At 37.9% G+C, this 57,671-nt stretch carries 53 protein-coding genes and 1 CRISPR repeat array; of the genes, 43 read left to right on the top strand and 10 right to left on the bottom strand.

Annotated elements, in window-relative coordinates:
• Positions 1-109: 109 nt before the first annotated feature.
• The 8 genes from J2Z38_RS10680 to J2Z38_RS08065 all read left to right on the top strand — a co-directional run bounded on the left by J2Z38_RS10680 (position 110) and on the right by J2Z38_RS08065 (position 9,147).
• Positions 110-223: a YvrJ family protein gene (locus J2Z38_RS10680; protein WP_223419101.1), complete on the top strand. Its 114-nt coding sequence runs from the start codon at positions 110-112 to the stop codon at positions 221-223.
• Between the two features lie 7 nt (positions 224-230).
• Positions 231-896 carry a peptidoglycan amidohydrolase family protein gene (locus tag J2Z38_RS08095; RefSeq protein WP_209774673.1) on the top strand — a complete coding sequence of 222 codons (666 nt, stop codon included), beginning with the start codon at positions 231-233 and terminating at the stop codon, positions 894-896.
• 1,009 nt (positions 897-1,905) lie between these two features.
• A complete protein-coding gene (locus J2Z38_RS08090; protein ID WP_209774672.1) occupies positions 1,906-2,691 on the top strand; it encodes a hypothetical protein in 786 nt (261 codons plus the stop codon).
• Between the two features lie 93 nt (positions 2,692-2,784).
• Positions 2,785-5,760: an FIVAR domain-containing protein gene (locus tag J2Z38_RS08085; RefSeq protein ID WP_209774670.1), complete on the top strand. Its 2,976-nt coding sequence runs from the start codon at positions 2,785-2,787 to the stop codon at positions 5,758-5,760.
• Positions 5,757-6,197 (top strand): hypothetical protein, encoded by a 441-nt coding sequence (locus J2Z38_RS08080; RefSeq protein WP_209774668.1) that lies wholly within the window; start codon positions 5,757-5,759, stop codon positions 6,195-6,197. The genes J2Z38_RS08085 and J2Z38_RS08080 overlap by 4 nt, the downstream gene beginning before the upstream one ends.
• A gap of 206 nt (positions 6,198-6,403) precedes the next feature.
• A complete protein-coding gene (locus J2Z38_RS08075; RefSeq protein WP_209774666.1) occupies positions 6,404-7,447 on the top strand; it encodes a hypothetical protein in 1,044 nt (347 codons plus the stop codon).
• 2 nt (positions 7,448-7,449) lie between these two features.
• A complete protein-coding gene (locus J2Z38_RS08070) occupies positions 7,450-7,977 on the top strand; it encodes a hypothetical protein (protein ID WP_209774665.1) in 528 nt (175 codons plus the stop codon).
• 75 nt (positions 7,978-8,052) lie between these two features.
• Positions 8,053-9,147, top strand: a complete 1,095-nt coding sequence (locus J2Z38_RS08065) for a transglutaminase domain-containing protein (RefSeq protein ID WP_209774663.1) — start codon at positions 8,053-8,055, stop codon at positions 9,145-9,147.
• 944 nt (positions 9,148-10,091) lie between these two features.
• Here the strand turns inward: J2Z38_RS08065 and J2Z38_RS08060 are convergent.
• Together J2Z38_RS08060 and J2Z38_RS08055 are read right to left on the bottom strand one after the other, a co-directional pair.
• Positions 10,092-10,643 carry an ImmA/IrrE family metallo-endopeptidase gene (locus J2Z38_RS08060; RefSeq protein ID WP_209774656.1) on the bottom strand — a complete coding sequence of 184 codons (552 nt, stop codon included), beginning with the start codon at positions 10,641-10,643 and terminating at the stop codon, positions 10,092-10,094.
• Complete coding sequence (locus tag J2Z38_RS08055) at positions 10,643-11,038, bottom strand: helix-turn-helix domain-containing protein (RefSeq protein ID WP_209774649.1); 396 nt, start codon at positions 11,036-11,038, stop codon at positions 10,643-10,645. The genes J2Z38_RS08060 and J2Z38_RS08055 overlap by 1 nt, the downstream gene beginning before the upstream one ends.
• Before the next feature lie 169 nt (positions 11,039-11,207).
• Here J2Z38_RS08055 and J2Z38_RS08050 point away from each other — a divergent pair, with 169 nt between their 5' ends.
• The 3 genes from J2Z38_RS08050 (at position 11,208) to rlmH (ending at position 13,399) form a co-directional block, all read left to right on the top strand.
• Positions 11,208-12,449 carry a DNA polymerase Y family protein gene (locus tag J2Z38_RS08050; RefSeq protein WP_209774647.1) on the top strand — a complete coding sequence of 414 codons (1,242 nt, stop codon included), beginning with the start codon at positions 11,208-11,210 and terminating at the stop codon, positions 12,447-12,449.
• A 63-nt stretch (positions 12,450-12,512) separates the two neighbouring features.
• Positions 12,513-12,917 (top strand): ATP cone domain-containing protein, encoded by a 405-nt coding sequence (locus tag J2Z38_RS08045; protein WP_209774645.1) that lies wholly within the window; start codon positions 12,513-12,515, stop codon positions 12,915-12,917.
• A complete protein-coding gene (rlmH, locus tag J2Z38_RS08040) occupies positions 12,917-13,399 on the top strand; it encodes a 23S rRNA (pseudouridine(1915)-N(3))-methyltransferase RlmH (protein ID WP_209774644.1) in 483 nt (160 codons plus the stop codon). The genes J2Z38_RS08045 and rlmH overlap by 1 nt, the downstream gene beginning before the upstream one ends.
• A gap of 1,348 nt (positions 13,400-14,747) precedes the next feature.
• Here the strand turns inward: rlmH and J2Z38_RS08035 are convergent.
• From J2Z38_RS08035 to J2Z38_RS08025, 3 genes are read right to left on the bottom strand one after another with little or no spacing between them, the layout of a single operon-like run.
• Positions 14,748-15,974 carry a diphosphate--fructose-6-phosphate 1-phosphotransferase gene (locus J2Z38_RS08035; protein ID WP_209774642.1) on the bottom strand — a complete coding sequence of 409 codons (1,227 nt, stop codon included), beginning with the start codon at positions 15,972-15,974 and terminating at the stop codon, positions 14,748-14,750.
• Positions 15,971-16,789, bottom strand: coding sequence for a Cof-type HAD-IIB family hydrolase (locus J2Z38_RS08030; protein WP_209774641.1), 819 nt, complete (start codon positions 16,787-16,789; stop codon positions 15,971-15,973). The genes J2Z38_RS08035 and J2Z38_RS08030 overlap by 4 nt, the downstream gene beginning before the upstream one ends.
• A gap of 60 nt (positions 16,790-16,849) precedes the next feature.
• Positions 16,850-17,320, bottom strand: a complete 471-nt coding sequence (locus J2Z38_RS08025; RefSeq protein ID WP_209774639.1) for a PTS sugar transporter subunit IIA — start codon at positions 17,318-17,320, stop codon at positions 16,850-16,852.
• Positions 17,321-17,637: 317 nt separating this feature from the next.
• On the opposite strand from J2Z38_RS08025, the gene J2Z38_RS10575 reads away from it, so the two are divergent.
• Genes J2Z38_RS10575 through J2Z38_RS10570 form a run of 3 tightly spaced genes read left to right on the top strand, consistent with a single transcriptional unit; the run spans position 17,638 to position 18,720 of the window.
• Entirely contained in the window at positions 17,638-18,081 is a 444-nt protein-coding gene (locus J2Z38_RS10575) for a PALP domain-containing protein (protein WP_225304652.1), read from the top strand.
• Positions 18,082-18,127: 46 nt separating this feature from the next.
• Positions 18,128-18,256 (top strand): hypothetical protein, encoded by a 129-nt coding sequence (locus J2Z38_RS10675; RefSeq protein WP_263641977.1) that lies wholly within the window; start codon positions 18,128-18,130, stop codon positions 18,254-18,256.
• Positions 18,253-18,720 (top strand): homoserine kinase, encoded by a 468-nt coding sequence (locus tag J2Z38_RS10570; RefSeq protein WP_225304653.1) that lies wholly within the window; start codon positions 18,253-18,255, stop codon positions 18,718-18,720. Before J2Z38_RS10675 ends, J2Z38_RS10570 begins: the two co-directional genes overlap by 4 nt.
• A 111-nt stretch (positions 18,721-18,831) precedes the next feature.
• Here the strand turns inward: J2Z38_RS10570 and J2Z38_RS08015 are convergent, their stop codons facing one another.
• On the bottom strand, positions 18,832-19,317 hold the full coding sequence (locus J2Z38_RS08015) for a hypothetical protein (RefSeq protein ID WP_209774637.1): 486 nt from the start codon (positions 19,315-19,317) through the stop codon (positions 18,832-18,834).
• Positions 19,318-20,123: 806 nt separating this feature from the next.
• Between J2Z38_RS08015 and cas3 the strand changes: the two genes are divergently transcribed.
• From cas3 to J2Z38_RS07945, 15 genes are all read left to right on the top strand, one after another.
• Positions 20,124-22,877 (top strand): CRISPR-associated helicase Cas3', encoded by a 2,754-nt coding sequence (gene cas3, locus J2Z38_RS08010; protein WP_209774636.1) that lies wholly within the window; start codon positions 20,124-20,126, stop codon positions 22,875-22,877.
• Positions 22,870-24,558, top strand: a complete 1,689-nt coding sequence (locus tag J2Z38_RS08005; protein ID WP_209774629.1) for a type I-E CRISPR-associated protein Cse1/CasA — start codon at positions 22,870-22,872, stop codon at positions 24,556-24,558. The genes cas3 and J2Z38_RS08005 overlap by 8 nt, the downstream gene beginning before the upstream one ends.
• A gap of 11 nt (positions 24,559-24,569) precedes the next feature.
• Entirely contained in the window at positions 24,570-25,175 is a 606-nt protein-coding gene (gene casB, locus J2Z38_RS08000; RefSeq protein ID WP_209774627.1) for a type I-E CRISPR-associated protein Cse2/CasB, read from the top strand.
• Positions 25,165-26,244 carry a type I-E CRISPR-associated protein Cas7/Cse4/CasC gene (gene cas7e, locus J2Z38_RS07995; protein WP_209774625.1) on the top strand — a complete coding sequence of 360 codons (1,080 nt, stop codon included), beginning with the start codon at positions 25,165-25,167 and terminating at the stop codon, positions 26,242-26,244. Before casB ends, cas7e begins: the two co-directional genes overlap by 11 nt.
• A 9-nt stretch (positions 26,245-26,253) precedes the next feature.
• Entirely contained in the window at positions 26,254-26,958 is a 705-nt protein-coding gene (gene cas5e / locus J2Z38_RS07990; protein WP_209774623.1) for a type I-E CRISPR-associated protein Cas5/CasD, read from the top strand.
• A 3-nt stretch (positions 26,959-26,961) separates the two neighbouring features.
• Positions 26,962-27,612, top strand: a complete 651-nt coding sequence (gene cas6e, locus J2Z38_RS07985; protein ID WP_209774621.1) for a type I-E CRISPR-associated protein Cas6/Cse3/CasE — start codon at positions 26,962-26,964, stop codon at positions 27,610-27,612.
• On the top strand, positions 27,609-28,547 hold the full coding sequence (gene cas1e, locus J2Z38_RS07980) for a type I-E CRISPR-associated endonuclease Cas1e (protein WP_209774613.1): 939 nt from the start codon (positions 27,609-27,611) through the stop codon (positions 28,545-28,547). The genes cas6e and cas1e overlap by 4 nt, the downstream gene beginning before the upstream one ends.
• The gene (gene cas2e, locus J2Z38_RS07975) at positions 28,522-29,445 is read left to right on the top strand and encodes a type I-E CRISPR-associated endoribonuclease Cas2e (RefSeq protein ID WP_225304654.1); all 924 of its coding nucleotides are present in this window, start codon (positions 28,522-28,524) and stop codon (positions 29,443-29,445) included. Before cas1e ends, cas2e begins: the two co-directional genes overlap by 26 nt.
• A 51-nt stretch (positions 29,446-29,496) precedes the next feature.
• Positions 29,497-30,622: a CRISPR direct-repeat array (repeat unit 29 nt; unit sequence GTTCTACCCGCACAGGCGGGGATGATCCT).
• A gap of 15 nt (positions 30,623-30,637) precedes the next feature.
• Complete coding sequence (locus J2Z38_RS10670) at positions 30,638-30,769, top strand: hypothetical protein (protein ID WP_263641978.1); 132 nt, start codon at positions 30,638-30,640, stop codon at positions 30,767-30,769.
• Positions 30,727-30,900, top strand: a complete 174-nt coding sequence (locus J2Z38_RS10775) for a DUF3310 domain-containing protein (protein ID WP_209774611.1) — start codon at positions 30,727-30,729, stop codon at positions 30,898-30,900. The genes J2Z38_RS10670 and J2Z38_RS10775 overlap by 43 nt, the downstream gene beginning before the upstream one ends.
• 12 nt (positions 30,901-30,912) lie before the next feature.
• Entirely contained in the window at positions 30,913-31,131 is a 219-nt protein-coding gene (locus J2Z38_RS07965) for a hypothetical protein (protein ID WP_209774609.1), read from the top strand.
• A 385-nt stretch (positions 31,132-31,516) separates the two neighbouring features.
• Positions 31,517-31,690 carry a hypothetical protein gene (locus J2Z38_RS07960; protein WP_209774608.1) on the top strand — a complete coding sequence of 58 codons (174 nt, stop codon included), beginning with the start codon at positions 31,517-31,519 and terminating at the stop codon, positions 31,688-31,690.
• 48 nt (positions 31,691-31,738) lie between these two features.
• A complete protein-coding gene (locus J2Z38_RS07955) occupies positions 31,739-31,912 on the top strand; it encodes a hypothetical protein (RefSeq protein WP_209774606.1) in 174 nt (57 codons plus the stop codon).
• A gap of 47 nt (positions 31,913-31,959) precedes the next feature.
• Positions 31,960-32,133 (top strand): hypothetical protein, encoded by a 174-nt coding sequence (locus J2Z38_RS07950; protein WP_209774605.1) that lies wholly within the window; start codon positions 31,960-31,962, stop codon positions 32,131-32,133.
• Positions 32,134-32,135: 2 nt separating this feature from the next.
• A complete protein-coding gene (locus tag J2Z38_RS07945; RefSeq protein ID WP_209774603.1) occupies positions 32,136-32,357 on the top strand; it encodes a hypothetical protein in 222 nt (73 codons plus the stop codon).
• 107 nt (positions 32,358-32,464) lie between these two features.
• Here the strand turns inward: J2Z38_RS07945 and J2Z38_RS07940 are convergent, their stop codons facing one another.
• Entirely contained in the window at positions 32,465-33,781 is a 1,317-nt protein-coding gene (locus tag J2Z38_RS07940; protein ID WP_209774601.1) for a sodium-dependent transporter, read from the bottom strand.
• A gap of 173 nt (positions 33,782-33,954) precedes the next feature.
• Between J2Z38_RS07940 and J2Z38_RS07935 the strand changes: the two genes are divergently transcribed.
• The 3 genes from J2Z38_RS07935 (at position 33,955) to J2Z38_RS10725 (ending at position 39,176) form a co-directional block, all read left to right on the top strand.
• On the top strand, positions 33,955-35,262 hold the full coding sequence (locus J2Z38_RS07935) for an LCP family protein (RefSeq protein WP_209774599.1): 1,308 nt from the start codon (positions 33,955-33,957) through the stop codon (positions 35,260-35,262).
• A 12-nt stretch (positions 35,263-35,274) separates the two neighbouring features.
• The gene (fni, locus tag J2Z38_RS07930) at positions 35,275-36,288 is read left to right on the top strand and encodes a type 2 isopentenyl-diphosphate Delta-isomerase (protein ID WP_209774703.1); all 1,014 of its coding nucleotides are present in this window, start codon (positions 35,275-35,277) and stop codon (positions 36,286-36,288) included.
• Between the two features lie 227 nt (positions 36,289-36,515).
• Positions 36,516-39,176 (top strand): SHIRT domain-containing protein, encoded by a 2,661-nt coding sequence (locus J2Z38_RS10725; RefSeq protein ID WP_209774597.1) that lies wholly within the window; start codon positions 36,516-36,518, stop codon positions 39,174-39,176.
• Between the two features lie 151 nt (positions 39,177-39,327).
• Here J2Z38_RS10725 and msrB read toward each other — a convergent pair whose 3' ends face one another.
• Entirely contained in the window at positions 39,328-39,765 is a 438-nt protein-coding gene (gene msrB / locus J2Z38_RS07920; RefSeq protein ID WP_209774591.1) for a peptide-methionine (R)-S-oxide reductase MsrB, read from the bottom strand.
• A 105-nt stretch (positions 39,766-39,870) separates the two neighbouring features.
• Here msrB and J2Z38_RS07915 point away from each other — a divergent pair, with 105 nt between their 5' ends.
• From J2Z38_RS07915 to groL, 3 genes are all read left to right on the top strand, one after another.
• Positions 39,871-41,091, top strand: a complete 1,221-nt coding sequence (locus J2Z38_RS07915) for a pyridoxal phosphate-dependent aminotransferase (RefSeq protein WP_209774584.1) — start codon at positions 39,871-39,873, stop codon at positions 41,089-41,091.
• A gap of 124 nt (positions 41,092-41,215) precedes the next feature.
• Positions 41,216-41,500: a co-chaperone GroES gene (locus J2Z38_RS07910; protein ID WP_209774578.1), complete on the top strand. Its 285-nt coding sequence runs from the start codon at positions 41,216-41,218 to the stop codon at positions 41,498-41,500.
• Between the two features lie 10 nt (positions 41,501-41,510).
• A complete protein-coding gene (groL, locus tag J2Z38_RS07905) occupies positions 41,511-43,127 on the top strand; it encodes a chaperonin GroEL (protein WP_209774576.1) in 1,617 nt (538 codons plus the stop codon).
• 897 nt (positions 43,128-44,024) lie between these two features.
• Here the strand turns inward: groL and J2Z38_RS07900 are convergent.
• Positions 44,025-44,945: a lactate/malate family dehydrogenase gene (locus tag J2Z38_RS07900; protein WP_209774570.1), complete on the bottom strand. Its 921-nt coding sequence runs from the start codon at positions 44,943-44,945 to the stop codon at positions 44,025-44,027.
• Positions 44,946-45,124: 179 nt separating this feature from the next.
• On the opposite strand from J2Z38_RS07900, the gene J2Z38_RS07895 reads away from it, so the two are divergent.
• The 7 genes from J2Z38_RS07895 (at position 45,125) to J2Z38_RS07865 (ending at position 51,419) form a co-directional block, all read left to right on the top strand.
• Positions 45,125-45,502, top strand: a complete 378-nt coding sequence (locus J2Z38_RS07895) for a GntR family transcriptional regulator (RefSeq protein ID WP_209774568.1) — start codon at positions 45,125-45,127, stop codon at positions 45,500-45,502.
• Positions 45,495-46,589, top strand: a complete 1,095-nt coding sequence (locus J2Z38_RS07890) for a DUF1648 domain-containing protein (protein WP_209774566.1) — start codon at positions 45,495-45,497, stop codon at positions 46,587-46,589. The genes J2Z38_RS07895 and J2Z38_RS07890 overlap by 8 nt, the downstream gene beginning before the upstream one ends.
• 148 nt (positions 46,590-46,737) lie before the next feature.
• Positions 46,738-47,892: an NAD(P)-dependent malic enzyme gene (locus J2Z38_RS07885; protein ID WP_209774565.1), complete on the top strand. Its 1,155-nt coding sequence runs from the start codon at positions 46,738-46,740 to the stop codon at positions 47,890-47,892.
• A 249-nt stretch (positions 47,893-48,141) separates the two neighbouring features.
• Positions 48,142-48,957, top strand: a complete 816-nt coding sequence (locus J2Z38_RS07880) for a Cof-type HAD-IIB family hydrolase (RefSeq protein WP_209774563.1) — start codon at positions 48,142-48,144, stop codon at positions 48,955-48,957.
• Positions 48,950-49,741: an MBL fold metallo-hydrolase gene (locus J2Z38_RS07875; RefSeq protein WP_209774561.1), complete on the top strand. Its 792-nt coding sequence runs from the start codon at positions 48,950-48,952 to the stop codon at positions 49,739-49,741. Before J2Z38_RS07880 ends, J2Z38_RS07875 begins: the two co-directional genes overlap by 8 nt.
• A complete protein-coding gene (locus J2Z38_RS07870) occupies positions 49,738-50,550 on the top strand; it encodes a tRNA 2-thiocytidine biosynthesis TtcA family protein (RefSeq protein WP_209774555.1) in 813 nt (270 codons plus the stop codon). Before J2Z38_RS07875 ends, J2Z38_RS07870 begins: the two co-directional genes overlap by 4 nt.
• Complete coding sequence (locus tag J2Z38_RS07865; protein WP_209774554.1) at positions 50,547-51,419, top strand: undecaprenyl-diphosphate phosphatase; 873 nt, start codon at positions 50,547-50,549, stop codon at positions 51,417-51,419. The genes J2Z38_RS07870 and J2Z38_RS07865 overlap by 4 nt, the downstream gene beginning before the upstream one ends.
• 123 nt (positions 51,420-51,542) lie before the next feature.
• Here J2Z38_RS07865 and J2Z38_RS07860 read toward each other — a convergent pair whose 3' ends face one another.
• Entirely contained in the window at positions 51,543-52,055 is a 513-nt protein-coding gene (locus J2Z38_RS07860; RefSeq protein ID WP_209774552.1) for a sigma-70 family RNA polymerase sigma factor, read from the bottom strand.
• A 447-nt stretch (positions 52,056-52,502) separates the two neighbouring features.
• Between J2Z38_RS07860 and J2Z38_RS07855 the strand changes: the two genes are divergently transcribed.
• On the top strand, positions 52,503-57,671 hold a 5,169-nt coding region (locus J2Z38_RS07855), incomplete at its 3' end, for an InlB B-repeat-containing protein (protein ID WP_233463511.1).

Genomic DNA, 57,671 nt, shown 5'->3' with positions numbered 1-57,671 from the left:
GTAGAATTTTTTAGGCTAGTACCCTCTATATTTTTTCTTTTTTAGTTCTTGCTTGCTTTGATAGGATTATCTAAAGAAAAGTCAGCAAGTTTTGTGCCTCTATGTTAGTATGGACATTGTTGATTTAATTTCACAAGTAGGTTTCCCGATTGTTATGAATCTCATTTTGATTGTTCAGATTAATGGCAAGCTTGATGAGATTTTGAGGGAGATTAAGAAGTAGGAGGATTATGACTAGAGAAAAAATGATTGATTTCGCCCTCTCCAAGGTGGGGAGGGTGGGCTATTGTATGGCTTACCCAGCGAGGTTGGGGCCAAGTTTTTATGATTGCTCGTCCTTTGTCTATTACGCTTTGATTAGTGGAGGATTTTTGCCTAGGGGAAGTCTTATTGGCAATACCGAGAGTCTTTATAAGCTCAAGGGCAAAATTTTTGAGGAAATTTATTCCTATGAAAATGTAAGGTGTGGGGATATTTTTATCAGGGGAATTGAGGGCAGGTCTGCCGGTGCGGGCGGGCATACAGGGATTTTCCTTGCCAAGGATAAAATTATCCATTGCTCTTATAGGAAAAACGGGGTCGCAATCCAAGATATGGCGACAGGCCTCGGTTTTGTTCTAGACCGCAAAAGGTCGGCTAAGGAAAGGTATTTTAGGCCGATTGATAGGAGGAAGAGTCAAGAAAGGATAATTGATAAGATAGGAATGGCGATTATAAGAGTTGCGACAAATGTGAGAGCCGCCCCAAGTGTCTACGCACCAATAGTAGCAGTCTACTACCCCGGCGCAAAAGTCTACTACGATAGGATTGTAGAAGCCGAAGGCTATGTCTGGGGGTCCTATATTGGCTCTACGAGCGGAAAGAGAAGGTATTTTTTTCTTTCTTATCCAAGATAAGTTATTTTATTTTATCAATCCGAGATTGACTGTATCTTAAAAATAATTAAGGTCATTTACATGACCCCTCCGTACATAGGGGGAACCCAAGGGGGCGGCAGATGCCCCCTCACTGGTTCCCCCTAAAACCCCCTTACGCTACACCCCCAACTGCTCCTAAAGCGGAGTGCGGAAGCAGAAGCTTGCCTTTTCGGCAAGCTTTTTTTGTAGAGAGAACGTCCTTGTTTTAGTTGGTGTATTTACCCAGAGATTCCTAATATTCAAGCCCCTAAAAACTGATAACTCGGCTCCGCCTCAAACAATCAGTTTTCTTAACGGGGCTTTTTATTAGAAATCTTTACCCGATAAAAGGGAGAATTAGTCTCGAAGTTCCAGAGTTGCCAGGCTCGTTTGGCTTTGCCAAACATTGCTAGATGGGTTTTGTTTTTCTTATACGAAGAGTTTAAAAACTTAAGACCAAGAATTTTTGTAAATGAAGGAGGCGTATAAAAATTTGATTGTTTGAGGCGTTAGCCGAGTTATCAAATTTTAGCCGACTGAATGTCAAAAAAGTCAGAAAATGGTTCGACACAAACAGGGGAACCGCTATATTAATAGTTTGCCGAAGGCAAACACAATATCCCCCGCGAGGGGTCGCCCGGAGGGTGTAACGGAAGGGGTTTAAGGGGAGCCGATGAGGGAACGTGCGAAACGTTCCCTAGGGCTCCCCTTTTTACGAAGATTCAACTGTAAATAATGAAAAAATATCATAAGACAAAATTAAAATTAAAACTAAAGTTTAAAGATAATAATCCTGGAATAATAGACTCACCTAGTGAAAAAGTCCCTTGGGGTTCCCCCAGTTACGAAGATTCAATTGTAAGTAGAATGATAATTTATAATAAGATAATATTAAAAGAAAATTATAAGATGTTTATCCTGGATTAATAGACTCACTTAGTGAAAAAAATGGTATAATATTAATAAGTATTAATTGTTTTCTAGTTGATTTTACAAGAAAGGATTTGTTATGAATAAGAAACTTAGAGTTTTGTCGCTTGCTATGAGTATGGCTTTGGTTGCGCCTTCTTTGGCTTTTGGGGCTGAGGATAATATTGATTTAAGGATTAAAGATCTTGATCGTGAGATTAGTGATCTTGAGGCTAAGTATAAGGCTCTTATTGATACTTATAGGAATGTGAATAAGTCTTCTCATGCCTATGTGAATAAAAATGGTAAGCTTGTTTCTAACAAAGAGGCTATCCAGGAGCATTTGCTTGAAGTTTCTACCAAGCTTGATGATTATGTGGCTAATACTACTCCTTCTTTGGAGCAGCCTATGCTTGGGGTTTATTTCCTTAATGGGGCAAAGATGAATGGAGCTAGTATCCGTGCGAAAAATGCCAATGACCTTTATAAATATCTTAAGGGATATTTTGTGATGAAGGAGGGCAAGGATAAACAAGCTTATGATGCCCTTTTGGTTGAGTATGTCAATGCGATTTCTGATTCTGTTACGATGCCTAATATTGATGCGGCTAATGATGTGATTTTTGACCAGGTCAAGGAGAAGAGGAATGCTCTTGAACTTGCCAAGGCTAAGCGCAGGAACCTTGTCATGATTAGGGATAGGGGCAAAATCGAAAATCTAAAGAGGGCTATTTCTGATGCTGAGACTACTATTGCCGCTTGCAAGCAGCTTATTAATTTAGCGCCTAAGAAGGTGGCTGATGTGAGGGATAAGCTTGATAGGTTGATGGCTAACCAAGAGGATTTGATTAGGAGAGGTAAAATTTTACTTGCCAAGTATGAATAGCCTTGTAAGCATTGAAATCTGGGTATTTGTTGACAAGAATGCCCAGATATATTATAATTAGGCTAACAGGCGTATGCTTGTGGGGAGATATGAATGAATAAAAAAATAATTGCAAGCCTTTTGACCCTAGGCCTTGTTTTAAGCCCCGTTTCGGGGGCTGTGAGTGAGTCTTATGCGACTGAGGTGAGCAGTGAGAAAAGAGAATTAAGTAAAGAGGAATTGGCTCTTGAAAAGATTGGTATAATTAAAAATTACCTTAATTATTATCAATCATATAAAGATTCAAATGACTATCGTTTAGCAGATGATGCTTCAAGAGCCAAGCTTGATAAAGCTGCGATAGATGCTGCAGAATACTCTAAAAAAAATGAAGTCACCTTAGCAGAATTAGATAAGCATATTAGTAGTATTGAGAATGCTCTTGCTGAACTTGTTTCAAATGCAAGTGATAATCAAAAGAGCCTAAAGATTAATATTATAAATTCTAATAAATTATTAGCTAATAATGATACAAAAAAAGAAACTGATGAGTATAAGCTTGTATCAGCAAAAATTGCTAATGCTATGGCAGTTCTAAAAAAGGATAACATAGATAAATCCGATTTTAAAAAGCTTATTACAGCTAATAGCGAATTAGTTGATGCTTTTTTGAAGGCTAAAGAAAAATTTGAAGATAAGACTAGCTATGAACTTCCAAAAGATGAAGAAATTAGCAAATTAGATGAAGAATTAAATAAAGAAGTCAAAGTTAATATTGATTTCAAAAAGCTTTTGGAAGATAGACAAGCCTTAATTGAAAAAAACGAAAGTTTTAAAACAACAACTGAGTATATTGAAGCAAATCCAGAAAAGAAAGAAGCCTATGAGAAGGCCTTTGAAGAACTTAATTCCATAAGTGACCAAAGCGAAAGTTTAGAAAATTATAATAATATTTCTGAAAAGCTTAGAAAGCTTGCCCAGGCCAGGTACGATATTGAAGGCAAGGACCTAGGTCTAAATACAATAAAAGTAGTTCCAAGTGTCGATGATAAGGCAAAAGAGATTGAAAATGAAATTCGAATTTTGAAATCTTACATTAATGATAAGGGCAATATCAATAAGATATTTTCAAAACCTGGTTTTAAGGACGATGCTCTTAAAAAATCTTATAACGAAGCTTTTACCAAGGCTCTTAATGTTGTTTTAGGAAAAGAAAAGTTAAAAGACCTTAAGGAATACCAAGACTTATCAGCTCAACTAAAAAAGCTTACAGATGAAATTAAATCTAAAAAAATAAGCGAAGTAAAACCAACTGATACAACAAAAATAGACAAACTTAAGGCTGCTATTGAAAAGGTTAGAGAATTTAGGCGTACAGCGACTTATGAAAGTAAATCTAAGGAAAATAAAGACCTTAAGGATAAGCTTGAAAAGGCTTTGATTGAAGCTGAGGAATTAGAAGATAAGTATAAAGGCAATCCTACATCTGTAAAAGACGAGGACATTGACAGGGCTATTAAGGCTTTGGAAGCGGCTCTTGATGATTTTTACGGCTTCAATAATAAGGATGCAGCTAGGAAAGCACTTGAAACCTTGCTTGTTAAGACTCATGGTATAAAGATTGACCAAATCTATGATACAAGTGATCAAAAAGAAGCTAAGGATGCCTATATTAAGGCCAAGGACCAGGCGGCTAAGCTTGTGAAAAACAAGGATGCCAGCGTTGAAGATATGGCTAAGGCCTACAAGGACCTTGATGATGCTTTAAACAAACTAGCAGAATTTTTAAATAAGAGATTAAAAGATTTGGTTGATGACCATCCTAAATTTTCTGAAAGCGAAAAGTACAAAAAAGTTGACGCTGATGTTACTAAGGATGATGTGATTTTAAACTATCTTACAGTTTTGGCAGATGCGAAGAAAGAGCTTGATAAAGCTGCCCCAGATGCTAATGCCTTAAATAACCTATACAAAAAATTGAAAAACGCTAGGGCAGAGATTAACGGCGAAATGACTAGCCAAGCTAGGAAATTAGCTGATGCTATCATAGATGGTCGTGCCCTAATGGAAACAAAAGAATATAAGAAATTAAAGGCAGGCCTTACAGGTGAGCGCAAGAAAGCGGCTGAATTTTATTCAAGATACCTTGCAGTTGCCGAAGAACTCCAAAAAGCAGGCAAACTTGATAGCCAGGATGCTAAGGATATCCTAGATTTGATTAACCATGCTAGAGATTTTATTGAAGGCAAAATCACTGAGGAAAAATACCTAAGCAATTATTACTATCACACTCTCAAGGCTTTGAAGACCTATAAAAACGGTGAGGAATACAAAAAACTTCCACAAGCCCTAAGAGATAAACTCGATAAGGCCCTAGAACTTTACGAAACAAGTTCTGATGAAAAGGCTGTTTTCAGTGCCTTAGATGCTGTTTGGAGAGAAAAAGAGATCCAAGCAATCATCAAGAAAATGGAATTAGAAAGAAATCCAAACGTCACCAGGGATAAACTTCTTGAAGACCTTAATAATTTGATTGCTGAAGATAAAAAACTTAAGGAAGGTGGATTTAAGTATCAAAAGGCTCAAAAAGTTCTCAGAGATGCTTATGACCAAGCCCTTAAGGAAGCGACAGACTTTATACAAAACAATGATAAACCAACAGAAGAACAAGTTAGGGCAGTTTACAACAAATTACTAAATGCCAAAAATGCCCTAGATGGGGATAAGTTTGATAAATTAATCCATGACCTAGCCGCTAGGTTTAAGAAAGAACAAATGAAGATAGGAAATCCAGCCGACAGAAAGGCTATAGCTGATAAAATCAATTCACTTTCTGGCGAAAATATGACCATGGATGATGCTTTGAGGGTCGAAAAAGAATTAAATGACCTTATCAATCCAAAATTTGCAGCAACTCAAACCCTTGTTCCACAAGGACAGGTGCCTACAACTACTAGACCTGTTTCTACAGTAACAAATCCAGGTTCAATCGTAAAAACGGGTATAAATGGAATAGCTAAAGTTGCAGTAGTTCTTGTTGCAGCTCTGGGTATATTTATAATAACATCTAATAAAGGAGATAAAAAATGAAAATAACTAACAAAAAAATTATAGCAGTTCTTTTAATCGCAGGTACTCTTACAGGTTGTGATAGTCTTAAAAACAAGATCAAGGGCGAAGATACTAAGGTAGAAGAGCCAACAACTAGCGAAGATGCTGCTAAAAAAGAAGGCAAAGAAGACGCAGAACACTACGAATCTACAGAAAAAGAAGGCAAAGAAGGCGAAGAGTCTAAGGACAAAGAAGGCGAAGATTCTAGCGAAGCTGAGACTGATCCTGGCATGACAGCTAAGGAAAGACTTGAAGATGCAATCTTTAATAACAGAGTTCAAGCTAGGGCAGCAGAAATCCTTCTTGAAGAAGTTCCAGACTCACTTTCTGAAGAAACAAAGGCTAGACTTGAGCAATTAGTCAAAGATTCTAGCGACCTAATTGAAAAAGCTGAAGCAGCTCTTCAATCTCTATAAATTTAAAAAAGAGGCGGAAGCAAAATAAGATAAGTCAGATAAAACAGTGATTTACCACAAAGGACCGAGGCTAGAGTGTTTTCTAGCCTTGGCAAGGTTAAAATTGTATTGTCCCTAATTTTGCCAGGCCTCTTTTCCTATCCTTTGATAAATTGCTAAAAAGAGTATATTAAAAGTAGAAATATTTACAATAGAAAGGTTGAAATATGAAAAAGAATAATATTAAAAAAGTTATACTAGCAGCAGCTCTTGCAGCTAGTGTTTTTGGACCAAAAGTAGAAAAAGCTTATGCTACTAACACTATTACAGTTAGTCAAGAGTTCTATGATGCATATATCGGACTTCAAAATACAATCAAACAAGCTAAGGAAATGATAGAAACCCCTAGGTATTTCAATGCTAGTGGTTATTATCAAAGGGGTCTAGATGGACAAATAAAAGCGTCTGAGGAAGTTTTCGATAAAGCTTATAGAAATATTAAATTGGATAGAAACCTAGCTAACGAAGCAACTAGATTAGATCTAGTTAATTCTACTCGAGATCTTAAGCTTGCTATGAATGCCCTAGATGGCAAAAAAGCTTCAATTTCAGAATTAAAAAAATTAGTAGATGATAACCCTGCCTTTACTGAATCATCATCATTTAGAAATGCGACAAAGGCTGAAAAAGATGCTTATTTGAAGGCATATAATGAAGCTAACAGTTTTGTAATTTATCACGGTTATGATGAAAGCAAGTTATCAGAATCAAAAGTAGCTGCCTATGTTAAAAATCTTAAAGATGCTAGATTGGCTATTACAAAATCTTACGAACCACTTGAAAACAAACTAGCTTTAAAAGAAGAAATTGCCCTAGCAAGCAAATTAAGAAATGATGGAGACAAATACACAAAGAAGAGCTTTGACACCTTCTTGGCTGCCCTTAAACTTGCAGAAACAAGTGTTGAAGATAAGGCAAGCAAAAAGACTGCTGTAGAATACAAGGAACTAACTGATGCCCTAAAAAAAGCCAGACTTGCCCTAGTGGAAAACAAGGTTGAAGATGAATCTACAAAACTTCGTAGACAAAGACTACAAAAATCACTCGAAGAAAATAGGATAGCTGTTAAGGCTGCTAAGTTATTGCTAGATGTGTCTCCTGAAAAAGTTAAGTCTGTAAAAGCTGACTTACTAAAATTAATTAAAAACTCTGAAGCTTTGGCAGTCAAAGCTGAAGAAGCCTTAAAAAAGCTCGATGGAATTAAGGGATAAGCATGAAAATAAATAAGAAGATAATGGCCTCTCTGTTGGCTATAAACTTTGCCTTTATGGGTCTGGGTCAGGCTAGGATAAGCGAAGTTTATGCGGCAGAGCAAAGCCAAGAGCAACAATATGCTGTACAAAAGATGAACCTCAAAAATGCTGTGGATGACTATATAGATGTAGTTAGCAGCGAGGCTTATAATTATCATGTTTCAGCAAAGACAAAGAGCGAATATGAAGTAGCCATGGCTGAAGGACGTAGAATCCTTGATAAGGGCAACGATGCTACATTCTTAGAGCTTCGTCAAGCCACAGCCAGGCTTCAAGAAATCAAGGAAGCGATGAAACGCCAAACCGCTGCAAGTGTAGGCAAAAAAGTAAAATTACAGGCTTTGGTAGAAGAAAGCAAAGTCACTATCAGCGCTGTAAAGCTACTATTTGCAACATCACCAGAAAAAGTTGCCAAGGTAAGACCACAGCTTGAAGCCTTGATCAAAAAATCAGAAGCCTTAATTAAGAAAGCGGAAGCTATTTTATAGAAAATATAACTAGCAGGATATAAGGTCCATTGCGACATAGACTGGTCCTGCTAGTTATTTTATTATGGAGATGATATGAAAATTATAAAAAAAATCGCCCTCATCCTAGTCTTGGGCCTAGGCCTAGTTGTGCCAAGCCAAAAATCCCAGGCCTCCACTGCAAGTGAGGAAAAATTCCTAAAGATTAATACAAAAAAATATAGGGATGTCCTAGACGAGGTAGGGACAGCTATGAAGGAAGATAGGCTAAAAATTTCCAAGGAAAAAATCGACAAGGTCAAAATTCTCATGGAATCCCTCGAAAAAACCCTGGATAAGGTTGAAAACTTGCAAGCGACTTATAGGGACAACAAAAAAATCAGAAATCAGATTAGGCTTCACCTCCAAAATAGGGACTCTTATTTTGTCATAGACATTGGTAAGGTCACCACTAATCAAAAAATATCAGATCTATTCCTAGATGTGGCCAGGGAAGACGATTATTTTTATTATGGTCAGTATAGTTCAGCAAGGATAGATACAAGCTACAATCCAGAAAAGTCTAGTGAAGGCAAGACCTATATAGAAAAGGCAAAATTTGACGTAAAATACAGGGTAGGTGTGGATATGGAATATTCCACAACAGATTTTGTAAAAAAATGGGTAGGTGAAAATATAGATCCATCCCTCACAGAATACGCCAAAGTCAAAGCCATCCATGACTATATAGTCAAGAAAAATTTCTACAACAAGGGCGATAGGAACGAAGAAAGCGGGGGAGTATCAATCTACCACCCAGCCTCAATAATTTACGGCAACGGCGGAGTCTGCAACGCCTACGCCACCCTCTTTGACCTAATGGCAAAGGAAGCGGGCCTAGAAACAAGGTTTTTGACAGGCAAATCCCTAAAAAATGGCGAAGACCATATGTGGAACATGGTAAAAATCATGGGCAAATGGTACCACATCGACACAACCTGGGACGACCCAGTAATAAACTTCAGCGACAAGGATATAGAAAACCTAGGAGACTTCGTAATCTACGACTACTTCCTAAAATCCGACGCAGAAATCAAAAAATCAAGAAGTATAAACGAAAGCAAAACCCGCCCACAAGCCACAACAAATTTTCCAACCAGCCCAGAAAACTCAAAAATAGAAGAAATAGATGGAAAATATTATGTAAGATGATGAGAAGCCAGGCTATCTCATTGTCTTTTTTTTTATCCGAGATAAATTATCTTTTTTTCTTATCCAAGATAAGTTATTTTTTCTCTTATCTTAAATATTTTCCCAGTCAATTACATTACTGCTCCGTTCAAAGGGGGAGCCCAGGGGGACTTTCCGTATGTCCCCCAACCGGCTCCCCCTTAAACCCCCTTCCGCTACCCCCTCCAAACGGCCCCTTGGCGGGGAGCTGAAGCAGTAGATTTCCTTCGGAAATCTTTTTTTGATAGAGTTTATGTCTTCGTTTTAGGAATACTACCTTCATAATTTTTTTAAAATCCCAAGCCTCCTAAAAATTGCAATCTCGTCTGACCTGTATTTTGTATTTTTAATTGGTTCACAGTATTTATAATGCTTTTATTCGTAAATAGCTGTCAGTGCAATTTTTTTTGACGGAGTCTTGGGATTTTAAAATACAAGACCTTAAGTTTTTAATATCTTCGTATAAAAAAGACAAAACCTATCTAGCAACGTTTGGCGAAGCCAAACGAGCCTGGCAAACACTAGAACATCGAGACCCTTTTTTCCCTTTATCGGGTAAAGATTTCTAATAGAAAGCCCCGTTAAAAAAACTGATTGTTTGAGCGTTAGCGAGTTATCAGTTTTTAGGGGATTGAATATTAGAAATCTGTAGGGTTATACAAATACTAATACAAGGATATTATCTCTACTAAAAAAAGCTTGCGATTAGCAAGCATCTATTTTCGCACTCCGCTTTAGGAGCAGTTGGGGGTGTAGCGTAAGGGGGTCTTAGGGGGAACCGGTGAGGGGGCATCTGCCGCCCCCTTGGGTTCCCCCTATGTACGGAGCAGTCATGTAAATGACTAAGAAAACATAATAAGACAAAATTAAAATTAAAGTTTAAAGATAATAATCCTGGATTAATAGCCTCACCTAGTTAAAAAGGATTAGTAGGACCTCAAATTTCTAGAATCTTTGCCGTCGATTTGCCTAAAGAAGTCGGCCTGGCTTGGGTTTTCTTTTCTGATGGGCATACCCATCCTGTGCATCTCGTTGAGTTTAAATATCATGAGGTTGACGTTGACGTCGTAGAGACTAGCTAGTTCGTTGTAGGTGTAGCCTTCTATTATGTCTTCCATGAGGCTTTTTTCATCTAATAAGAGGTGGGCGGCAAAGATGTTGGCTTCGATTTCCATTTCGCTATTGATGTCAAAAAGCTCATATTCTACCAAGGTTTTCTTGGCATTTTCCTGGTGATAGAGGTCGTGGCCTAGCTCGTGGGCAAAGACCATGGTCCTTATCCTGTAGTCGACGTGGGGATTGTAGAAGACAAAACGACTGTCCAATATTATCTTATACATGCCAAGAAGCTTGGTGTCTTCCTTGAAGGGGATAAGGTGGACTCCACGTTCTTCAAGGATTTCCCTAGGATCACGGGTGCCGTGGGTCTTAATTAGGTCAAGGGCATCCTCATAGATCTGGTCATAGGCATAGGCCATTATTTATTGGTCCTAAATTTTTTGCTGTCTTGCCTGGCTATATAATAAGCTTCAGAGATGGCATCAAGGATGGCCCTCTTGTCATTTTCTGGGATTTCTCCGCCTGCCATAAGGCCAATGACTCCGTCGACTAATTCCTCTGCTTCCTTGCCTGCCTTAAAGCCGTACCTCTCACGGGTGGTCAAGATGAAGTCTTCCTCGTCTGTGACTAGGTAATCGTGGCTGGTATTTAGGGCGTCGGCCAAGAGGTCGTAGGTCTTTCTGTACCTTGGTTTTGACAGACCTAGCTCATAGCGAGATATGGTTTTTAGGGATACATTAACCATTTCAGCTAATTCACCTTGGGTTAACTTTTTTTCTTCTCTTAGACTTTTTAATTTGCTTGCGAAACTCATAATTTTCCTCGATTCTTTTTAAAAATTTCTCCTAATTCCAAAACAAATGTCTTGACAAAAGACGTTGAGTGTCTTATAATTAACTTACAGTCACTTATTGTCTTAATTATACATTAAGAGTCTAGAATAATCAAGAATTTTAGTAAATATTCACAAGAAGGAGTCTACAATGAAGAGAATCATCCTACATTCAGATATGAACGCCTGCTATGCATCTATAGAGGCCAAGCTTAATCCTACCCTTAGGGGCAAGGCCATGGCTGTTGCGGGCAATCCCAAAAATAGGAACGGAATCATCCTTGCCAAAAGCCAGGAAGCCAAGGAAATGGGGGTCAAAACTGGTATGCCAATTTGGGAGGCCCTCGCCCATTGCAGGGACCTAATACTCGTGCCACCCCAATATGACCAATATCTCAAACATTCAAAAATGGCCAAGAAAATCTACTACGACTATACTAACCAGGTCGAATCCTTTGGCCTTGATGAGTGTTTCCTAGATGTGTCAGGCTCTACCAGGCTTTTTGGGTCGGGAATGGACATTGCTCAGGAAATTTCTAGGCGCATGAAGGAGGAAGTCGGCCTTACAGTGTCTATTGGGGTTTCTTTTTGCAAGATTTTTGCAAAGCTTGGATCAGATATGAAAAAACCTGATGCCATAACAGTCATTGACCAGGATAATTGGAGGGAAAAGATCTGGCCACAAAAGGTTGAGGCTATGGTAGGTATTGGCAGGGCCACTAAGGCCAAGCTTAACCACATTGGAATTTACACCTTGGGCGATTTGGCCAAGACTCCTGTTAGCCTTTTAGAAAATCTCCTAGGAATAAATGGGGTCTATCTTTGGACCTACGCTAACGGGGAAGACAGACGCCCGGTTGTGGATATAAATCACAAGGACATCATTAAAACAATCGGAAATTCTTCGACTTGTAGGAAGGACCTTTTAAATAATGGCGAAGTCAAAAACGTCATCCAAGAGTTGAGCTTTTCTGTATCAAGAAGGCTTAGGGAAGCGGGGCTTGAGGCCAATGGGGTTGAGGTTTTTGTGAGGGACTCCGAACTTTTTTCCCAACACTTTGCGGCTGACCTCAAACTTGCAAGCCAGTCTTCCATAACCTTGGCAGACGCTGGTTTTAAGCTATTTTGCCAAAAATATGACTGGCCTTTGCCTGTGAGAGCAGTTGGAATTAGGGCTACTAAGCTAAGGCCATTGGGGTCTGGCAGCCAGCTTGATATTTTTACCGAATGTGATAAGTATTTCAAGGAAGAATCTTGCGATAAGGCCATCTACGAAATCAGGAAAAAATACGGCAAAGATGCCATTTCCTTTGCCGCCCTCAAAAGGGACATCAAACTTCCAAAAGAGCTTAACGAAATCATTACCTTGCCCAACAGGCACTACAATTCCTGATAAGCTTTGGCGGATTTTGGGTATAAAAATAAGTAGAAGAATATTTGAAATTTAGGAGAAAAAATGACAGAAAAAATATTAAATTTATTGACAGATTTTTTGGAAAATAACAAGATTGAGGGCCTAGACCTTGGCCAAATAGCCAAATCTTTGCCAGTTGATGAGATAATGGAAATGATCACAGGCAAGGATGAATATGTAGTAAAAAGAAGTGGAAATCTTGAAAAATACAATGAAGATAAGCTAGGAAGATCAATCAAAAACGCAGCCGACAGAGCAGGTATGCAAATAAACACATCTGATGTTTCAATTATCTTAAAAGACGTGGCAGATAGGCTATTTCATGGCGATGTTAAGAGGATTACAAAAACTACAGAAGTGAGAGATATTGTCCTAGAAGCCTTGGAAAATGATGGCTTTTCAAAGATTAGCCAGGCCTACGCTGACTATGCCAAAAATCAAAACTAATGCTAATTAAAATAATCGGCGTAGGGAAGATCAAGGAAAAATTCTACAGGGAAGCCATTGCTGAGTACCAAAAAAGGATGAGTTCCTATAATAAGGTTGAAATTGTGGAAGTGGCCGATGAAAAGGCCCCAGAGACCTTGTCAGAAAAGGAAGTAGACCAGGTAAAAAACGCTGAGGGTGAGAGAATCCTAGGGAAAATCAAGGACGACGCCTTCCTTGTGACCCTAGAAATTAATGGCAAGGCCCTGGATTCAATAAAATTTGCAAAATTAATCCAAGACGAAATGCTAGACGGCTTTGGCAGGGACATGGTCTTTGTCATAGGCGGTTCAAATGGACTGGGAGATAATGTCTTAGCAAGGTCCAATTATAGAATATCATTCGGTAAAATGACCTACCCCCACCAGCTAATGAGAGTAATCCTAATGGAACAAATCTACAGGGCTTATAGGATAATAAATAGGGAGCCATACCATAAGTAGAGTTTTTTCAATCCGAGATTGAATTATCTTATATAATATAGGTTATTTACATGACCCCTCCGTACAAAGGGGAGGCCCAAGGGACAACTTGCCCAAGCGGCTTAGAGCGCCGCAGTGTCCCTCACTGACCGGAAACCCGTTTGCTTCGCAAACTACTTCGTGCTCCCGCACTACGTTTCCGGCATAAACGCCCCAAATCAAGGGGCGTTTATGTCCCCCTAAAACCCCCTTACGCTACACCCCCGACTGCTCCTTAGCGGAGTGCGAAAGCAGAAGTTTGCCTACGGCAAACCTCTTTTGTATGGAGATTGACTTCGTATCTCTTTACGTATCTCCCCACAGAGTTCTAATCGTCGGTCACCTAAAAATCGCAAACTCGCTACGCTCAAACATGCGATTTTCTTTACGGTGACCTTGATTAGAAATCTTTACCCGATAAAGGGGAGAAAGGGTCTCGATGTTCTAGATTTTGCTGGGCTCGTTTGGCTTTTGCCAAACATTGATAGATGTTAAGCCAACTCCCATCGAGCCGTCTCTAATGGGTCTGGCCACAGTGAGCGTAGTGAACTGATGGCAGCCCTTAATCGAGGCTTTTCGAGGTGAACTCTTTATCCGGAATGGATAAGAGTGAGCCAGAAAACTACCGTTGACATAGGCCGCAGAACGAGGAGGGATCGTACTGCCAAGGGACCAGAATATATGATGCAATAACCCCAAACCGCAAGCACTTGAAAATACCAGCAAAAATGATATAATTAACTCAAGAGAAGCCACCTCTAAAAAAAGCTCTTGGTCAACCAAGAAAAAAACAAATAGAGTGAGATTCTCCATGAGAATCAAAAAAGACGGTAGTTGCTGCTACCGTCTTTTTATTACTTGCTAGTGTTGTTATCAATATATTTTTCGATATAAATAATAATCAAAGCAACTAGCAGTGGAAAAAATAAATTTTCCAAGAAATAGAGTGATATCTCCATCAGAATTCACCTCCTTACTTTAGGAGATATTTATATTATAGCACATTATCAGATGATATAAGTGTATTTCTTCGTTAATCCTGGTCCTCAAGCTATAAGGTCCTCGTCAGTCGCTACGATCCTTCGCTCGGGACGGCGTAAGTTGTTACCAATCCCACAGCGCCGTCCCGACAAAGGCCGCAGGCCGCCGAGGGACCTTATAAATCAAGGACCAGAATATACGCAGAGATTTAGTATTAGGAAGACATTATAAAGCAGGATCCACAATATTCGAAGAGTCCACATTTCTTAACAAAACCCAAAAAACAAAAACCCCAGCTGGACTTGTTTTTTTCAAGCCTTGGCTGGGGTTTGTTTTTATTTGATTTTTCCTAAATTTCCCTAGTGAAATCTTCTATTTTCACAAAAACTGGCATGCCGTTTTCGTAGGTTTGGTCTACTTCGCCTTCGATTAGTGGGAGGGCATAGGCTAGGATTTTTTCTTGGAGGGTTTTCTTGTCGACTAGCCATTCTTGTGGGATTTTCATTTCCCTATTGGCTATCTCATCTGGGGCAACTTCTGTATAATAAACCTCGTAGGTCTCGCCGTCTTTTCTCCTTAAAACTGGGACTAGGTTGGTCCTATCGATTCCAATTTCAACTGCTCTGTAGCCTAGGTTGTAGGCTTCTCTTGAGTCAACTTCAGAAATAAGAGTGTTTGATCTTTGGACGATATTTAGCTCGACTGCCCTAGATTTGATATTTAGCCTATCTCTAACGAGGTCGGCAAGTCTTTGGCAAACGCCTGATACGATTGGGTGGTTGAAGCCATCTTTGGTGTTGGTGAAAACTTCCTCAGACAAAATTCCGCCTGTATCCCTGAAGCCTTCAGCAATGGCAACTAGGAGGTTTTTCTCTTTTTTCAAAGCCTCCCTGATGTCGTCTAGAAGTTCATCTATAGACATTTCGTCTTCTGGAATATATAAGAGATTGACTAAATCTTTTGGATAATCGTAATTAGCAATGAGGCTTGATGCGGCTAGCCAACCTGCGTGGCGGCCCATGATTTCAACAAAGGTCACACTTTCAAGGTCGTAAATATCCACATCACATCTAAGAGACCTCAAGGTTGAGGCGATATACTTGGCAGCAGATCCAAATCCTGGAGAATGGTCCATGCCTTCAAGGTCGTTGTCAATGGTCTTTGGACAGCCAATTACATTGATTCTCTCGATTTTTTTGTAATCTATATAGGTATTTAACTTCTTGACTGTATCCATGGAATCATTGCCACCTATGTAGACAAAGAGTCCAATGTCATTTTTCTTAAGGACGGCAAAAATCTTTTCGTAAACCGGACTATCTAGGTCATCGTCAAGTTTAAACCTGCAAGAACCGAGTATAGATGCTGGTCTTGCCTTAAGTTTTTTGGTCATATTTTCCTTGGTGAAGACCTCAGCGTCCACAAGCCTGATATTCTCGTTAATAATTCCTTCAATCCCGTTCATAGAAACAAAAATTTTATCAAAATCATTATCAATACCGCTGTCGATTACACCTGCTAAAGATGAGTTAATAACAGAGGTTGGTCCGCCTGATTGGGCGACAATTAGATTCATTTCTCCTCCTTATTCAATACGAAATTTTCTAAATAATAAGCAATTCCATCTTCATCATTAGACTTGGTCACATAATCTGCGACATCTTTTATAGGGTCAACCGCATTGGCCATAGCAACACCTGTGCCAGCCACTTCAAACATTGACATATCGTTCATTTGATCACCAAAGACTATGGTATCCTTGATGTCAATCCCAAAAATCTTGCAGGCTTCGATGATCGATGAGCCTTTGGAAAGACCGAGGGGCATGACCTCATAATAAAACTTCATCGACTTGACCTGCTCAGTCACATGACCAAATTTCTTCATAAGTTTTTGGGTAGGTTTGTCGATTTTATCAGGGTCTTGGGCGAAAAGAAATTTGTTTGGTGCAAAATCAAGCCCATCTCTTAGGTCTTTAACAGGCTTAATATCCATATCAATAATTTCTGACTCGCGCTTAACATAATAGCCATCCGGCCTATCTGTAAGTATTTTATTGCCATCAAAAATCATAAGCTCCAGGTCTAAATTCTTTGAAAATTCAAGGATTTCCTTGGCCAAATTATAGTCCATCTTATGACTAGCAAGGACCCTCTTTTCCTTAAAATCGAAAAGCTCTCCACCATTAAAAGACGAAAGGATTCCACCAAATTTGTCAAAGGCAAGGGCCTCAGCCTGGTGCCTTAGGGCATAGGTTGCCCTACCTGACACAATCATGACCTCATGGCCTACCTTGGTCGCTGAAATCAAAGCATCACGAGTCCTCTCAGTAATTTCGCCCTTGCTATTAACCAGGGTCCCATCAACATCAACTGCAATTAATTTTTTCATACAACTCCTAACTTATTTTTTCTTATCTATTCTTATCTATTATTTTATATTCTTTTCTACTTATTTTGGATCACAAATCCTAAAAATTTCATCACCGAAATTTATCATGCCACTTTTTAGGATCTCAACCTTTTTGATCTCAGGGTTTGTTATGACAACAGGTGATTGGATATTTTTACCAGCCTTTTTGATCCTATCCAGGTCAAATTCTAGCAAAAGGTCTCCGCACTTGACTTCATCGCCCGCTTTTTTGAAAGACTTAAAGCCATCCCCATCCATTTCTACGGTATCAATCCCAATGTGGATAAGGACTTGAAAACCTGCTGGATTTTTAATAGCAATCCCATGTCTACAATTGGCAATGATAGAAACTGTGCCATCACAAGGGGCATAAACCTTGGATCCAGAAGGGATAATCAAAATCCCAGCCCCAACAATTCCTTGGGAAAAAATAGGGTCTACACATTCAGTCAGGTCCAAAACTTCCCCATCCATGGGTGCAAAAAATAATTTTCCGTCAAAATCAACCATAAAATCCTCTTTCTATAATAAAAAAATCTCTAAAAGGCCAAGACCTTTTGAAATAATATGCAAAATTTATTCTCCTCTTTACTATACCATTAAATGGCTAAATAGTTTGGCTCGAGATAAAATATTTTATTAAAAATTCCCCTTCTTGATGATGTCAAGTGGGGTTACGTTTTCATTACTTTACCATAGTTACTTAATAATTGACAACCGGGATTAAAAATGTATTTTTTTAAAAATTGCTTTAACGTGATACTGAAGATATTGATATTTTGGTTTTATATCCAACCCAAGGCGTTAGCGACATACAAAAGCTCCAGATGGATTCAACAGATTCCCTAAATTCAAAGGTCATAGCAATCGAAGGCAACTTTGACTATGCGCAGACAGCGGTCAAAAAAATCTTTAACGACCAAGCCATAAAGGCGGAATTAAAAGAGAAAAACACCTATCTTTCTTCAGCAAATTCCATCAATATAGGCAGGCTCCTTCCCCAAGTTGTTTACTATTTCTATGCCTATGCAGACTTGGTAAATAAAAATGAAATAAATTGTGGGAATCAGGTATCTTTTTGCGTGCCAACTGGTAATTTTGGGGATATTTTGGCTGGTTTTTATGCCAAAGAAATGGGTCTTCCTGTTGGACAATTAATAATCGCTTCAAATGATAACAACGTTTTGACAGATTTTTTCACAAGTGGGACCTATGATGCTAGTCAAAACAATTTCGCCTTCTATGGATATTTTGGTTTTGTCAAACCTTGAAAGGTTGATTTTCCATAAGTCTTCCGACCAAGTTGTCAGAGAAAAGATGGAAGATTTAAGAAAAAAGGGAAGCTTTAGTTTTGATGGCGATTTTTCAGAATTTTTGCTGGCTTTGCCAATAAAAAGGAAACTGAAGAAGCTATTAAAAAAGTTTATGAAAATGAGGGATATTTGATAGATTCCCATACAAGCGTGGCCAAGGCTGTTGTTGATAAATTAGGCCTTAGAAAGACCGTGATTTTATCAACAGCCAGTCCTTATAAATTTGCCGCATCATTACTTAAGGCTCTTGGTGAAAATCCAAAGAAAGATGCAATTTTCAATATCTCTAGGGCGGCTATGCTGGTATTAGCTTTGAAATCTGGAAGTGAAGATAATTTGAAAACTGCCATCCAAGACAAAATCCACCAGCCATACAGGATGGGACTCATTCCAGAAATAGGAAAAATTGAGGAAATAATAAGGAAGTCCCATGCTTTAGGCTCTTATCTAAGCGGGGCAGGGTCTACAATAATGCTAGTCTTAAATGCATACGATCAAATCTCAGAAAAAGAAATAAGGGAAAAATTAGGAAAATTATCAAATTCCTATAGCATAAAAGCCCTAGAAATAGACAAGAAGGGGGCTTTCATAATTTAAAACAAGAGAAAATCTCTAGAATTTTGCTTCATAAATTATTGTAAAGGATTATAGAAAGAACATAGAAATGCAAAGGAAAAAGACGGGGAAAAATCCTCGTCTTTTTTGCTTCTATCTTGGGTCATTTAATTTTAAATTCTCTTCAAAACCAGAAGGATCCCCAGCTTTGGCCTTTTCTAGACCTTCTTTGAAAAATTTTCTAGTGGCATCATCGCACTTATCAAGACCCATATAAGCCATACCAGGTGCTTTTTCAAGCTCTTTTATAGCTTTTTCAGCCTTGTCTGGATTGGTCTTATAATTATTTAACCATTCCTCCTGCCAAGCAGCCTCCCAATATTGGGACGCCCTAGTATTGCCGAAACCAGCTTCAAAAGTTGCATCCTTATCATCATCTAAATGGTCAGGAATTTCATAACCCTCAGGCCAATCAAGTTTTTTAGCAGAATCGATAAAGTCCTTCTCAGTCTCTTCAAAACTGATTAGATTATCAGACCCAACTTCAACATCAGCCTTAGACTTACCACAAGCACTCATTCCCAAAGCAAGCCCAAAAACAAGAGCCGCCTTAACAAAAAAATTAAAACTTTTTTTCATAATATTCTCCTTTGTATTTTTTTAAGTTAACTTAATTACAAATAAATTATAGCAAGTAAAAAAATATGATACAATTACAATATTTGTAAGAAAGGGAAGATACATATAAGAAGGGGAAAATCATTTTATAAAAATATTGATTTAATATATAATGTAAATAGGATGTTGGATGAAAAAACTCGACTTTAAAATCGAGAGAAAAGCGAAAGTAAATAAAAATAAGCATGGTTAATTTTAAAACCCAATGAAATAGGGGATTTTTTAGTTCTACCCGCACAGGCGGGGATGATCCTGACATTGGAATCAATGAAAGAATAACAATAGAGTTCTACCCGCATAGGCGGGGATGATCCTGGCACTAGGCCACACCTACGGTTTTGCAGCGGGTTCTACCCGCATAGGCGGGGATGATCCTAAATACACTGGCTTAAGGGTAGTTGATACCGAGTTCTACCCGCACCCGCGGGGATGATCCTTTTTGAGAAAATCGGTTTTGTCCACATTGAAGGTAATATCCGCATCGGCGGGGCTGACCCATTGATTGTGATTAAACAATAGGAGAAAATTTTATTATGCACGCAACGCGTGGTTGATCCTACTACAACTTATAGTCACGCTTTGACTGTGTTGTTTTACCCGCACCCGCGGGGATGATCCTATTGCCAATGAGGGTATAAGACAGGCTATGGCGTTTTACCCGCCCAAGCGGGGTTATTTATTATTTAGGGGCATAAATTTTCGGGAATCATAAAAACGTTTGCACAATATTCTTTATTTTTATATAATTATTTAAGAAGGAGTATTTTATGGAGAAATTTTTGTGGGCTAAGAAAAATAGGGTTGATAATCAGCCTAGGTGGTTGCCTTTGATGGCCCATTTGGATGAGACTAGCAAAATATGTGGACTCTTGTATGACCGCTGGCTATCTCAAGGGATTAAGGACTTGTTAATGGATTCTGTGGTGTCAGATGTAGAAGATAAGGACGAACTACTTATAAATTTGTGCAGATTTTTGGGATGTGTCCACGATCTGGGCAAGGCTACAGCGATTTTTCAGGTCAAAAAATCTTTTAATGGTGATTTTGAACTTGATAGTTTGATATTAGAAAAGCTTATAAATGCAGGTTTTAAGGACCTTGATAAGTTTGCTTTGGCTAAGAGGGAAAATATTGGCCATAATATTAGCGGACAGTATTTGTTAAGTAAATTTGGGGTCAATTTTTGCGTGACAAACATAGTCGGTGCCCACCATGGCAGGCCTATTTCTGAAAATGAGTCTAAGGACTGCAATTCTTTTGCATCCAGTCTTTACCAAGAGGACAATATAAGCTCTGAAAGGGCGATTTGTTGGCAAAATCTACAAAAAAATATTTTAGATATGGCGCTTTTGGAGTGCGGTTTTTCTGATCCTAAAGACTTGCCTTTAATTTCCCAGCCTGGCCAAGTTATTTTGTCTGGGCTTTTGATTATGGCAGACTGGATCTCTAGCAACGAAGCTTATTTTCCTTTAATTCCCTTGGACCAAGATGAGGCAAGTCCTGATAGGGTGGAAGTTGGATTTGCAAAATGGCGTGATGAAAGGGCTGAGTCTTGGGCTCCTCATCCTTATTTTGATGGAATTTATAATGGAAGATTTCCTTTTATAGAAAAACCGAAAGATACTCAAAGGAAAATTTCAGATACCATTTCTAATACTGATGAACCTGGCATATTTATTATAGAAGCTCCCATGGGCATGGGTAAGACTGAAACTGCTCTAATAGCTGTTGAAAATTTAGCTCAAAAAACTAACCGTACTGGTATGTTTTTTGGTCTACCTACCCAGGCTACGTCAAATGGGATTTTCACTCGTGTGAGAGAATGGCTCGACCATATAGAGGGGGAAAAATCTCTAAGGTTAATCCACGGCAAGGCCCAATTAAATGATGAGTTTTCAAAGCTTCCAAAGAGTAGGAATATCCATGGAGGAGACGGCGTTGGGGTTAATGAATGGTTTGCAGGTAGGAAGGTGTCAATCCTCGATGATTTCACAGTTGGAACTGTAGATCAAATCCTCCTTGCTGCTCTCAAACAAAAACATCTGATGCTAAGGCATTTGGGTTTGGCTAATAAGGTTGTTGTTATAGATGAAGTCCATGCATATGATGCCTATATGTCCGTATTCTTATACAGGGCTTTGAGGTGGTTGGGAGCCTATAAGGTTCCTGTTGTAATCCTTTCTGCAACTCTTCCTATTTCAAAAAGAAACGCCCTTCTAGAAGAATATATGATTGGGGCGGGTCTTGGTTATCGTAGACTTCCAAAACCTGAGGGATTTGAAACAAATGAAGCCTACCCACTCTTAACTTACAACGACGGGGCTAATATAAAACAGTTTGCCGATTTTAAGAAAGACGCCGGCAGAGCTTACAAAATAATAAAAAAATCTAAGGATCAAAGCGAAGACCTACTTAGTTTAATCAGAGAAAATACACCAGAAGGCGGGGTTGTCGGAGTGATTGTAAATACAGTTAGGAAGGCCCAGGACTTTGCCAGACAGTGTATCGAAGCATTTGGCCAAGATGCTGTTGAGCTTTTGCATTCGTCTTTTATCGCGACTGATAGGTACAAAAAAGAAAAAGACCTTATAGATACAATTGGCAAAGATGGAAAAAGGCCTGACTTTAAAATTGTTATAGGTACCCAAGTAATAGAGCAATCCTTGGATATTGATTTCGATATCCTAATTACAGACCTTGCCCCAATGGATTTGATTCTTCAAAGGATGGGCAGGCTCCACAGGCACAAAGAAACTAAAAGACCAGAAAATCTTAAAAATCCAATGGTTTACGTCCTAAATTGTGGTGGATATGATTTTGATAAGGGAAGTAGTTTTGTATATTCACCTTATATTTTATTTAGGACTGAATATTATCTGCCAGAAAAAATAAACTTACCAAATGACATTTCCCATTTAGTACAGCTTGTTTACTCGGAAGGGGATTTGGATTTAGATGGGGACTTAATTGAAATATATGATGATTATAGGAAAAAACATGAAAATCAAATAAAAGATAAAGAAGTTAAGGCTAATGTTTACAGGTTAGATAAACCTCTAAAAAAAGTTGCTGAGGGAAAAAACTTATCTAATTGGCTGAAAAATTCTAATAAAATGGCGGAATCATCTGATATTAAGGCCAATGCCCAAGTCAGAGATAGCTCAGATACAATAGAAGTGATTGCCCTTAAGGCTTGTGAGGGTGGCTATGAATTTTTTGACCAAGGAGGATCTCTTGATCCATCTGATAATAAGACTGCTATGGAAATAGCAAAAAGAACTATAAAACTTCCAAATGCTGTGTACTTTGATAAAGAAAATGGGTATATAATTGACAAGGTAATAGAAGATTTGGAAAAATATTATCTGGAAAATTTATCAGCCTGGGACAACCAAGCTTGGCTTAAAAATTCTTTGGCTATAATATTTGATTCAAACAATGAATTTAGGCTAGGGGATAAGGTTTTACTTTATGATGAAAAGTGTGGTTTAATCGTAAAAAAGGAGGAGAAAGATGAGTGAATTTAACCTAATTGATGAACCCTGGATATCGGTGGTAACTGACTACAAGGGGACAACGAAGCTTGTTGGCTTGAGGGAATTTTTTCAAAATGCTCAAACCTACATAGATTTTGCAGGAGATATGCCAACTCAAGGCTTTGCTGTGATGAGATTTTTACTCGCCATCCTTCATACAGTTTTTTCAAGGTATGATGCAAATGGAAAGCCTTATGAAATGGTAAATCTAAATGAAAAGATGCAACAGGTTGAAAATGTTGATGAAGAGTATGAGGAAGAATACGAAGATGCCCTCATGGAAACTTGGGAAAGTCTATGGAAGGCAGGAAAATTTCCTGAAATAGTAACAAACTACCTAGAATGTTGGCACGACAGGTTCTATCTTTTTGATGATGAATATCCTTTTTACCAGGTGACTAAAGAGGAAATTTTTGGAGCTAAGATCAGCAAGGAAAAACCTAGTGAAACCTTGGGCAAGAATATAAATAGGCTTATATCTGAAAGTGGAAATAAGATAGCACTTTTTTCACCTAAATATAGTTTTGACGATAATAAAGAAATATTAGACTGTGATGAGGTTGCAAGATGGCTAATATCTTTTCATTCTTATGCGAGTTTGTCAGATAAGGTTAGGTTTAGCAGCAAAGACTACAAGGTCTCTAAGGGCTGGCTATTTGACCTGGGTGGAGTTTTTCTATCGTCTGATAATTTATGTAAAACATTAATTTTAAACCTAGTTTTAGTCAATACCTCAAACACTGACTATAATGCAAATATTCAAAAACCTGTTTGGGAATATAAGCCTAGCGATGTTATTGGAAAATACCTTAGGGAAAATAAAATCGATAATATAGCTGAACTTTATACTTCTTATTCTAGGGCCATATATATAAGTGATTTTGATCCTAAAAAGCCTTTTAAAATGGGAATTGTTAAGCTTCCAGAAGTTTTACATGAAAATAACTTCCTAGAACCAATGACTGTATGGAGATACAACAATAGTGGACCTAATAAGGGCAAGTTTACTCCAAGAAAACACCAATTAAACAAGTCTTTGTGGAGGTCTTTTGGTCTGATTACGGAGACTGAAGATGCTAATGAAGGAAATGAGAATACAGCAAAAAGAAAGCCTGGCATTATTGATTGGCTAAACTATGTTGATGATTATATTGGAGATGGGTTTGTAAAAATAAATGCAATAAGCATGGAAGATGATGGAAATGCAATGTCATGGGTGCCAACCAATGAAATTGTAGATAGTTTATACATCCAAGCAAATCTTGTGAATGATTTAGATGATGATGGCTGGATTTTTAGAATAAATAAAGTTGTAGATAAAACCAAATATATTGTAGATAAAATTTTTAGGTCTTTTGTTAACGATACTAAAAAGATTAGAAATATTGAATCAAACGAATATTCATCTAAATATATAGAAAGCCTTTATTATGAGCTTGATAAGCCTTTTAGGGATTGGTTAGCAAGCATTGATTACGAGGATAGTATGGATGAAAAAACAGACGCTTGGTATAAAGAATTAAAGAAAATCACCATAAGCCAGGCAGAGAAAATTGTGGCTGCTTCTGGTCCAAGAGATTTTACTGGAATAATTGAGGGTGACTCGGTTAGAAATATTGCAACTGCCTTTAACTTTTTTATGGCAAGAATAAACAAAGAATTATAAAGGAGGTATAGATGGAAGATTCTAAATTAAATGTTTATAAGGAAACAGCAAGGATTTTAAGGGAACTTGACAATACTAGAGAAAATCCTGGTACAAAGGCCATCTTTGCTAATATTAGAAATTCGATTAATAAGGATTCGTCAGTTAATATGGATGCTTTGGCCTATGTTTTTCAAAATATTCCAGAAGAATTTTTAGGCTATAATAAAAATTTAAATGATTATGAAAAGTCAATCCTAACAGCTGTTCAAATGTATGCCCTCCACCAACAAGCCAAAGTTGAGTCCGTTCTAAAGCTTGATTATAAAGAAGGTGAGAGAAGGCAAAACTTAGGCGATTCTTTAAACTCAATGAGAAAAAATAATGACGAAGATAAGGCAATCGATAGAAGGTTTAATGCCATGATAACATCAAGTAGTTTTGAAGAATTAAGCCACCACCTAAGGCAGATAATAAAACTTTTGAAGGCCAAATCAGAGGCCAAGGTTGACTATGCCAGCCTTGCCGATGACCTTTATTGGTTTTTGAAAAATCAAAGAGAAGGGCTCAAAATCAAATGGTCAAGATCTTATTACAAATCAAATAAAAAAGAAGGGGAAAATAACAATGCAAAATAAAATTGATAACAGACTATTCCTAGACATCCACGCTATCCAAACTGTACCACCAGCAAATATCAATAGGGACGATACAGGTAGCCCAAAAACTGCCCAATATGGAGGTGTTACAAGGGCTAGGGTCAGTTCTCAGTCTTGGAAAAGGGCTATCAGAAAATATTTTAATGAAAACGGTGATGTGGCAAATGTAGGCATAAGATCGCTTGAAATTGTTAAATATGTGGCTAATAAAATTATTGAAAAAGATGGGTCAATAAATTTAGAAGATGCTATGACCATGGCTGATAAAACTATAAATGCTGCAAAGATTTCAACTAAAGACCAAAAAGCTAAAGCCTTATTCTTTTTAAGCGACAAGCAAGCAGAAACACTTGCCCAAGCTAGTATTGATAAAGTTACTGATAAAAAACAACTTGAAGCAATCTTGAATGATGACATTTCAATTGATATAGCTCTCTTTGGTAGGATGGTAGCTGATAATACTATATTAAATGAAGATGCATCCAGCCAAGTTGCCCACGCGATTTCAACCCACGCCATCCAAAGTGAATTTGACTTCTTTACAGCTGTTGATGACCTAGCTCCAGAAGATAATGCAGGTGCTGGCATGCTTGGTACAGTTGAATACAATTCATCAACTCTCTACCGTTATGCAAATATTGCCCTTCATGATTTCTATAGGCAGCTAGAAGACAAGGAAGAAACCATCAATGCAACAAAACTTTTTGTAAAATCTTTCGTAGAATCTATGCCAACAGGCAAAATAAACACCTTTGCCAATCAAACCCTACCTCAAGCAGTAGTTGTAAGTCTAAGGTCTGACAGGCCATTAAATATGGTAAGTGCCTTCGAAGAACCAATTAAATCAGACAATGGTTATGTAGATAAGTCAATAGAAAAACTTTTTGACGAATACACAAAATACGACAAAATCCTTGATAAACCAGTCTTTACAGCCTATTTAATTTTAGGCGAAACAGAAGTAAATGAGATAGGAAAGTCAGAAGCAAATCTAAATGACCTCCTAGAAGATTTGGGGGATCAAATAGAAAAAAACATAGAAGCCTAGGTGATAATAGTGAAAACTATCTTATTAAAATTAACAGGGCCCATGCAGTCATGGGGGACTTCATCTCGTTTTGAAACGAGGATGAGTGACTATTATCCATCAAAATCTGGGGTAATTGGGATAATTGCCGCAAGTCTAGGTTATAATCGTGATGAAGATGAGAAAATACAAAAATTAAATGACCTTGATTTTGCTGTAAGAGTCGACCAAGAAGGAGTCCTTAAAAAAGATTTCCATATAGCTAGAAAAGTTAAGGCAAATGGGGACCTTGACAGAACCTACGTTACAAATCGTTATTATATGGAAGATGCTGTGTATGTAGTGGCTATTTCCCACGAAGATGAGGGGTGGATGGATGAAATCCTACAAGCCTTGAAGTACCCATATTTCCAACCTTTCATGGGTAGACGTTCTTGTCCATTGCCAGGAAGTTTCATCTTGGGCACAAGTGAAAAAGGCCCAATAGAGGCCCTAGAAAACCTTGATTGGCAGGCTGCCTCTTGGTATAAAAAGAAAAATAAAAATTACCGAGCAGATATATATGCAGACAAGGACCTATTGCCAGAAAATCCTCACACAATTAGAAATGACAGAGTTGTTTCATTTTCTCAAAAAGAACGTAAATTCGGACCGAGATTTGAAGCCAGATCTAGCATTCTTATGGCAGGGGCCGATAAAGACCCATTTGACGTATATGAAAGCTTGGAGGGTTAGGATATGTATTTATCAAGAGTTGAGATAGATATAAATAACAGAAGAAAGATGAAAGACCTCACTCACCTGGGTTGCTACCACTCTTGGGTGGAGGATTCTTTTCCAAAATTTTCAAAAGAAAATCGCTCTAGAAAACTTTGGAGGATAGACAATGTTTATGATAAATATTACCTTCTAGTCTTAAGCGAAAATAAGCCTGATATGGAAAAGCTTGAAAAATACGGGCTTGAGTCCTCAGCAGGTGTTAAGAATTACGATCAATTTCTGGATTCTCTTAAGGAAGGAATGAAGGCGAAATTTAAAATAAAACTAAATACAGTCAGAGCCTACAAAGACGAGAAAAATCCTACTAAGCGTGGACGTATTATGCCAGTTCCAAATGAAAAATTAAATGAATTTTTAATCGATAAGGCAGCAAGAAATGGATTTGAAGTTAAGCTAGGTGAATTTGCCATAAGCAAGATAGATAAAGAATATTTTATGCATACCGACAAGGGTGAAACTAAAAAATCTAGGAAAGATATTGTATCTGCAACCTATGAGGGAATACTCACTATAACAGATTTAGAAAAATTCAAAGCTGCTCTTGTTAATGGGATTGGCAAGAAAAAAGCCTACGGCTGTGGGTTTTTAACTATAATACCAGAAAAATGAAAAATATATCAGGGGCAAAAAAGACAGAATTATCAGAACTGCCAAGGATATCTGATAGGGTAAGCTTTATTTATGTCGAACATGCAAAAATAAATAGGATTGACAGTGCAATCACAGTTAGCGATTATCGTGGCCTTGTAAATATACCTGTATCACTTATTGGAGTTCTTTTGCTAGGACCAGGCACAGACATAAGCCACAGGGCAATGGAAATTTTGGGAGATGTTGGCACGTCAGTAATTTGGGTGGGTGAAAGAGGAGTCAGATACTACGCTCACGGCAGGAGTCTTGCCCATACGACTAGGTTTTTAGAAAAACAAGCCAAATTAGTTTCTAATAAAAGGACGAGACTTGCAGTTGCAAGGAAAATGTACGCCATGCGTTTTGAGGGTGAAGATGTTTCAAACTTAACAATGCAGCAACTTCGTGGCAGGGAAGGTTCGAGAATTAGAAAAGTTTATCTCGACTACTCCAAAAAATTTAATGTAAAATGGCAAGGGCGAGATTATAAAGTAGAAGATTTTGAAGATAGTGATCCAGTAAATCAAGCTCTTTCAGCCCTAAATGTATCCTTGTACGGAGTTTGCCACAGCGTCATAGTTGCCTTGGGTATGAGTCCTGGACTTGGTTTTATCCATACAGGCCATGATAAGTCTTTTGTCTACGATATTGCTGACCTTTACAAGGCAGAAATCACAATTCCCTTAGCCTTTGAGCTGGCAAGCAAACACAAAGAAGGCGACGATATTGGAAAGCTCGCTAGACTTAGCCTTAGGGATAGGATGGTCGATGGGAAATTAATGAGAAAAATTGTAGAAGATTTACAATATCTGATGGACATATCCGAAGAGGATAAAATATCCACAGAAATCATTGAACTTTGGGACGACAAAGAAAGAAATGCTAAACATGGCATATCTTATAGAGAGATTTAAAATGCCACTTACAGTAATTACCCTAAAAAATTCTCCACCATCCTTAAGAGGAGACCTCACAAAATGGATGCAAGAGATATCAACTGGAGTCTATGTAGGAAATTTCAATACAAAAATAAGGGAAGAGCTACGGGATAGAGTCGTAGAAAGCGTAGGAAGTGGGGAAGCCACAATGACCTATGCCTACAGAAATGAAATAGGTTATAAATTTGAAACCCATAATTCAAATAAAATATCAATTGATTTTGACGGAATTCCTTTGGTATTTACACCAAATAATCCCAAAGAGAATAAAAAAGAAAACAAACTTGGCTTCAGCAAGACCGCAAAAATGAGAAAGGCCAAAAAATATTCTAGATTAAAATCCCAGGAAAAGACCAAGGCCTATGTAATAATAGATTTGGAAACGACCGGTCTTGACCCAATCAATGACAGGATAATCGAAATAGGGGCGATAAGAATCGGCAAAGAAATCAAGGAATACTCTACAATTATGGGGCAGGAAATGAAAATTCCAGAAAAAATAAGGGACCTAACTGGGATAAGCGAAGAAGATATAAAAAAGGGAAAAGATGAAAAAAGGGCTATAAATGAACTTTTACATTTTATAGGAGAGGATACTCTCGTAGGCTATAATATAAATTTTGACATAAAATTTATAAATGAGGCCCTAAAGAGGCAGGAAAAACCTAAGGTTAAAAATATGACCTATGATGTCATGAAATATGTAAAAAACGACAAACTTTTTCTTAAAAATTATAAGCTAGAAACGGTAGTAAAAGAATACGGAATAAATGAAAAAGTGCCTCATAGGGCCCTAGAAGATGCGAGAATAACTCAAAAGTTAATAGGAAAGCTAGAAAAGCTTACAAAAAGACTAGAAAATCAAAGTGAATGAAAACGCTTAAAATTGAGATGCAAATTGGCTAAATAATGGGATTTTTTTAATGTTCTACCCGCACAGGCGGGGATGATCCAAAATCAATCTACCTTATATATACCAATAAGGGTTCTACCCGCACAGGCGGGGATGATCCTACGAAACAAGGCTAAAAGAAGCAGGCGTAGACGTTCTACCCGCACAGGCGGGGATGATCCTCTTTGTAAATTCGATTGGCTCGTGGTCACTTTGTTCTACCCGCACAGGCGGGGATGATCCTAACGAATAATTATTCAAAAGTAATTAAAATAAGTTCTACCCGCACAGGCGGGGATGATCCTATTTGTGATCATTGTTTCTTTCTGTCGGTCTTGTTCTACCCGCACAGGCGGGGATGATCCTCCATCTCCTAAATTCCAAAGACACTTTTCTTAGTTCTACCCGCACAGGCGGGGATGATCCTGGAGATATTTCTGCAAAAGAATTCTATACAAGGTTCTACCCGCACAGGCGGGGATGATCCTAAAATCAGTAGAGAAAATCAGGCAAGCGATGTGTTCTACCCGCACAGGCGGGGATGATCCTGAACGATAGAACCAAGATATACAAATTGTTACGTTCTACCCGCACAGGCGGGGATGATCCTGACGGATTAGACAGGGACGTAGTAGAAGACCTGTTCTACCCGCACAGGCGGGGATGATCCTTCATCTGGTGTAATTTGCCCCCAAGGTGTAGCGTTCTACCCGCACAGGCGGGGATGATCCTATAATTTTAATTTTAATATTTGGTTTTCTTGTGTTCTACCCGCACAGGCGGGGATGATCCTAACATATTCTTCCCCACCTGCTTCTACTTTTTGTTCTACCCGCACAGGCGGGGATGATCCCAAAGAAGTTATAAGCAAAGCGGCTGAAAAATGGTTCTACCCGCACAGGCGGGGATGATCCTTTGAAAACTTCGCCAGCTTTTAGCTCTTCTAAGTTCTACCCGCACAGGCGGGGATGATCCTTTTTTTCGTTTGCGGGTACGGCGACCCCGAAAGTTCTACCCGCACAGGCGGGGATGATCCTGATTTCACGGGTTGGAGCATATACTTGAAACTGTTCTACCCGCACAGGCGGGGATGATCCTACCATCTTGTTACACAAACAAACATTGTTAAAGTTCTACCCGCACAGGCGGGGATGATCCTAAGTGGGAGGATTTAATGGATAAGAAGAATGATGTTATATCTAGTCCTAACCATTATAAGTTAGATGGATTGGATATTGAAGTAATGATATTCTCAGAAGTGTATTGGGTACTGTTGGTTTTCTTAGCTTTTATAAAGGTAATATAATTAAGTATATTTTAAGAGCCAACAAAAAGAACGGGCTAGAAGACTATAAGAAGGCGAGACAATACTTAGATTGGTATATTCAAGAGTTGGAAAGTGACATGGATTGTGATGGTCGGATGTCATATTTATAAGCGGAGGATAAAATGAATAGAGAATTAACACCTGAAGAAGAGCAAGAACTTAGTGAATTGAGTAGGCAATTGGTACGTACAGCACCACCTATTACAGAAGAAATGCAAAGATATTATGAATTGGATGAAAAAAAGTATGGAACTAAGGAGGAACAGGCCGAGGAAATTAGACAAAATCGCAAAAATTTCTTCGCATTACAAGAAAAATTGAGTAAAAAGGTTACAAAATAGTTGCAATTGTGAAGAAAAATGGTTGTGAGAAGCACCTTGAAAAATGCGAAAAAGTGGATTTTTTTGGGTGCTTTTCACGATTTGTAACAAAAAATCAAAAAAATGTTACACTCTAAACATTGGAATTTCAATGTTTGTCAAGGGCTGGTTCTACCCGCACCCGCGGGGTTTATAAATATTTGCGTTATAGTTTTCTATCATACTTAAACTGAGCTTTTAAGTGGTATAATATTAATGGTAATATTAATACTTTTTTTAATTCGATTTTTTATTAATCACCTATTTTTTTTCAATTTTATTTCTTATATATTTTCAATTTATGATTCTATTTTTATCCGATTTTGTTTATTTAACGAGTCATTTTTATTTTGCAAGTGGGAAAATTATGAATAGGGAATATTTATTGATAGGAATAGCACTTGGCAGGACAAGTGCAGAGGCAAATAATATCACACTTACAGATGAGGATAAAGAAGCTATCGAGTGGTACAAAAAAGAGTCTGAGAAGGCTAAGAAAGAGGGGAGGCATATTGTTTTTTATGCTCCTGATATGGATTAGGCTTTTTGCAGGAGTGTTTTTTAGTTTATAAAATATAGGAGATGAAAAATGAATAGAGAATATTTAATCATAGACATAGCACTTGGGGCAGAAAAAGCAGAGGATTATGACATAGTACTCACAGAAGAAGACAAAAAAGCCATTGAGTGGTACAAAAAAGAGTATGAAAAGGCTAAGAAAGAGGAGAGGCGTATTGTGTTTTTTGCTACAGATATGTATTAGGTATTTTCTTTTGTAGGTTTTTTGAGTTTATAATACAGGGGATTGAAATGAATAGAGAATATTTGATTATTAGGATAGCATTAGGAAAAACAACAGCAGAAAGTAACAACATTGTGCTAACAGAAGAAGAAAAAGAAAGAATCAAAAGATACCAGGAAGAAAGTGCCAAGGCTAAGAAAGAGGGGAGGAAGCTTGTCTGGTTTGCGCCTGATGAGGATTAGTTATGGATAGAGAATTAACACCAGAAGAAGAGCGAGAATTCAGCCAATTGAATAAGAAAATCAGGCATATGTTATTTATGACCGAAGAGGAAGAGGAAAGATGCCGCGAGTTGGCAACAAAAAAGTATGGAACTAGTGAAGAAATAGCTGAAGAGCACAGTCAAAATCGTAAAAATTTCTTAGCATTCCAAGAACAATTGAGCAAAAAGCAAAAAAATACGTGAGATTTTGTAATAAGTATTTATAATGATTTGAAATCTCAGATTAAAAATTTATTCTAAATCAAAAAGGCAAAACCATATATTTTTGGTCTTGCCTTTTTCTATAATTCCTAAAAAGAAATATGGTATCTCATTGCTATGAAGCATAGGGCTATAGCAAGGGGTACAAAGATGAATTTGCCTGTGTAGTACCAAACAGATCCATATTTGCCTTCTACGCTCTTGTTTACTTCGGCTAGGAGTTCTTCTTTTTTTATCACCCAGAACCAAGTGATGGCGCCGATTATGCCACTGATTGGGAGGATGTAGATGGTTACTATATCCATCCAAGGACCCCATTTTGAGATTGGTTCTATGAAGATACCTGCTAGGTAAATTGTTGCAATTAGTGAAATTAGGACCATTTTTCTTTTGAGTTTCGGAAAACTATAGACTATGGCTTCGGTGATGGTTTCTAGCATTGATTGGATTGATGAAATCCCTGCAAAGACAACTGCTAGGAAGAGTATTATTCCGTATAGCCTTCCAAGGGGCATTTCTTTTAGGGCTTGGGGCAAGACTACAAAGAGTAGTTTTGGTCCACTTGCTGGCGAAAATCCATAGGCAAAACAGGCTGGTAGCATTACGAAGGCTGAAATCATAGCTGATAGGGTATCAAGGCCCATGGTGATGGTTGATGCCTTGATGACATCTTCATCGTCTGGCAGATATGACCCGTAGACTACCATTACAGTTCCTACTAGGGATAGGGAGAAAAAGGCCTGGCCCATGGCTGCGACCCAAGTTTTAACTTCCTTTAGCTTTCCTATATCCATGTTAAAAATAAATTTATAACCGCCCATGGCTCCTTCTAGGAAAAATACTCTGATAGCAAGGATTAGAAAGAGCAAAAAGAATAGGGGCATGATAAATTTGTTGGTTTTTTCAATGCCCTTGGTTTCATAGGCTAGGGCAAAATAAACTAGGACCATCAAAATAAGGTGAGGAAGGATTACCCTAAAGTCAGTTTCCGATATGGATTCAAACCAGGCAGCACTTTCTAGGGTGAAAATCTCTCCTGTGATTGTGTCGATTAGGGCTTTTAGGACATAGGTAATTACAACTGCATAGCCGATTGACAAAAGTCCTACACCTATCATTGGCAACCACCTAATGATTCTCCCAAATTTTTCCATGTTTCTTTCCTTGTAGGCTTGTCTATAAACAACCATTGGGCCTGATTTATATTTCCTGCCTATGGCATTTTCTGCGGCAAGGCCTACCCTGCCAAAGATGAAGGCAAAAAGTAGGTAGGGCAATAAAAATGCCAAACCTCCGTTTGAGCCTAATTGATAGGGAAAGGCCCAAACGTTGGCAAGGCCCACAGCCGAGCCCACGCAGGCCATGATAAATCCCCATTTTGAAGAAAATTTATTTCTATTTTCCATAATAACTCCAATAAATATTTTTTTCACATTTGTGATGAATACTCTAATTATAATTAATTTTGGGAAATAATCAAGCAATTAGTGGACTTTGGGAAATATTTTCTGGGAATATTTGTAAAAGTCTTTAAAGATAAGCAAGACTTAGGGTATAATGAATCGAGAAAAGGAAAATTATGAAGATAAAAAAATTTTTTGCCCTAATCTTTGTTTTTGCCCTATCTTTTGTAGCGAGCAAGTTTGTCCTTGACTTCTTAGACCAAAGGACCAATGCTAAGACTTATGCAAATGGTGGGACATTTGAAGATCAGGCTGTTAAGACAAGTAAAGATGAATATTTAATCCTAATGGTCGGTGTCGACCAGGCAGCAGGTGAGCAAGGAAACGAAGACTTCACCCGTACGGATACAATTATGCTTATGAAGGCAAATGTCAAAGACGGGACAATCAAGCTCTTGTCAATCCCAAGGGACTCCAGAGTCCTTGTGAGAAATACCTATGACAAGGTCAACCACGCACACGCCTTTGGCGGCATCGAGCTAACCCTACAAAGTTTGAGGAATTTCCTAGGTCTTGATATAGACTACTATGTTCAGGTCAATTACAAGGCCCTAGTTAATATAGTTGATGCTATAGGTGGGGTTGATTATGAAGTGCCAGAGGGTGTAAACATCAAAAAATGGACTCTCGACATAAAACCAGGCATGAACCACTTTAACGGTACAGACACCATGTGGTATCTAAGGACCAGACATATTTACGATAATGGAGATATAGGCAGGGTCCATGCCCAGCAAGACTTCGTCAAGGCCATGGTAGACCAGGCTGTTAAGAAATCTAGCCAAATGAATCTTTTGACTGTACTTTCTTCTTATATAAAGTATGTCAAAACCAACCTACCAATGTCCGCTATGGTTAACCTAGTTAAGAGCATCCCAAACTTCTCTTCTGACAAGGTAGAGACCTTTGTAGTACCAGGCAATGGTGCCTATATAAACAACATCAGTTATTATATACCAGATGAAAGAGGAACTTGGGATATAGTTGATAAAGAATTTGGTGACTTCAAACTCAAAAAATGGACAGAAGCTGACTCAGGCCTACCTGAATCAAACTACTCATCTGTAAACCAAGATGCACCTGTAAATATCTTCCCAAAGACAAATAATATAAATAATCAAACCTACCAACCAAATTATAAGGAAAATTACAATAATAATTACAACAATAATTATAATTATGAGTATGAACATGAACAACCACAATGGGAAGAACCAGCAAAACAGAACCCAAGTTCAAAACCAAGCCATAGGGAAAATAAGACAGAAACTCAAACAGAGACACCAGCTGAAACCCACGAAGTACAACCAACAGAAACTCCAGCCCCTGACAATCACAAAGAACCAGCAGGAGATCCTGGAGTAGTTGAGTACGAACCTGGATTAAGCATAGAACCTCCAGCAGGCGGAGAAGGCGACGAATAGTCAGGGAAACTTATTATGAGCAAAAGACGTGAAAGAAAAGACGAACATATTGAAAATTACCTAAAAACATCCGACTATAACGACCCCTTATTTGGCGATATCTATCTCGACCACAACAGTTTATCAGATGTAAATTTTGATGAAATCGACACATCTATAGAATTTTTGGGCAGGAAAATATCCATGCCCCTTATGATAAACGCCATGACAGGTGGTGGAGAATTAAGTGCAGATATAAACGAGGACCTATCCTCAATCTGCAAAAATCTAAACATACCAATGGCAGTAGGAAGCCAAACAATTGGCCTTGAAGACCCAGAAGCAGAGGAAAGTTTCTCCCTAATAAGGGAAAAAGACCTCTTAAGGATAGGAAATCTTGGCGCAGAAAGAAGCATTGAAGACTTCAAAAATGCTGCAGGAATGATAAACGCCAACGCAATCCAAGTCCACCTAAATGTGGCCCAGGAACTTTTCATGCCTGAAGGTGACAAAAACTTTAAGGGCTATTACGAAAATATAAAAAACCTAGTCGCAAATATTGATATGCCAATAATAGTCAAAGAAACTGGCAACGGCCTATCAAAAGAAGTTTGCCAAAAGCTAATAGATGCAGGAGTTAAATACATTGATGTATCAGGCAGCGGCGGCACAAACTTCATAGAAATCGAAGATATGAGAGACTTTGTATCAGACTATAAGGAATTTTACGGTTGGGGAATCCCAACAGCCAAGGCCATCATCAACGCAAGGAGCCTATCAGATGACATCTTCATCATAGGATCAGGCGGAATAAAAACAGCTGTCGACCTTGCCAAGGCCATCATAATTGGAGCTGACATGGCTGCAATAAGTGGAGAAGCCATAAGATACCTCCTCCTAGGCAGCTACGAAGCTTGCTTCGACTATCTAAAGGAAATGAACCACAGACTAAAAATAACCATGGCTCTTTTAGGAGTTAAAAATATAGAGGAACTCAAAAAAGTGAACTATAAATTAACAGGCAGACTAAAAGACTTGGTTGAATAAGATTTTAAACGGCAAAACCTTAATAAAAGGTGGTGCCGTTTTTTTATTCATATATTAAGTATTCTAAAGTATTATATCTTTAATTTATAGTTTTATATTTATCTTAATTTCTATAAGTTAGCTTAAATGAGATTTTTTTGAAATTAGAAAGAAAAAGTAAAAAAGGCTTTACAAGCAAGGCGATTTTATAGTACTATTGAAATAGCAATTGATTTTAGGAGGATAATGTGCAAAAAGGAAAAACATTGTCATTTATTTTGGCAAGTCTACTTAGTTTGAGTCAAATAGCCCCATGTCTGGCTATTAGTCAAAAAGCTTATGCTTCTACTGATAAAGTTGAAAAAGAAATTACAAGCAATATTGATCATAATTTAGAAGATGGAAATCAAAATCAAGATAAGATTGATGTTGATATTAGTCTTAAAACCGAATATGGCAGTCAAAATCTATATCCTAACGGACAATATACCAACACAATTTGGTACTTTACTGTCCATAATAATTCAAATAAGGATGTTTATTTGGGAGAAATTTTATGCCCAGCAAATGATTCAAATAAAGCACCTATAATTTCTAAAAATATTTATATTTCAAGCTTTAAAATCAAGGCAGATGAACTCTATGATGAGAAATATTTAAAAGATTACAAATATGACATTCACTTTAAGGGTCTTTCTGGGGAATATAATGACAAAAAAGGAATTAAATTAACTATACATAAATCATTTATCGAGAAAGATACAATTGAAGCTACCTTGAAGTTAAATAAGCCTTTACGAATCCAACCAGGAAAGTCTCTTACAATCAGGGCAGATACTGTATTTTTCAATAAAGATTATAATAATCCCTTTAATAAAGAAAATTGGGAGAGAAAAGACGGTAATGACAATAATTGCTTATTTAATACAGATCATGCCATGTCTCTTAAAGCGAATCTTTATTATGACAAGGATGGGAAGGAACTTATTAAGAAAGATAATATTCCAGAAGGAAGTAAGCTCAACGACCAAGCCAGTGGAAATTTTCAGCTTAATGCTAAGGTTGGGGACTTGAGTTTTGGGGGTACAACCAATGAGCCTTCTGAAATTTTAATAAAAAAATCAGATGAAAATGATTATAAAAAAGTGTCTGGCAAAGCCGAGGCTGGGACTGATGATACAGTGAGATTTGTAGTTCCTGTTAGAATTTCTAATGCAAACACTGCTTATCAAGATGCCCTAAAAAAAGCAAATCAAAAACAATATCTGATTAATCCTAGCTTTTTGATTGAAAAAGAGGCGGATGATGATAGTCTTGACCAGGAATTTTATATAAGGAAAACTCATGATGAATCATTAGTTAAATTGGAAAAATCTGTAGTGAGTGAAGGGGACAAAACCTATTATAAATTAACCCTTCCTGATGGTGTTTCCGATTTTATGACAGACTTTGACTTTGTTTATGATGTGATATTTAAAAATCCTCAAAGGACCCATGGCCTTGATAAGAAGGTCAAGCTCGCTTTTGATAATCTTGGAAAGGTTATTAATACTCATGATAATGACTTGACCCTAGAATTAGAGGCTGATTACATAAATGCTACAAAAGTTTACCAAGTTGATTTTGATATGGCTAATCATGGCGAAATTAAATCACAAAGTGTAATAAAAGGTGAATTAGCTAAGAAACCAAATGACCCACAAGCAGCAGGCTATTCTTTTGAAGGTTGGTATTGTGAAAGTAATTACGAAAATAAATTTAAATTTGAAACTCCTATTACAGCGGATACCACAATTTACGCAAAATGGGTTAAAGAGATAAATATTAGCTACGAATTTGTAAGTGGAAGTGAAGGCCAAAACCTACCTGAGAAAATCAAGCATATGCTTAGTGAATTAGAAGCAAGAAAGGCAAAGGAAGGCGAGAAAATCAAAGCTCCACAAAAAACTTTCGACCCAGTAGGAGTAGACGATGGAATCTGGACCTTTGCAGGTTGGGATAAAAACCAATTAGAAGTATCAGAAGACAATAATAAGTTCACTGGAACGTGGACCTTTACAAAGAAGAAAGAAGAACCTTCTGGACCAAAACCAGGGGAAGGGAATGAAGGAAATACAGGTCATAAGGGCGGAGAACATTCAGACAACCCTAATAAACCAGACCCTGACAAAAACAAGGATAAAGACAAAAAAGACGATAGCAAGGATAAGCCAAGTAGTGGCGATAAGGACAAAAAAGATTCAGACAAAAAACCTAGCTTAAAGCCTGAGGATGCTCCAAAGGAAAGTGTAATTAGGGTCAACACCGACATTTATAGGCCAATACCAAAGGGTTATAAGAGGATTTACTTTGATCCGGGCAAGGATGCTTGTTTGAAATATAATCAAAGCTTTGATTATGGCCAAATTATTGCCTTTGACGTCAAGGAAACTATGACTTTTGGCGAGGCTAAGGCGGAGGATAAGGGACTTGTGATTCCGATTGCAATACCAAAAGATAAGTCTTTGAAATTTGTCGGTTGGAGTCCAAAACTCCAGGCTAATGGTGAATTTGTAGAAGGCGTGAAATACTTAGCCCTTTATGAAAAAATCGACAAGGCCCAAGATAATGATGGCAAAAAGTCTGATGAAAATAAGGCTACTAAAAATGAGGAAAAACAAAAGGAAAATCCATCTAAAGATGGCAAAGACCTGACAAAAGCTAACAAGAATAAAAAACTAATAGCGGATGGGGAAATTTCTAAAAAAGAAAATGTAAAAACTCAAAATGCTCTGCCAAATAAGGCAAAGGCAGTTGTAAATAAATATACAAGCCCAAGGACAGGCGTGGCTGGTCTAGGTTTTGTTAGTGGGATTTTGGCCTTATCAAGCGCTGGGCTTTACTTTAGCAAGAAAACTAAAAAAGACTAGAAATTTCTATTTAATCTAAGGAAAATTTCCTAATTTAAAACTGTAAATGACTATTTTCCTTAATTTATCTAGGGCTTGCTTTAGTCATTAGGAAATTAAGGATTTATAAAATAAGCGAAATAAAAAGGGACTGAGAAATCAGCCCCATTTTCTATTGGAAAATTTTTAGATATTCGCCGTAGCCTTCTTCTTCGAGCTTATCTTTTGGGATAAAACGAAGAGCGGACCCGTTTATGCAATATCTTAAGCCTGTAGCTTCTTTTGGTCCGTCTGGAAAGACGTGGCCTAGGTGGCTGTCGGCTTCTTTGCTCCTGACCTCAATTCTTTTTCTCATAAGCTTGAAGTCGTCTTTTTCGGTTAGTTCGGTGCCCTCGATTGGTCTGGTAAAGGAAGGCCAACCGCAACCAGCATTGAACTTATCTTTTGATGAGAAAAGAGCTTCCCCAGAGACTATATCAACGTAAATCCCATCTTCATAAAAATCATCGTATTCTGATGAATATGGCATTTCTGTCCCACTTTCTTGGGTCACTTTGTATTGGATATCGGTTAATTTTTTCTTTAAATCTTCTTTATTATATTTAGTCATAAAATCTCCTTCTTTTTTAAATTCTTACCCAATTTGCCAGGCAAAAATCAAGTCATAAGAAAAAAATTCGGTATAATAATATAAAACCTAGTAAAGGAGAAAAGTATGACAATGACTATTAAAAAAAGCGGAAATTCTGGTCCGGATCTCGCTTTTTCAATAAATGCCAAGGTTAAAGCTGCCCAGGCTAAATTTGGCAAGGAAAATGTAATAAACGCTGTGCTTGGCACTCTTGCTAACGATGAGGGAAATATCATAGCTCTTGATTCTTTTTATAAAAGGCTTGAGACCATGGATAGGGGCCTTATCGCATCATATGCACCAATCGAGGGTGAAAAGGCCTTCAGGGAAACAGTCCTCGACCTTCTTTTTGATGATTCTAGGCCTGATGCCTATATGGAAGTAGTTTCCACACCAGGCGGGACAGGGGCCATTAGAAATGGGATTTTTTCTTATGCTGACATTGGTGATCCTGTTATTTGCCACGATTATTTTTGGCAGCCTTATCAAAAGATGTGCATTGAATTTGACAGAGACTTTAGGACCTATAATTTTTTCACCAAAAACTTTAAATTTGACCTAGAAGCCTACAAAGCTTGCCAAGACCAGGCCCTAAAAGACCACGACCGAATGGTATCTATAATCAATTCTCCAGGTAATAACCCAACCGGCTATTCGCTTTCAGATGAGGAATGGGACAGGGTTTTGGAAATTTCTAATGAAGCTGTCGCTAAGGGCAAGAAAATCACCCTAATTATAGATGTGGCCTACATCGAATTTGCAGGAAATGGAGAGCAGAAGAAATTTTTCAAGAAATTTTCAAAGCTTCCAGAAAATCTCATGGTCCTTGTTGCCTTTTCTATGTCAAAGGCCTACACAGCCTATGGGCTTAGGAGTGGGGCTGTGGTTGGGATTTCAAGTTCTAAAGAAGTTATAGATGACTTTAAGGAAGCTATGGCGACTTCTGCTAGGTGTAATTGGTCAAATGGGGTCCACGCCCCACAGCTAATCCTAGTTGACCTTGCCAAGGACGAAAACAAGGGAGAATACGATAAGGAACTCGCTTCTTTAAAGGCCATGCTTAAGGAAAGGGCAGATGTCTTTGTCAAAAAAGCGGCAGAACACAAGATAGATATAATCCCATATTTTGGTGGATTCTTTGCCTTTGTTCCAACAGATAGGGCCTTTGAGATTACAAAAAAACTTGAAAAAGAAAATATTTTTACCATTCCATCTGCCAAGGGAATTAGGATTGCCCTTTGCGCTACAAATAAAAAAGATGTGGTGAAATTAGTTGAAAGACTAGCCTTTTATATGGATAAATAAGACTTAAGCGAAAATACTCTTGAAAAAATAAATCCTATTAGTATATTATAATTAGGAGTTAGCAGTCAAAGAGTATGAGTGCTAACATAGCTATCATTATTTTATTTTCACAGGAGGAAATAATATGAATTTAAAACCAATCGGAGATAGAATTGTTATAAAAAAAGCTGAAGCAGAAAAAACTACAGCTTCTGGAATCGTCCTTCCAGAAAGTGCCCAAGAAAAACCACAATACGCACAAGTAGTTGCAATCAGCGCTGATATAGAAAATGACGAAAAGAAAAAAGACAACTTAAAAGTTGGCGATAAGGTTATTTATTCACAATACGCAGGCACAGATGTTAAACTTGACGGTGAGGAATTTATCGTAGTTAAATACAACGACATCTTGGCAGTAGTAGAAGGTTAAGGAGGAAAAAATGGCAAAAGATATTAAATTCGGTACAGACGCTAGAGACGGTCTCGAAAGAGGTATAGATAAACTTGCAAATGCAGTAAGGGTAACCCTTGGACCAAAGGGCAGAAACGTAGTTCTTGACAAGGCTTACGGTGCACCAACAATCACAAACGACGGTGTTACAATTGCAAGTGAAATTGAACTTGAAGACAGATTTGAAAATATGGGAGCCCAACTTGTAAAAGAAGTTGCAACCAAAACCAATGACGTGGCAGGTGATGGTACAACAACAGCTACAGTCCTTGCTCACTCAATCATCAAAGAAGGCCTAAAGAACCTTGCAGCAGGCGCAAACCCAATTGTTTTAAACAAGGGTCTTAAAAAAGCAACAGACGTTGTAGTTGAATATATCAAGGAAAACTCAAAAGAAGTTGAAGATAAACAAGCAATCGAAAACGTAGGAACAATTTCTTCCCAAGACCACAACATAGGCAAGCTAATCGCTGACGCTATGGAAAAAGTTGGCAATGACGGAGTAATCACAGTTGAAGAATCAAAGACAACTGACACCTACCTTGATCTCGTAGAAGGTATGCAATTTGACAAGGGCTACCTATCACCATATATGGCAACAGACAATGAAAAGATGATAGCAGAGCTTGAAGACCCATACATTTTATTAACAGACAAGAAGATTTCAAACATCCAAGAAATCCTACCACTACTAGAACAAATCGTTCAAGAATCAAGACCACTACTAATCATTGCTGACGATGTAGACGGCGAAGCCCTCACAACCCTTATCTTAAACAAATTAAGAGGAACCTTCAACGTAGTAGCAGTAAAAGCTCCTGGCTATGGTGACAGAAGAAAGGCCATGCTAGAAGATATAGCAATCCTTACAGGCGGCAAGGTAGTAAGCGAAGATCTAGGCATGGACCTAAAGGAAGCAACAATCGATATGCTTGGATCTGCCAAAAAAGTTAAGGTAGATAAAGATAACACAACAATAGTAGAAGGCAAGGGCGACAAGGATGCCCTAGCTGAAAGAGTTGAAAATATCAGAAACCAAGCAGGTAAGGAAGAAAGCGAATACGAAAAAGAAAAACTCCAAGAAAGACTAGCTAAACTTGCAGGTGGTGTTGCAGTAATAAACGTAGGTGCAGCCACAGAAACAGAAATGCAAGAGAAAAAATACAGGATTGAAGATGCCCTATCAGCAACAAGAGCCGCTGTTGAAGAAGGAATCGTAGCAGGTGGTGGAGTTGTCCTAGTAGGCGCAATCGATAAGGTAGAAGAACTTAGAGAAGGCCTAATAGGCGATGAAAAAACAGGAGCCCTAATTATAGAAAGAGCCCTAGAAGCCCCACTAAGACAAATAGTAGAAAACGCAGGTCTAGACGGATCTGTCATAGTAGAAAAAGTTAAAAACTCAGGAAAAGAAGAAGGCTACGACGCCTACGAAAACAAATTCGTAAATATGTTTGAAGCAGGAATCGTAGAACCAACCAAAGTAACAAGATCAGCCCTACAAAACGCAGTAAGCGTAGCAGGCATGATCCTAACAACAGAAGCCGCAGTAGCAGACATCCCAAAACCAGAAGCCCCAATGCCAGCCTCACAAATGCCAATGTATTAAGAGGCAGGCCCGTGCGGCCCGTAGAGCACCCTCCACGGAGTGGTCGAGCGAAGCTCGAAAGCCCGTCCGGCTAAGGGAGGAGCCCCGCAGACCGGTTCGCAGCGAAGTGAGAATGCCTTGAAGTAATTAAGAAAAACCAGGAGATTTAACTCCTGGTTTTTTAGTGCAAAATTATCTTATTATATTAAATTTAAGAATTAAAAGATTATAATAGATATGTTATCATCGCTCTCATTAGCATGAGGGGAGGTGAGTTCATGCGGAGAGTAATTGACTTCATTCTTGACGTTATAGTACAAGTACTTGGTAACTACTTGTATAAATGGCTAAACGACAAGATAGACGATGATAATTAGCCAATAAAAAAGACGAGGCCCAATCCTCGTCTTTTTTGGTAGTCCATGTTAAGTAATTGACTTCATGGTATAAGCATTATACCCACTATTTGTGGATTTTCAACCGGCTAAGGGAGGACCCCCGCAGACCGGTTCGCAGCGAGGTGAGAAGGCCTTGAAGTAATTAAGAAAAACCAGGAGATTTGACTCCTGGTTTTTTAGTACAAAATTATCTTATTATATTAAATATAATAATTAAAAGAGTATAATACATATGTTATCATCGCTCTCATTAGCATGAGGGGAGGTGAAATCATGCGATTGTTACTTGACATCATTTTTGCTGTCGTAGTACAAAGCAAGCCTCTCCGGCTCATGGAGGAGTGGTAACTATTTGTATAAGTGGCTAGAGAGCAAAATAAATAAAGATGATAACTAGCACACAAAAAGACGAGCCCTAAGCTCGTCTTTTTAGTTGGTAACACCATGCAGTTACTTGACATCATGGTTACTATTAATATACCCACTATCTGTGGATTTTCAACATTAGTACATTTTAACTTTACTTATATTTCTCCCTATTAGCCTTCAAAACTTTTTCTGAATGTTTTAGTCTTTTTAGTTCTTCATCTGTTAATTTTAGTTCGATGGCTTTTTCCATGCCGTTTTTGCCTAGGACGCATGGGGTGGATAGGTAGATGTCGTTGAGGCCGTACATGCCTTCCATTAGGGTGGCTACGAGGATTACTTTCTTCCTGTCATTAACTATGGCGTCAATCATGGAACATACTGTATTTCCTATGCCGCATTGGGTGTGGCCCTTGCCGTCTATTACCCTCCATGCCCTTTCTCTTACTAGGTTTTCTACGTCATCTCTAGAAAAGCTTGCTGGATTTTGTTTTAGATATTCGTCAAATTGTAGGTTATTAATAAAGATGTTTGACCAGGCAACAAATTGGCTTTCGCCGTGTTCGCCAAGGACAACTCCTCTTACGTCTGATGGGTCAATTTCTAAAAGTTTGCATAAGGTTGTGTTTAGTCTTGTTGTATCAAGGGCTGTACCAGATCCTATGACCCTTTCTTTTGGAAAACCACTTGCCCTGTAGACAAGATCAGCCATTAAATCGCAAGGATTGCCTACAACTATAAAGATGCCATCAAAACCTGCTGCCACAATTTCTTTGACATAGGCTTCAGTAGCGTCTTTAAACATTTCGTACTCTTCAAGCCTATCGCGGATCCCATCAAGGCTGCCTGTGGCGGTTACGATTATGTCCCTGTCTGCCATATCCTTGTATGATCCCCAACTCATTTTTACATAGTGTGGGTAGAAGCTTGACGCATCTTCAATATCCATGGCTTGGGCCTTGGCCTTTTCTTCGATTATATCATTGTATTTTATGTCAGAAGCTATTCCCATTCTTGCTGCTGTGTAGCCAACAGCGAAACCAACAGCTCCTGCACCGATTATTCCTAATTTCATATTTTCACCTCGTCAATATTATAACCCAGAAACAAAAAAACGCATAATTTTTTAACAAAGTCCTTTAAACTTTGTCAGGCAATCCGATTTTTATAAAAATAAAAAAGTTTAAAAAAACTATTTACATCTTGCTAGACTTGTTATATAATATATATAACAGTTAGGACAAAGGAGGGTTTATGTTTTTAGAAATTGATTTTAAATCTGACTTGCCAATCTATGAGCAAATCAGAAGGGGAATAATTATAGGTCTATCCAAGGGCCAAATAAATCCAGGTGACAAACTGCCTTCTGTAAGGGAGATGGCGGAAAATATTGGCATTAACCTCCACACTGTAAACAAGGCCTACAAGCTTTTGGAGGCCGACGGCGTCCTAACCATGGATCGCAGGTTTGGAAGTTTGGTTAGTGGTGAAAATCATCCGATGAAAGATTTTGACAGTGAGAAAATGGCATCAGAGCTTGATATTTTAATTGCTATTGCCAAGCTAAAGGGCCTTAGCGAGGAAGATTTTATAGATTATATTAATAAAAAATGGGAGAATAAAAATGACTGAAGCAAGATTTATAGCAATAAATTATACATTTGTCCTTGTAATGGTTGGCATAATCCAAGTCTTTGTCCAGACTTTTTCTAAAAAAGGCTACACACTTGGAGTTTCTGTCCCAAAAGATGTGAGAGGGACAGAAACAATGAAGCAAATTCTAATAGATTATAAGATAATGACTCTGACTTTGACAATTTTTCTTGGTCTTGTCCAGTATTTTGCCTCCTACCTTACAGAGTCAGTTGGCATAATTACACTCATCTTTTTTATAAGTATTGCCCTTTTGTCCTTACCTCTAATAATTTACAATAAAAATCTCAAAAATATGACACAGGGGCTAAGCCAAGACAAGAGGAAAATTATCGCCATCGACAACAATGAAGGCAAGGCTGACTTAAGGAAAATCATGTGGCTTGGCTATGGGGCATCCATTTTTGTAATTTTACTTACAAGCCTAATCTTGTTTATAAACTATGACAAAATTGCTGATACTATAATTATGCATACTGATTTCAGCGGAAATGTGACAGACGTAAGGGAGAAAACCTACCTCAATATTTTTTACCCTAGCCTAATAAGTGCAGGAATGCTTTTGATGTTTTATCTGATAAATCTCATGATTATCAAGGTAAGGCCAAGGATTTCAAAAGAGAATCCAGAAAAATCTTTGGCAAATAATTTGAAATCTAAGAAAGTATGGACCTATTATTTAATAATAAATGCCTTTGTCATGACCCTGCTTTTTGAAATAGGCCTTAGTATTTTTTCTATTAAAAACTCTAGTCTACCCCTATACATCCTAACTGCCCTTAGCATTATCCTATCAATCGGAGGCGTTATATACATTGGAATCAAGGTAGGAACTGACGGTTCAAGACTTGATAAGATGGAAGATTTTTCCTTTGAGGAAGACGACAAGTATTGGATTTTGGGAGCTGGTTTTTATAATAATCCCGATGACCCAGCCATTTTTGTGCCGAAAAGAGTGGGAGTTGGCTATACAATTAATATAGGTAGGCCTTTGGGCAAGTTTATATTAATTCTAACCTTTGCCATCCTTATCTTTTCTCTAGTTTCCATGTTTATATTTAAATAAAATTCTAATTTCCTCCTTGCGGGTAAAGCAGGGAGGATTTTTTATACAATAATTCACATTTCACATTGTTAAATAATTGGTATAAAATTTCACAAATCTATGTTATAATTGAATAAGAAAAGGATTTTATAGATAGGGAGGAAATCTTATGGATGTTTATCAAATAGCACTCAAAAAACATGAAGAATGGCAGGGCAAGGTTGCAACAGAGGTTAAGGCCAAAGTTTTAAATGCAGAAGACCTAACCTACGCCTACACACCAGGCGTGGCAGAGCCTTGCAGGAAAATCCACGAAGACGAAGCCAAGGCCTACATCTACACCTCAAAGGCAAACACAATCGCAGTTGTTTCTGATGGTTCAGCTGTACTTGGCCTTGGCAATATTGGACCAAAGGCAGCCATGCCAGTTATGGAAGGTAAGGCGGTTCTATTTAAGGAATTTGGCGATGTAAATGCAGTGCCAATCGTCCTTGACACCCAAGATGCCGACGAGATTATTGAAACAGTCAAAAATATCGCGCCAGGATTTGGAGGAATCAATCTTGAGGATATTTCTTCACCAAGGTGTGTTTATATAGAAAACAAACTCAAGGAAATCCTTGATATTCCAGTCTTCCACGACGATCAACACGGCACAGCCATTGTAACTGTGGCAGCTTTGATAAATGCCCTAAAGGTTGTTGGTAAAAAGGCAGAAGACATCAAAGTTCTTGTTTCAGGTGCAGGTGCGGCAGGCTATTCTATCACCAAACTTCTTTTAGATTTGGGAGTTAAAAACATAATCGCTTGTGATTCTAGGGGTACTATCAATAAAACCCACCTAGAAGGTTCAAACCCTGTTAAAGCTGAACTTGCAAAGATTACTAACGAAGAAAACCTCGTAGGCAGCCTCAAAGAAGCCATCAAGGGTTGTGATGTATTCGTTGGAGTGTCTGCTCCTGGTGTTATTGACGAAAATGACATCAAAAATATGGCAGCCGACCCAATTGTCTTTGCCATGGCAAACCCAGTGCCAGAAATCGACCCAGCCCTAGCCAAGGAAGCTGGTGCCAAGGTTGTTGCCACAGGTAGGTCAGATTTCCCTAACCAAATCAACAACGTCCTAGCCTTCCCAGGTATATTTAGAGGGGCCCTTGATGTCCACGCAGAAGAAATCACAGACGCCATGAAACTTGCCGCAGCCAAGGCTTTGGCAAAACTTGTAAGCGAAGATAAACTACAAGCCGACTACGTAATCCCAGGCGCCTTCGAAGAAGGCGTAGCAGATGCAGTTGCCAAGGCTGTAAAGGCTGAAATCAAGTAGACAAAACTTTTAAAGCAAGAAGGGAAATGTTCGGTTGAAATTTCCTGACACCTTTCGTCACCCCCGCGCGTCCATTCGACGACCGGAGGGAGGAGAAATCCTATAAAGCCGAGACTATGTAAAATATCAATCTTCAAATATCAGACCACCCCAAGCGGGGTGGTTTTTATGTCCCTTTTTAAATTGAATCCAAGCCCTAAGTCTAGTAAAATAATAGGAGTTTGAGAGAAGAAAAAGAAAGTGGATTTAATGAAAAAAGATATAAAATTAATAGCGTTTGACATAGACGGAACAATTTTAACCAAAGATGGTAGAGTCTTGATTGAAAATAAAAATATAATAAAAGACTTGAAAGAAAGAGGTATAAAAATAGTTCTCTGCACTGGCAGAAATTTTAGCGGGTTTTATTGGATAAGACAAGAGCTAGATTTGATGGGATATGATGATTATTCAATTACTTGCACAGGCGCATTTATTAGGCAAAATGCTACTGGTAAGGCTATTTTAACAAAAGCTTTATCTAAGGATGATATGAAAAAAATAGAGATGATGCTGGATGATAAAGACATACAATATGTTATTCATACTAGGGACATTTTGTATAATAAAAATGAGAATCCAAATCAAGCATTTTTTAAGGATCAAAAGCTAGTTATGATGCCTTGGCTTAAATATGAGAGTATTGATGACATAAAGGATGATTTGGCAAGGGCTTGTTTTATTGGCGATAAAGAAAAAATCGATGACTTTGAAAAAAGACACAAAAATGATTTTATAAATATCTATAAATACATGAGAAATGAAAAAACAATTATCGAAATTTTGCATAAAGATGCTGGGAAATCAGAAACTCTTAGAGACCTAGCGAAAATGCTAGACATACAAATGGATCAGGTCATGTATTTTGGCGACGGTGCAAATGACGTAAAATCCCTAAAGGCTGTGGGAGTTGGAGTTGCTATGGGTAATGCTGGCGATGTCACAAAAGAGGCCGCTGATTTTGTAATTGGCACCAATGATACTCCAGCCATTGCAGAATTTTTGAGAGAATATTTTAATGACTAAATTTGTAGTTTTATCGTCAGGCTCTTCTGGAAATTCTGTATTTATAGACCACAACGGGACAAAAATCTTGGTTGATGCTGGCTTTTCTGGCAGGCAAATCGAAAGGCTACTCGAAAGCGTAGGCGAATCTGCCACAAGACTTGACGGAATTTTCCTAACCCACGAGCACGCCGACCATGCCAAGGGTGCAGCAGTCCTTGCCAAGAGGTTTAAAATCCCGCTTTATGCCAACAGAGGGACCTGGAAGGCCATCCTTCCAAAAACTAAGAATTTCAAGGAAGAACTCATAGGAGAATTTAAGTCCAACGAGTTTTTAAATTTTAAATCCATGGATATTTATCCAATCTCAACCTACCATGATGCCAATGAGCCGGTAGGTTTTATACTTTACCTAGGCAACAAAAAAATCACCCTCCTCACAGATACAGGTGTCATCGACGATAAGATTGCCTACCATATCAAGGGGTCAGACATTTATTACCTCGAGGCCAACCACGACCTCGAGGCCCTAAAAATTGGTCCTTATCCTTATAATTTAAAACTCAGAGTTATGGGCAAGATGGGCCATTTGTCAAACGATCAGGCCGCAGAAATCCTAGGTGACGCCTTAGAAGGCAGGGGAGAAGCTGTCTTTCTATCCCATTTATCAACCACAAACAACACCGAAGAATTATCCAAAATTACAGTCGAGACCTACCTAAAAAGCCTAGGTCTTGATACCGACAAGGATATATCTCTCGAAGTGTCCAAAAGATACGAACCATCAAGGAAAATCATACTATGACAGACATAAAAGAAATTGAAAAATCACTTATTAAAAAATATAGGAAAGAAATCTGGTCGCCCTTTATCAAGGCCGTCAAGGAATTTAATTTAATCGAAGAAGGCGACAAGGTTGGAGTTGCCATATCTGGCGGTAAGGATTCATTAATTCTCGCCAAACTCATCGAGGAACTCCACAAACATTCACCGGTAAACTTCGACGTAGAATACCTATGTATGAACCCAGGTTATGACGAGGAAAACCTCAATTTACTAAAGGAAAACCTAGCCTATCTTGGGATTCCAGCCAAGATTTACGACTCAAGAGTCTTTGATATTTCAGAAACCCTAGCTGATGGTGGCAATCCTTGTTATCTTTGCGCCAGGATGCGTAGGGGCTTTCTCTATGCCAAGGCAAAAGAACTTGGTTGCAACAAACTCGCCTTGGGCCACCACCTAAACGACGTAATCGAAACAATCATGATTAACGTCCTCTATGCTGGCAATTACAAGACAATGAAGCCAAAACTCACCGCCCAAAATTTTGATGACATGGTTTTAATCAGGCCTCTTTATTACCTGAGGGAAGACGACATCAAAAGGTGGAGAGATTTTGCGGAATTAAGGGCTCTCGATTGTGCCTGCACAGTCACCAAATCGAGTGAATCCCACACCAGAAAAAAGGTCAAAGAACTCATAGGAGAGATAAGGAAAGATAATCCAAATGTGGAAATGTCTATCCTAAGATCATCAGAAAATGTCAACTGCGACATGGTCCTAGCCTACCAAATAAATGGCGAAAAACACTCATTCATGGAGGAATTTAAATGATAATCGACCTATTAAAAGTCCTAATTTTATCAATAGTAGAAGGGGTTACAGAATTTTTGCCTGTTTCATCCACAGGTCATCTTATCCTTGTAAACCAATTTGTAAAACTCGAACCAGAAGGATTTTCCAACGCCTTTAACGTAATCATCCAACTAGGAGCCATCCTATCTGTGGTTGTCCTTTACTTTGAAAGGCTAAATCCTTGGACTAAGTCAAATATTAGGCTTCCAAAAAATTATGATGACTTAAACCGCCAATCAAAGGCATATTTTATCCTGACCCACCCAGATAAGAAAACTATCAACTTGTGGCTAAAAGTCATAGTCGGAGTCCTACCAGCCATGGTACTAGGCCTCTTATTTGACGACTTGATTGACGCATATCTTTTCAATCCAATGACCGTAGCCGCCATGCTCTTTCTTTGGGGTCTAATTATAATTTTCGTAGAAAAATTAAACAAAAATATCAAATACGAATCCCTTGCAGATGTCCCATACACCACAATATTGATGATAGGATTTTTCCAATGCCTTGCCATGGTCCCAGGCACATCAAGGTCCGCCGCAACAATCATTGGCGCCATGGTCCTAGGCCTATCAAGGCCAGCCGCAGCAGAATTTTCCTTCTTCCTAGCCATTCCAACCATGCTTGGAGCGACACTTTTAAAACTCGTCAAAAACCTAGGAGGATTTTCTGGATATGAATGGGTATTAATCCTAATCGGCATGGTACTATCCTTTATAGTGGCCTTTGTTGTAATCAAAAAATTCCTAGCCTACGTCAAAAAACACGACTTCATCCCATTTGGAATTTACAGGATAATCCTTGCAGCAGTGGTCTTTCTTTATTTTATAATAGTAAATAAATAATAGTAAACAAAACGGTAGTCAAATACCGTTTTTTTCGTGGTGTAAAAACCATCATAAAATAATTAAGACTCTTAAACCTTATGAATTCTGGGCCAGGATATATGAAGGAGGATAATAAATAAACTACTTGTCCTTCTCCATCATCTCTCTCAATTTTCTAAGGGCTAGAGTATGCCTATTCCTAATAGTTTTGGCAGATAAGCCCATAATTTCGCCAATTTTTTTGTCAGAGAGATTTTCCCAATATTTTAACTTTATTATCAAAACATCCTTCTTATCAAGGCTTTTTACCTTGGCATAGAGATCCTTATATTTTTCCTTATTAAAAAAATCATCCTCAATATCATCATCACTTACAAGGTCATCTTTGAGACTATTTCCATTTCCGCCCTCATCATCAAGGGAAATTGGACTTTTCTTCTTGGCCTTGTCCCAAAAATAATAATTGAGATGGTGCTTTAGGAAATTCCCAAAAGTCCCTTGGGTCTCATCATAGGCGAGGATAGCCTCAATCAAAACCATCTTGGCCTCATCAATGGCTTCTTCAGTATCAAATTTATCAAATCTCCTCACAGTCGCATAAATCAGCGGCATATAATCCGCCATAATCCTTTCTGCATTGTCAATATTAATCATAATCTAATCCTCATTTCTAAAAATATTCATCTCGAGATTAGGTCTATGATAATACAAATTAAGCTAAATGTTTAATTAGATAAAGCGAGCTTAAATCCGATGAAATCAAGTAAAATGCCTTTGGTTTTAGAAAAAAAACTATAAAAACCTTTAAAGTAAAAAAATGAAGATTATTAAAATTAGATGGATGTAGTTTTTTTAACAAATATTTATTCAAATTTCGCTGCGTTTATGCACAAAACCCACAATTAATACATAATTAATCACAAGGAGGAGGAAAACATTCTAAAAATACATACATTTTTTAGTTTTATTGAAAAAGAAAAGTTTGAAAAACTAATAAAATTGAAAAATTGACTATAAAATGTATGATGAATATAAGACTTTAGTTAATAACGGGGGATTGTCCCTATTTATTATGAGAAAGTAGAAAGAGAGGTTTTTATTTTGAACGACAAAATATTGATGAAGGAAATAATCGAGCAAAGAAAGCTCAAAGGGTCCTTAAGAAAACCAAAATATGCAACAAGAAAACTATCCATCGGTTTAGTATCTTGCATGCTAGGCTTTAGCCTCATTGTATCACCAGTTGATACATGGGCAGAGGAAGCAGATTTTCAAGCTGGACTAGAAGAACGAGCCAATGCTGAATCTTCAGAAGAATCAATCTTCTCAAAAGAACAAAAGCAAAAATTACTAGATGCAAAATTCACAGAAGATGAAATCAAAGATCTAGAAAATGAGGCAAAAGAAAAAAAGGCCAAAGAAGGAGTACTTTTTGACCTTGATGAATTTATTGATAAAGCCATAGCCGATAAAGAAAACCAAGGCGAAGAATCTAGCGATAAAGAAGATCAAGGCCTAGAATTTGGTGATGAAGTAAAACCAGAAGCAGTAGGTGAACATAATGACTCTGGAGAGGAAGTTGACGCCCTATCAAGCGCAACATACTACAACAAAGCAAACTGGGAAAATAAGATCAAAGATAAGTCTCGTTGGAAGGTTGGCGATAATCAAACACTTGTAAGAGTTACTACATCAGAACCAGTTCAAATGAACGACATCGACTACGATGGTAACTTTGTTGATGCCAACGGCAGAACTGTACTTAGAATGGTTTACAAGGAAAAAGGCGGAGCAGCCACAGGTGTTTGGTACAGAGCTATATTTAACTTTGGAGACCTTGACCAATACATCGACTACGACAAGTCCTACATGGTTGGTGTAAATATCGCAGGTAACGAAGCTAAAACGGGCAAACTAGATCCATTTAATAAGGGCAAGGAGAGAATTGTTAACCTAGGTTTATTGAGAGGGGACTTAACAAATCAAAGAAAGAATCTTCCTATCAACCTAGTTTTAAAAGAAGGCGTTACAATTGACCAATTAGGTCAAAAGAACTACATTGTTCAAATGAGACTTACTGACGATAATGGTAAAAAAATCTATGCTTATGCTCCAAAGGGAACATCCATGGACTATTCAACTTATACCAAGACAACATCAGTTTCTCTTGAAGATAAGGTGAACAGACTATTTATTAAGGGTGGCTACCAAAAAGATGGCAATAATGCAACTGTTCAAGAATTCGTTATGTCCGAATTTATTGCCAATCCAGAGCAATATGATGACAAGTCTAATCTAGGTATAATCAGAACTCAATATACAGGTCAAAGAGCTGGAAGTGCCGCTTCACCTACAGTAGGCGGACAACCAATTGCCTTTACCCAAGCTTTTGATGCAAATCTTCTTAACTATCTAAAACCTGATAAAGATGGCAAGGTTGCCTATGTAACTGTTTATGAAAATACAAGACTTAAGTCAAAATGGTCAAAAAGAGTAGGCATTACGCTAGATGACTTCAATAAATCTGCAGATGGTAAGCTTGCCTACCTAGTTATAGGCACTAAAGACTTCCAAAAAGATGGAGTTAAGAAAGTTGAGATTCCACAACACGACCAACACACAATGATACTAGGATTCTACATCACTGGTATTGATTATGTTGTAGACAAGGGTAAGTTTGAAGACACCTTTGCAGGTAGAACTGCCGGTATCGATAAAACTAGAAAGCTTAATTACTCTATGATAACCGGTTGGACCAATCCAAATAATGACGGATGGGTTGTTTATGAAAAAACATACGAAGATGGCTATACAGCTCAAGAAGGCGAATCTTATATAATCGATACTACAGAAGACCCAGCAGATAAGCAAATAATGCTTCAAATCGGTAACGAAGATGCAATCATTAGAAAGCAACAAGGCTACTATTCTTACTATATATCTGGTAGTAAGGGTATTGAAACCATCGAAAGATATGCAAATGGTATCTTTAAGTTTGACCTTAGAGAAGGTGCTACTGTAAAGCCTGGAGATAAGATAAAAGTTTACATGCCATATGCAAAAAACCATGACAAGACTGTAAACTTCCTTGAAATCCACAACGGAACTAAGCTAAACGAAGGTGGGGCAACACTAACCTTACAAAAAGATAGAAATATCAATATGCACCTTTATAAGCAAGGTAATAAAGGTTACTACATTTTAAAATACACCCTTGCAAATGGAACACTGGGCGAAAAGAAATTTGAACCAAAAGGATTATGGAAATTTGACAATAAAGACAAGGTTATGGACCCAGGTACAAATGCACTAACTGGTTCATCAGGTGGTAACTTCTATATCAACACAAAGAATTTAAAATCGGGCACAGACATCATTGTTGAATCCTATGATGAGAGTGGCAATAAAATTGATGATCAAACATCTTGGTTCAAGTATAGACCTCTAGAAAAAGCTCAAGATACTGTTAAGGAACTTACATGGACTGACTCCTCAGACAAATCATCCATCCTTTCTATTAACAAGTCGCTCTATACTCCATATCAAATGATATTTACAAATGATTATGCAGATGGAACAGATGACTTCTATAAGGATCCAAGAGTTTTGCCAGCCGACAATGATAAGTTTAATACTGATACAACAAGTTTTGTTGGTTATACAAAGTATGACGGCGGCAAGATAAGAACAGTTTATGATAGTAAAACTAATAAACTTTATGCAAAAGTTCAAGCTGCTGAAAACGTATATGATAAAGATGGTAATTTAGTTGGCCAAGATTTGAGGAAGAAGATTCTTATTCCGAAGACTGATATCTTTGATGCACAATTTGCAGAAGATAAAAAAGAATACTTAGCTTATGAATATTTGGTAGATTTAACAAAGATGCTTCCTTATCATTCAGATGATAAGACTGAAACAAAGCTTGAACTTAAAAAGGATATGAAATTTGTTTCAAGTGCATCAGACGGTTCATCACTACCATCTGACCTATTAGAAACAAGAGTTAGAGCAAGAGTATTGTTCGATGCAAATACTGGTAGCTTTGCTGATGGTAAAAAGAAAGCTGTAAAAATAGCACCAGACAACATTAATTTCTACGACCAAGAAGACTACAAACCTAATGGTTTTGAAGGTGCAAATGTTAAAAAAGGTACTGGTGATAAATTTGCAGATGTACCAAAATTAGAAGGAAAGAACTTCTTAGGTTGGGTTACAGAAGCAGGTAAGACAGCACTAGGCGGCAAGGCAGTCGTTACAGCTGATGAATTTAATAAACTATCAAAAGATAAAATCTTTACTAATGAAACACCAATAGAAAAACACTTGGTTGTTTACGCTGTTTATTCAGATGAATTAACAGTAACATTTGATGCAAATCAAGGTAGGTTTACTGACGGCAAGGACACAACTGGTGTTAAGGTTGAAAATGGAAGCGTAACAGCACCTACACCAACAAGAGATGAATTCACATTCAAGGGTTGGGCAGATAAGAAAGATGCTAAAGAAGCAAATGTTACAGATTTTACAAATATCACAGAACCAAAAACTTATTATGCAGTTTGGGAAAGAACTGATAAAACTCCTTTAACTTTAAATGAACCAGAAAAGACAGTAGTAAAAGATAAAACATCATTAACAGAAAAAGAACAAGAAGCTGTTGAAGCTGCTGTTATTAAAGCAAACCCAGACTTAAATTTAACAAAAGCAGATGTTGTAGTTGATGATGACGGTACAGTACATGTTACAAAAGATGGAAAGACTGGAACAATACCAAAAGAAAAGACAGTTGAACAAAAAGAAGTTCAAAACGAATTCAAACCACCAAAGGAACCAGTGAAGGTTGATAATGCAAAAGCATTAACTGATAAGGAAAAACAAGCTGTTAAGGACGCAATCAAGGCAGCAAATCCGGACAGATACTTTACAGATGACGACATTACAGTAAATGATGACGGATCTGTAAAAATTAACCAAAACGGTAAGACAGGTTCATTTACACCTGCTCAAACAGTTGTACAAAAAGATACAATTCTTGATTTGACTGCTCCAGAAAAAACTGAAGTAAAAGATGTAACAGACTTAAAACAAGAAGAAAGAGAAAAAGTTGCTGAAGCAGTTAAACAAAAGAACAATTTACCGGACACAGCAAAAATTGACGTTGACAATAAGGGTAATGTAACAGTTACAGATGGTACTAAGACAGGCAAACTAGAAGGTAAAGACACAGTTAAACCATTTGACAGAGCTGGCAAAGAATTAAAGGATCCAGCAATAACAAAAGTTGCTGATACAAATAATCTCACAAATACAGAAAAACAAGCTGTAAAAGATGCTGTTAAGGCAGCAAACCCAGACTTAGATTTTACAGACGACGAAATTCAAGTTGCTGATAATGGTGAAGTCACAGTACCAATGGGAACAGCTGGCGATAAAACTATTGCAGCTGATAAGACTGTTAGACAAGCTGACCCTAGCGACAAAAAAATTCCTTTAAAAGCACCAGAAAAAACAGAAGTTGCAGATAAGTCACACTTAACAGATACAGAAAAGAAAGCTGTTGAAGACGCAGTTAGAAAAGTCAATACAGATTTACCATCTGATGCTAACATCGTAGTTTCTGATGACGGAGCTGTAATAGTAACACAAGGAACTGGCGACAATCAAAAAGTTGGAAATCTTTCACAAGATGATACAGTTATTGAAAAACTTAAAGCACCAACAGTAGAAGCAGTAGCTGATGGTAGTGTAAAAGTTATACCAAATAATAAAGAATCTGATACACTAGAAATATCATTTGGAGATCCAGCAACAAATGTTACAGCAACAAAAGGTGCAGATGGCAAGTGGACATTGCCAGAAGGCACAGACCCATCAATAAAGATAGAAAAAGAAACTGGTATAGTAATAATCCCAGCAAGCAAACTATCTAAGGGTGAAGAAGTAAAAGCAACAGAAAAAGCAGGCGAACAAGTATCACCAGAAGCTAAAGCAAACTCAAACGACACAACTCCACCAAAAGCACCAAAAGTAGAAGCAAAAGACGATGGCAGCGTAACAGTAACCCCACCAACAGATGCAGATACAAAAGAAGTTTCTGTAACCTACACACCAGAAGGATCAAAAGATCCAGTAACAGTTACAGCAACAAAAGGTGACGATGGAAAATGGAAACTACCAGAAAACGCACCAGAAGGCGTAACAGTAGATCCAGCAACAGGAAAAATTACAATTCCAGCAGACAAGGTAGCTGATAAGACAACTGTAACA

Origin of the sequence: Anaerococcus degeneri (assembly GCF_017874475.1) — a bacterium.
In the GTDB taxonomy this organism is placed as follows: Bacteria; Bacillota; Clostridia; order Tissierellales; family Peptoniphilaceae; genus Anaerococcus; species Anaerococcus degeneri.
Note: the sequence above shows the minus strand (reverse complement) of the source record. Positions and strands in the feature narration are given on the sequence as shown.

Coding starts and splice junctions, on each gene's coding strand:
- J2Z38_RS07865 (WP_209774554.1), top strand. CDS start 50,547: ATGATAATCGACCTATTAAAAGTCCTAATTTTATCAATAGTAGAAGGG.
- J2Z38_RS08085 (WP_209774670.1), top strand. CDS start 2,785: ATGAATAAAAAAATAATTGCAAGCCTTTTGACCCTAGGCCTTGTTTTA.
- J2Z38_RS08050 (WP_209774647.1), top strand. CDS start 11,208: ATGAAGAGAATCATCCTACATTCAGATATGAACGCCTGCTATGCATCT.
- J2Z38_RS08030 (WP_209774641.1), bottom strand. CDS start 16,789: ATGAAAAAATTAATTGCAGTTGATGTTGATGGGACCCTGGTTAATAGC.
- J2Z38_RS07950 (WP_209774605.1), top strand. CDS start 31,960: ATGAATAGAGAATATTTGATTATTAGGATAGCATTAGGAAAAACAACA.
- J2Z38_RS07860 (WP_209774552.1), bottom strand. CDS start 52,055: ATGATTAATATTGACAATGCAGAAAGGATTATGGCGGATTATATGCCG.
- J2Z38_RS07960 (WP_209774608.1), top strand. CDS start 31,517: ATGAATAGGGAATATTTATTGATAGGAATAGCACTTGGCAGGACAAGT.
- J2Z38_RS08070 (WP_209774665.1), top strand. CDS start 7,450: ATGAAAATAAATAAGAAGATAATGGCCTCTCTGTTGGCTATAAACTTT.
- J2Z38_RS08045 (WP_209774645.1), top strand. CDS start 12,513: ATGACAGAAAAAATATTAAATTTATTGACAGATTTTTTGGAAAATAAC.
- J2Z38_RS07895 (WP_209774568.1), top strand. CDS start 45,125: ATGTTTTTAGAAATTGATTTTAAATCTGACTTGCCAATCTATGAGCAA.
- J2Z38_RS07880 (WP_209774563.1), top strand. CDS start 48,142: ATGAAAAAAGATATAAAATTAATAGCGTTTGACATAGACGGAACAATT.
- groL (WP_209774576.1), top strand. CDS start 41,511: ATGGCAAAAGATATTAAATTCGGTACAGACGCTAGAGACGGTCTCGAA.
- J2Z38_RS10575 (WP_225304652.1), top strand. CDS start 17,638: ATGGATTCAACAGATTCCCTAAATTCAAAGGTCATAGCAATCGAAGGC.
- J2Z38_RS08060 (WP_209774656.1), bottom strand. CDS start 10,643: ATGGCCTATGCCTATGACCAGATCTATGAGGATGCCCTTGACCTAATT.
- J2Z38_RS08075 (WP_209774666.1), top strand. CDS start 6,404: ATGAAAAAGAATAATATTAAAAAAGTTATACTAGCAGCAGCTCTTGCA.
- cas1e (WP_209774613.1), top strand. CDS start 27,609: ATGAAAAATATATCAGGGGCAAAAAAGACAGAATTATCAGAACTGCCA.
- J2Z38_RS08025 (WP_209774639.1), bottom strand. CDS start 17,320: ATGGTTGATTTTGACGGAAAATTATTTTTTGCACCCATGGATGGGGAA.
- cas6e (WP_209774621.1), top strand. CDS start 26,962: ATGTATTTATCAAGAGTTGAGATAGATATAAATAACAGAAGAAAGATG.
- J2Z38_RS08080 (WP_209774668.1), top strand. CDS start 5,757: ATGAAAATAACTAACAAAAAAATTATAGCAGTTCTTTTAATCGCAGGT.
- J2Z38_RS08065 (WP_209774663.1), top strand. CDS start 8,053: ATGAAAATTATAAAAAAAATCGCCCTCATCCTAGTCTTGGGCCTAGGC.
- J2Z38_RS10680 (WP_223419101.1), top strand. CDS start 110: ATGGACATTGTTGATTTAATTTCACAAGTAGGTTTCCCGATTGTTATG.
- J2Z38_RS07885 (WP_209774565.1), top strand. CDS start 46,738: ATGGATGTTTATCAAATAGCACTCAAAAAACATGAAGAATGGCAGGGC.
- J2Z38_RS07965 (WP_209774609.1), top strand. CDS start 30,913: ATGAATAGAGAATTAACACCTGAAGAAGAGCAAGAACTTAGTGAATTG.
- J2Z38_RS07935 (WP_209774599.1), top strand. CDS start 33,955: ATGAAGATAAAAAAATTTTTTGCCCTAATCTTTGTTTTTGCCCTATCT.
- J2Z38_RS10670 (WP_263641978.1), top strand. CDS start 30,638: ATGGATAAGAAGAATGATGTTATATCTAGTCCTAACCATTATAAGTTA.
- J2Z38_RS07945 (WP_209774603.1), top strand. CDS start 32,136: ATGGATAGAGAATTAACACCAGAAGAAGAGCGAGAATTCAGCCAATTG.
- J2Z38_RS07900 (WP_209774570.1), bottom strand. CDS start 44,945: ATGAAATTAGGAATAATCGGTGCAGGAGCTGTTGGTTTCGCTGTTGGC.
- cas2e (WP_225304654.1), top strand. CDS start 28,522: ATGGCATATCTTATAGAGAGATTTAAAATGCCACTTACAGTAATTACC.
- J2Z38_RS08005 (WP_209774629.1), top strand. CDS start 22,870: ATGAGTGAATTTAACCTAATTGATGAACCCTGGATATCGGTGGTAACT.
- J2Z38_RS07875 (WP_209774561.1), top strand. CDS start 48,950: ATGACTAAATTTGTAGTTTTATCGTCAGGCTCTTCTGGAAATTCTGTA.
- rlmH (WP_209774644.1), top strand. CDS start 12,917: ATGCTAATTAAAATAATCGGCGTAGGGAAGATCAAGGAAAAATTCTAC.
- J2Z38_RS08095 (WP_209774673.1), top strand. CDS start 231: ATGACTAGAGAAAAAATGATTGATTTCGCCCTCTCCAAGGTGGGGAGG.
- casB (WP_209774627.1), top strand. CDS start 24,570: ATGGAAGATTCTAAATTAAATGTTTATAAGGAAACAGCAAGGATTTTA.
- J2Z38_RS07910 (WP_209774578.1), top strand. CDS start 41,216: ATGAATTTAAAACCAATCGGAGATAGAATTGTTATAAAAAAAGCTGAA.
- cas7e (WP_209774625.1), top strand. CDS start 25,165: ATGCAAAATAAAATTGATAACAGACTATTCCTAGACATCCACGCTATC.
- J2Z38_RS07890 (WP_209774566.1), top strand. CDS start 45,495: ATGACTGAAGCAAGATTTATAGCAATAAATTATACATTTGTCCTTGTA.
- J2Z38_RS07915 (WP_209774584.1), top strand. CDS start 39,871: ATGACAATGACTATTAAAAAAAGCGGAAATTCTGGTCCGGATCTCGCT.
- msrB (WP_209774591.1), bottom strand. CDS start 39,765: ATGACTAAATATAATAAAGAAGATTTAAAGAAAAAATTAACCGATATC.
- J2Z38_RS10675 (WP_263641977.1), top strand. CDS start 18,128: ATGGAAGATTTAAGAAAAAAGGGAAGCTTTAGTTTTGATGGCGATTTT.
- J2Z38_RS08035 (WP_209774642.1), bottom strand. CDS start 15,974: ATGAATCTAATTGTCGCCCAATCAGGCGGACCAACCTCTGTTATTAAC.
- J2Z38_RS07955 (WP_209774606.1), top strand. CDS start 31,739: ATGAATAGAGAATATTTAATCATAGACATAGCACTTGGGGCAGAAAAA.
- J2Z38_RS07870 (WP_209774555.1), top strand. CDS start 49,738: ATGACAGACATAAAAGAAATTGAAAAATCACTTATTAAAAAATATAGG.
- J2Z38_RS08055 (WP_209774649.1), bottom strand. CDS start 11,038: ATGAGTTTCGCAAGCAAATTAAAAAGTCTAAGAGAAGAAAAAAAGTTA.
- J2Z38_RS07940 (WP_209774601.1), bottom strand. CDS start 33,781: ATGGAAAATAGAAATAAATTTTCTTCAAAATGGGGATTTATCATGGCC.
- J2Z38_RS08015 (WP_209774637.1), bottom strand. CDS start 19,317: ATGAAAAAAAGTTTTAATTTTTTTGTTAAGGCGGCTCTTGTTTTTGGG.
- cas3 (WP_209774636.1), top strand. CDS start 20,124: ATGGAGAAATTTTTGTGGGCTAAGAAAAATAGGGTTGATAATCAGCCT.
- J2Z38_RS08090 (WP_209774672.1), top strand. CDS start 1,906: ATGAATAAGAAACTTAGAGTTTTGTCGCTTGCTATGAGTATGGCTTTG.